The following is a 57,671-nucleotide window of genomic DNA, read 5'->3' as shown; positions in this document are numbered from 1 at the left end:
GCCCTTCAACGTTTCCGCCGACGACGACACTTCTTTCGTGGTGCGTTTCGCTCCTTCCGCGGCTGGCATTCGCACGGCGACGCTGCGGATCACGAACAGCGATTCGGACGAAGGGGTTTTCGAGATCGTGCTATCGGGTCGGGGTCTCTCCGCCAACCAGGACACCGATGGAGACGGGTTGAACGATGTGTCCGAACTGCGGATGGCGGCGCTCGGTTTTGATTGGGAATCGCCCGATGCCGAACTGGTGGGTGCCTTCCAGCAGTACTTCCAGAATACGTCGTTTCATGATCCTTCAAAGGTCCAAGCGCTTCGCGTGAAGGCCCCGGTGATGACGCGTGGCGGTGGCGGGGAGACGAAGCTGACTTTCGCGCTCTTCAAGTCGACCGACTTCCAGAGCTATGTGCCGCTACCTTTCACGGCTCCGGCCGCCACACTGAATCCGGGGGGTGAACTCGAGTTCGAGTTCGCGGTGCCCGACGATGCCAAGTTTTACCGCTTGGAAACCCGATAGCCTCGAGACGGGAAATGCGCTCCTTCATCCAACGCTGTCTCCGCCTCGTTCCTGCCGGGCTCGCCTGTGCGTGGGTTCAGGCTGCGCCGATTCCATATTCGCCGCAGCAGTCGTATGCTTCACCGGCGGTGGCGCGGCAGATCGCGACGCAGCTCGGTTACTCGGTGGCGGCAGGCGGCACTTATCTGGCCGTGTCTTCTCCTTACGATGACACCGGTGGTGAGGATTGCGGGATTGTGGGGATCTATCAGGCGGGCAGCGGGGCTTTGGTGAGGACTTTGCTGAATCCGGAACCGTCGGCGCAGGCTCACTTCGGTTGGGCCGTGGCGGTGGAGGGGGACCGGATCGTGGTCGGCGCGAAGGATGACGACAGCGGGGCGGGGGATAGTGGTATCGTTTATGTTTATGACATGGGTTCGGCCACTCCGGGGGTGCCGGTTTTCACGTTTGTGAATCCGGACCCGAGCGAGAACGACTCCTTCGGTTATTCGGTGGCGATCTCGGGCAATCGTGTGGTGGTGGGGTGCCGGCATGGCGACTCCGGGGCAGCGGATGCAGGCATGGCCTATGTCTATGATCTGTTCACCAGCGTCCCTTCGGAGCCGGTGCTGAGCTTGCCGAATCCGTTGGCGTCCGGGCAGAATTTCGGGCATGCGGTGGCGATCTCGGGATCGCGCGTGGTGGTGGCGGCTCCCCAGGAGAGCGGTGCCGGGGATTTGAGCCGGGTGCATGTTTACGATGTTTCCTCGGGCACTCCACAAACTCCCGTGGCGAGTTTCTCCGATGCGAGTCCGCTGAGCAACGAGCGCTTCGGGTGGGCTGTTTCCGTTTCGGGTGACAAGGTGGCGGCGGGCGCGCCGCAGGATGACAGCGGTGCCGACAACAGCGGTCTCTGCTACCTCTACGACTTCTCCGCGGGGACGCCCTCCGCGCCGTGGGCGACGATTGTGAATCCGGCGCCGGCGATCGGCGATGAGTTCGCGGCATCGGTTTCCCTTTCGGCGTCCCGTCTGGCGATTGGCAATGCACTCGACGATCAGGGTTTCACCGAAGCGGGTCGTGTCTATGCCTACGACCTGACAGCAGGTGGGCCGGTGCTTTTCGTCACGATCGAGAATCCCGGGCCTCAGAGCGGCGACCAGTTCGGCCGCTCGGTTTCCTTCTCCGGCACGCGGCTGCTCACCGGAGCGCATGGCGACAATACCGGCGGTAGCGATGTGGGCTCGGCCTACGTCTACGATTTCTCCGGTTCACCGCCGCCCGCGCCGGTCTTCACGATCAACACGCCCAGCACCTCGTCCGCGGAGGAGTTCGGGACGGCGGTGGACATGTCTGGTTCGATCATCGTCACGGGTGCGCATCACGATGACAAGGGGAGCAATCAGAACACCGGAACGGTTTTCATTTACGACAGGGAATCCCAGACTCCGGAGGTGCCGGTGCTCATCCTTGAGAATCCTGCGCCCACGCTGAACGACTACTTCGGTGCCGCCGTGGCGATCGAGGGGAACAAGGTCGCGGTGGCTGCTTATCAGGACGACAACCCGGTCAACAATAGCGGCATCGTTTATATCTACGACCGGACCTCGAACACACCGACGGTGCCGGTGCTGACGATCCTCAATCCCGCCGCAAATACCCAGGATCAGTTCGGCAACTCGCTGGCCATGTCCGGATCCCGGCTCGTGGTCGGCTGCGCGAAGAACGACTCGGGCGCCACGCTCGATACCGGTAGCGCCTATGTTTACGATCTCCTGTCCGGTACCCCTACGGTGCCTGTGGCCACGCTCGACAATCCCGCACCAGCGGCCGACGACCTGTTCGGGTCATCGGTATCGATCGCAGGTACGATGGTCATCGTAGGTGCTCCTGGCAATGACACCGGAGCGGCCAACGCGGGGTCGGCCTATCTTTACGACGTTTCCTTGCCCGCCCCGTACGGCCCGGTGGCGGTGTTCGACAATCCGCAAGCGGCGGCGGACGATTCCTTCGGGGCCGCCGTGGCGATATCGGAACTCGGAGTGGTCATAGGCGCCCACCAGGACGATACGGCTGACCGCGATGCTGGCGCCGCCTATGTGTATTCTTTGGGGGATCTCCCTTCTACCCAACCCTGGGTGAGTCTGGTCAACCCTTCGCCCGAGCCGGAAGATTACTTCGGCATCGCAGTGGCAATTTCCGGTTCCCGCGTCGTCGTGGGGGCTTCCGAGATGGATATCCATGTTCCGGATGGTGGTGCCGCCTACGTCTATGAGATGACCTCGGCCCCCCCTCAAGTGGCGGTGGATTCGCTTGATTGCGGCAGCTACGGGGCAGGAGATCACTTTGGCTTCTCGGTGGCGATCGATGGTGTGGACATCGTGGTCGGCGCACCTCTTGCCGATGGCAACACCTTCGACCGCGGTGCCGCGCATCTCTTCGCGCCGGACCCACCGCTTCCGCAGATGCAGGTCGAGCAACCCCCGGGCACCGGCCTCATCGGCGGGTCCGCCAGCATTCATTTCGGCAATGCGCCGGTAGGCACCGATGGCGGAACCCAACTCGTGGTGATCCGGAATGTCGGCACCGCTTCGCTCCAGGTCACGGGGATCGCGCTGATGTCCGGGCATACGGCGGACTTCCAGGTCTCGCCGCCCGCACTGCCGGTGACTTTGGCCGTTGACCAGACGGCCACCTTCCAGGTCGGCTTCACGCCGGTTGTGGCCGGGATCCGCATCGCCTCGCTTCGCATCACCAGCAATTCGAGCAGCAACAGCCCCTTCGACATCACTCTCACCGGTCAGTCCCTCGCCGCAGATCATGATACCGACGGCGACGGCCTGAATGACGTGCTCGAACTCCAGCTCGAGGCCCTCGGATTCGATTGGCAGGTCGATGACAGCGAACTCGCCGCGGTGCTTCTCCACGGCGCGAATGCCACCGGGGCGTACTCGTTGGACCAACTTCAGGCAATGCATCCCGGCATGCCGCTCGCGGCGGTGAATCCCGGCACCGGCACGTTCAAGCTCACCGTCGCGGTCAAGAAAGCGATCGATCTGGGCAACTTCCAACTACTGCCGATGAGTTCCAACAGCGCCTTCATCAACGGTCAGGGAGCGATCGAGTTCAACTTCAGCTCACCGGACCCCAAGGCCTTCTTCCGTTTGGAGCCGCGCTGAGATGCTGACGAACGGCAGCGCAAGATTCGGTGAGCAAATTACCGATCCTGTTGTCTGAGCCCTTGATCGTGAGTTCCAACAGTTGTGCTCGCGAACGATTCTCCGCGTATCCCGCCGCTGCCCCGTTGGTCTGGATTCGAATTGACTTTCCTATCAAAATCTCAAGATCATCTGCTAGTCCACCCAGACTTCCCCCCCATGTCCACCCTCCCACTTCACCCCGTGGAGCGACTTTTTGCCGGCAGCGCTCTGGCCCTGCTCGCGCTCTCCGTTCCCGCAAGCGCCCAGGATTTCGCATTGCGTGTTGCCGATGGCGACCGCGCGCTGGTCGATAGCTTCCTTCCCCCGGCCGAAGCGCTGGGCGGTTTCAAAGGCGGCTTCTATCTCGGTCTCGATGCCACTGCCACCTACGATTCGAATTTCTTCATTCTCCAGGACTATCCGGAGAGCGAGTTCAGCGTCGATATCGCGCCATGGATCACCTACCGGTCGGATCCGGAGGGCGGTGCCCGGTTCTCCTTCGAGGCGCGCTACTCACCGGTCATCCATACCTACTGGAACAACTCGCATTTGAACGGTGTCGATCACACCGGCGATATCTTTTTCCGCTTCAAGGGAGCGCGCACGGATATCACGGCCTTCGCCAGCTACGATGAGGTTTCCTCGGCCGACCGTCTTGCCGGCGGCTTCATCCAAGGCTCGATCCTGAACTACGGGATCAAGGGTTCCTATCAGTTGGCGCCCCGCACCTCGCTGCTCGGGGCATGGACCGCGTCCAAGTCCGAGTATGATTCCGGAGCGCGGGCGGGAGCGGACGTCTACACGACCCAGATCTCAGGCCTGTGGGACGCCACCGAGCGCATTCGCATCGGCCCGGCTATCCGCCACACGCTCACCGAGTCCGACCAGACCGGCGAGCGCGATGCGATCGCGGCCTTGGTCAGAACCCGCTACCAGTGGGGCGAGCGTTTCTTCTTCGATGCGTCCGGCGGTGTGGAGTTCGCCAAGAACTCCCGTCTTGGCGGCGGTCGCGACGCCGGATTCACGGGCGGGCTGGAGGCCCAGTACGTCATCAGCGAGCGCTGGACCTGGAAGGCCGCGGTGCGCTATGCGAATGTGCCGTCTCCCACCAACTTGAACTATTTGGTGGACGACCTGTCCTTCAGCACCTCGCTCACCCGCTTCTTCGAGCGCGGCTCGCTGGAGGGAGGCGTGGGCATCAGCTTCTCGGAGTATCAGGCCGTCGGCCTCACTGCCACCGCGCGTGAGGATGACGAGTTTCTGAATGCCTACCTGACCTATCGGCGCAGGCTCTATTCGGATCGCATGACCTGGGAGACCTCCCTGCGTGCCGCCGTGAATGATGGCCAGAAGGAATGGTCCCAGTGGCAGATCTCCACGGGGATCGGCTTCCAATATTGAGGAAGCCGACGGGGGAGTTGGTATGTCATGGGAGGGGTAAGCTCCCTCCCATGAGCGCTCCCATGAGCGGGACTTGCGTGTTCTATCGGATGTCTTGAATTCAAGAATCCAAAGAACTTCGGGAGGAATCATCCCGGGCACGTACGATGCTACCTTCAGGTAAGCATTTTGAATCACGAAGCTTCGAGTTTAGCCGAACTTGAGCTTATGGAGCCGGGGAAGAGACGCATTTTGCGAGTTTCTCCCCGGATGCCGTAAGATCGAAGCATCGCCTCCCAATACACAGGCAGATTCACAAAAACGTCACCCCCGATATACGTAAATCTTCCAATAATTACTTGTGGTTCATTGCGTTCCTGATAAAACGGAGCCGCTGTTCGTTCCCACCCCCCAGCAATCTCCCCCCATCTGAGTTATCGACGAGCCTCCCGACGTCGCCCACCCGCGTCCCTGAATGGACAAAGGCGATCTCGCGGCCCCAACCGGGACTCACGTGCGAGGAGGTCATACCCTGACTGTCCCCTCGTCGGTTTTGGCGCTGAGAAGTGCCAAGTGACCAAGGGCGGCAGCATGGATGAAGAATCCAAAGGTGTAAGGAAACCCAACAGAAACCCAACGAAGCATCCCACGAGCCTGAGCAATCCCTGAATTTCTGTCACTTCCATCCCCACCCCCCCAGGATGACACCAACAACCAAGGAACGGCGAAGCCGGACAGCAGTGCCCGCAGCGAAAGCGCGGCAGTCCAGCCTCCGCCCGGAGCGCCCGCGAAACAGGGCCTCGCAACTCCCGCGGTCTTCCCGGACCGGGCCTCGAGCGGGCCTCGGATTTCCTTTTTCCGGAAGCCGTGAGAATCCCGTAAGCACCCTGCCGGTGCCTGCATGGAAGCGGTTCTCGGATCTGCTTTGCGTGATCCTCAGCCTGCCTCTGGCCATCCCTTTGATGCTGGCCATCGCCTGCTGGATCAAGCTCGTGTCCCGCGGCCCCGCCTTGTTCCGCCAAGAGCGCATCGGCTTCGGCGGCAAGCGTTTCACTCTCTACAAATTCCGGTCCATGCACCCCGGTGCACCGACCCGCGACCATGAGGCCCACGTCGGTCGTCTGGTCGAGTCGGACAGTCCGATGATCAAGCTCGACCTGCTTGGCGATTCCCGGCTGATCACGGGCGGCTCCTTCCTGCGCAGCGCCGGCTTGGACGAACTCCCCCAGCTCCTGAACGTGATGCTCGGGGAGATGAGCTTGGTCGGTCCGCGTCCCTGCCTGCTCGAGGAATACGGATTCTTCACGCTCAGCCAGCGCGAGCGCTTCACCGTGCTGCCGGGCCTCACCGGTTTCTGGCAGGTCAATGGCAAGAACCGCACGACCTTCCGCGAGATGAACGCGATGGACGTCCACTATGCCCGCCGCTGCTCGCCGGTGCTCGATCTGGGAATCGTCCTGCTCACGCCGCTCACCTTGGTCGGCCAGATGGCCGATTGCCTGGCCCGCCGCCGCCGCCTCTCCCCCCCGGCAAGCGATGCGCCGGTGCTTGGCTACGGCGTGCAGGGAATGACCGACAGGGTATGAAAAAGCCCCTCGCCGTGGGGGTCGTCGGCTGCGGTTACTGGGGACCGAACCTCGCCCGCAACTTCGACTCCCATCCGGACGCGGAACTCCGCGCCCTCTGCGATCCGGATCCGGACCGCTTGAGGCACATGCGCGAGCGCTATCCGCAGGCGCTCCTCTTCGAGGGAATTACCGAGATGCTCACCGGCACGCCGCTTGATGCGGTGGTCGTGGCCACTCCGGTCCGCACTCACTTCGCCCTTGCCAAGGCCGCCCTGCTGGCGGGCAAGCACGTGCTGGTCGAGAAGCCCATGGCGTCCTCTTCCGAGGAATGTGAAGAGCTGATCCAACTTGCCGCCGAGCGAGGGCTGACCCTGATGGTGGGCCACACCTACCTCTACTCCGAGCCGGTCCGCCGCATCACGGAAATCATCCGGGAAGGCGGCATCGGCGAGCTGAAGTACATCAACTGCCAGCGCCTCAATCTAGGCCTCTTCCAGAAGGACATCAATGTGGCCTGGGATCTCGCGCCGCACGATATCTCGATCATCCTGCACCTGATGGGCGAGTGCCCCCGGCTGATCAATTGCCAGGGAAACGCCCACATCCATCCGGGCATCGAAGACGTCACGAACCTTTCGCTCGGCTTCCGCAAGGAACGCTTCGCCACTGTCCAGAGCAGTTGGCTCGAGCCGCGCAAGGTCCGCCAGATGACTTTCGTCGGTACCCGCAAGATGATCGTTTACGACGACCTCCAGCCGCTGGAGAAGATCCGGATCTACGACGTGCGCGTGGAATGCCCGCCGCACTACGACAACTTCGCGGAGTTCCAGTACTCCTACCACTACGGCGATTGCTACCTGCCCCGCGTCGAGCAGAGCGAGCCCTTGAAGAACATGTGCGCCCATTTCGTCGATTGCGTGCGGGATGGCAGCATTCCCATGAGCTGTGGCGCGCGCGGGCTGGAGATGGTCCGCATCCTCGAAGCCAGTACCGAATCGCTGCGCGCGAACGGCGGGCCGGTGCCCTTCCACAGCGCCCGGCCGGAGCCGCGCCAGCCGCTCCCCGTTTCCGCACTCCCCACCTTCAGCGGGCGATGACCGAAATCTTCCCCGACACCCTGCGTATTGCTGCCGATGTGAAGCTCGGCAAAGGCGTGACGATGCATGCCTTCGTGAACCTCTACGGGTGCTACATCGGGGATGAAACTAGCATCGGAACCTTCGTGGAGATCCAGAAGGGCGTCCGGGTCGGAGCCCGCTGCAAGATCTCCAGCCACAGTTTCATCTGCGAAGGCGTGCGTCTCGGCGATGGCGTCTTCATCGGACACAATGTCAGTTTCACCAACGACCATTATCCCCGCGCCGTGAATGCCGACGGCAGCTTGAAGACCGCTGCCGATTGGGTCTGCCAGCGGACCTTCGTCGAAGACGGAGCTTCGATCGGCTCGGGATCCACCATCCTCAGCGGGATCACGATCGGTGCCGGAGCCATGGTGGGTGCCGGCAGCGTGGTCACCCGCGACGTGCCGCCCGGGGCGGTGGTTGCCGGCAATCCCGCCCGGCTCCTGCCTTCCGACGGCTTTACCAATTCATGAAGCGGACTCCGCAGAAATCCGCCTGAACCTACGCGAACACGTGTAGAAAGTTGGAATGGATTGTGCGGTAATCACGGTCGCTCGACCTTCAGCACGGTCCCTCCGCCTCCCCGCCTCCCCTCCTCCCGCGTGCTGATGCGGACGATTGGTTCTTGGATTTCTCACCCATTTGGACTAAGAAAGCGAACACCCCCACCCCCCATGCAAAAGTCTGATCCACGCGGTGCCAAAGCATCCTTTGGCCTCCAGGACATTCTCTACGTGCTGTTCAAGCACAAGTGGAAGATCCTGATCTCAAGTGCCCTCGGTCTGGGCGCTGCGGCATGTCTGTATGTGACGCGCACGCCATTCTACGAGTCGGAGGCCGAACTGGTCATCAACTCGGTCGTGCAGCGTGGTGCCCTCGACGGGCACGAAACCGAGATGTCCGCCGGTGGCCGTGGTGGCGAGCAGGTGGTGAACACCGAAATGTTGATCCTCCGCAGCGGCGATCTTGCTGCGGAAGTGGCCGGTGCGATCGGAGTGGACCGCTTGATTCCTCAGGCTCCCGATACGGCCTCTCTGGACGATGCCGCGAAGGTGGTGCAGTACGGCCTGGAAGTGAAGCCGGCAGGGAAGGGGAGCAACGTGATCAGCGTGATCTACCGGAATCCCGACAAGCAGCTCACACTCGATGTGCTGGAAGAAGTGGTGAAGCGCTACTATGCGAAGCACCTGGAGATCCACCGCTCCACCAGCGCCTTTGAATCCGTGGAGGCGCAGGTGAAGGAAGTGAAGGAGCGCTTGGCCACGACCGAAGCGGAGCTGAACAAGACGAAGTCTTCGTCCGGCATCATCTCTCTGAATGATGAGGACCTGTCGCTTTCCTCCCAGCGCGAGCGTACCAAGCAGGATCTGAACTCCGTGAAGGCGGAGATCGCCCAACAGTCCACCCGTGTCGAGCGCCTTGAACGCCGCCTGGCCGAGTCCACCCCGGTGGAGGGTGTTAGCCCGATCGGATCGCAGGCGGTGGTGAAGAAGCCGGCGGCCCCCGTGATCGCCGCTCCGACGGCCGCGCAGGTCGAGGCCTATCAAGCTCTGGTCGCGCGCCTGGACTTCCACCAGAAGCGCGATTTCGAACTCCAGTCGAAGTATGCGGCCGGTGAGATCCAAGTGGTGCGCAACCGTCAGGAGATGGAGCGCGTTCGTCGCGAGAAGGCGGAGATGCTCGAACGTCTTCCCGGACTGGTCGGCCAGGCAACGGCGACCCCCGGTACCGCGGTGGTAGCAAACCCCGCCGCCGAACTGGAAGTGGAGAAGTCCCGTCTGAAGGAACTGGAAGCCCGCGAAGCTTCTTACGAGGCGGACCTGAGCAGCCTGAATGTCCGCATCAACGAACTCGCCATCCTCAAGCCGAAGCTCGTAGAACTCGAGCGCCGCCGCGAGATGGAAGACGGCGAGTATCGCATGCTGGAGACCAACCTCAAGAAGGCGCGCGTGGACCGCACGCTCGATCCCACCCAGATGCGCGAGATCCGCGTGGTGGACAAGCCTTCGGTGCCGATCCAAACCTTCAGCGACCTGACCAAGAAGATCATCCTCGGACTCGCCGGTGCCGGTGTCGCGGTGGGTGTCGGTCTCGCTTTCCTTTTGGAGCTGGTCATCGATCGCCGCATCAAGCGCCCGAACGAGATCGAGTCCCGCCTGCAACTGCCGCTGATGCTGTCGATCCCCTTCGTGCGGCCGAAGAATCGCGGTGCGCTGCTGATCGGAAACGATCGTCCGGCCGAGAAGACGGAAGGGGAGGGTGCCGCCTTGCCCGCCGTGCGCGGTAACAACGGCTTCCACGCCTACCCGCCAAAGACCGATCACTTCATCCACCCCTACTCGGAAGCCATCCGCGACCGCATCGTCTTCAACTTCCAGGTCAACAACATGACCCACAAGCCGAAGCTGATGGCCGTGACGGGGCTTTCCGCCGGAGCCGGTACATCGACGATCGCCGCGGGTCTCGCGAAGGCATTCTCCGAAGTGAACGGCGCGAAGGTGCTGCTTGTGGATCTCACTTCGGAATATCCGGATGATAATCCGATGTTCGGCAACAAGCCGCTACACTCCCTGGTCGGCGCGCTGCAGGCCGCGCGGAACACCCGCTTCAAGGAAGGGTCGCAGAACCTCTACCTGGCCAGCGCGGCCTCCCGGAAGAGCGACCCGAACAGCACCGCCTTCGGGCCGATGCACCTCTACGAGCTGCTGCCGCACTTCCGCGCCAGCGAGTTTGACTACATCATCTTCGACATGCCGGCGCTGGCACAGACCAGCCCCACGCTCGCCATGGCGGGGCTTATGGACAAGGTGCTGCTGGTGGTCGACGGCGAGGACACCAACCGCGAAACCCTCAAGTGGGGATACTCGGAACTGGTGAAGGGTCGCGCCGATGTTTCTTGCATCTACAACAAGGCCCGCACCCACGCCCCGGGTTGGGTCCTTGGCGAAGTGTGATCGCCCTGCCTTCATCTCCTCGGAGCCGCACCCGCTCCGAGGGATACCCCCCGACCCATGGCTTCCTCCCACGAGGCGATGGCGTCCAGCTCCCCCGGGCTGTTCGCGAGAGCCTATTTCAGGATCAAACCCTTCATCCCGCGGCGGCTCCGGCTCGCCGTGCGGAGAGGGCATGCCCGTGGCATCATCAAGCAGTGTGATGGCGTCTGGCCGATCAGTGAGTCGGCCGGCAAGCCACCGCAAGGTTGGTCGGGCTGGAAGGATGGCAAGCAGTTTGCCGTGGTCCTCACGCACGATGTGGAGTCCGGAGTGGGGCTTGAACGCGTGAAGGATCTGGCCCAGCTCGAGATCGCTCTTGGGTTCCGCTCTTCCTTCAATTTCATCCCGGAAGGAACCTATGAGGATCCGGTGGAGCTGCGGTCCTGGCTTGCGACGAAGGGCTTCGAGGTAGGGGTCCACGACTTGAACCACGATGGCCGGCTCTATGGTTCCCGGGATGGATTCCGGGAGAAGGCCAAGCGTATCAACCACTATCTGGAAGCATGGGGTGCGGTTGGTTTCCGCTCCGGCTTCATGCTCCGGGAGCTCGGCTGGATTCACGATCTGAACGTGGTGTACGATGCTTCGACCTTCGACACCGATCCCTTCGAGCCGCAGCCGGAAGGCTCGCACACGATCTTCCCCTTCGAGGTGAAACCGGAGGAGGAAGGAGCGGGCTCCGGCTATGTAGAGCTGCCCTATACCCTGCCGCAGGATTCCACGCTCTTCCTCATCCTCGGCGAGGAGAGTCCGGAAATCTGGAAGCGCAAGCTCGACTGGATTGCCGCCCGAGGCGGCCTTGCCCTGGTGAACATCCACCCGGACTATATCGATTTCTCCGGCAAGAGGACTTCGTCTTCTTATCCTTCCTCGTTCCTAAAAGAGTTTCTCGAGTATATGGTCCGAAAGTATAAGGGAAAGTACTGGAACCCCCTCGCAAAGGAACTTGCCGTTTGGTACCGCCGAGAGATGATATCCCCGGTCTGTGACGGTCCCCCGACCTGATCAGGCTTTCCCCCCACCCCCCTGCTGTCCCCCCCCCCCCGTCCCCCCCCATGATTCGCCTCCGTCATAAGGTGCTGATCCATAGTTTCCGCGTACTGGATCAGTTGATACTCGTCGCCGCGGCTGCCCTCATTATCTACTTCCGTCCCGAGATCGCCTTGCGCGGCGGGACACTCGCCACCACGGCGACCTACCGCTTTGCGGATACGATCGGCATGCTGCTCCTGGCCCTCGGCTGGGTCGGCATCTTCGCCTACTGCATCCGGTACAAGGCCGACCGCTTCGTCGCGCTGAAGACCCAGCTCAAGGACTTGCTGAAGGCGACGAGCCTCGCGTCCTTCTGGCTGGCCATGGTCTGCGGCATCTTCAAGGTCCGCAGCATCACCACGGAGAATGTCTTCCTGTTCTTCGCGGCGGTGAGTGCGGCTGGCGTGGTCAGCCGCCTGGCGCTGCGCATGATGCTGATGAGCGCCCGGCGCTCGGGATACAATTACCGCTTCCTGCTGGTCATCGGAGCGAATGCGCGGGCGAACCAGGTGGTCTCCCGCATCGATGCCCGTCCGGAGCTCGGCTACAAGATCGTCGGCTTCGTGGCCGAGAACGAAGCGGCCCGCGATTCGTGGGCGGAGACGCCGGGGAACCGCGGCGAGGTGCTCGGCCTGTTGCCGGATCTCCAGTCGGTTCTCAAGCGCGAGCGAGTGGACGAGATGATCGTCTGCCTGCCGGTTGATTCGCGCTTCAGCGATATCGTGAAAGTGGTGCAGCATGCGCGGGACCTGGGCGTGGTGGTGCGCTTGATGCCGGATTTGGAAGACGGCTCGCTCTTCAAGAGTCTGCACCTGGAAGAGTTCGAGGGCGAACACGTCGTCACGCTCTTCCGCGAGCAGATGCTGCTACAGCTTCTCGCGAAGCGTGCGGTGGATACGGTGGTGTCCGCTGCCGCGCTGATCGTGCTGGCGCCGCTGATGATCACGGTGGCGATCTTGATCAAGGTGACGAGCCCCGGTCCGGTGTTCTTCGCCCAAGACCGCGTGGGCATGAACCAGCGCCGCTTCCGGATCTACAAGTTCCGCTCGATGTGCGTCGATGCGGAGGCAAGGAAGAAGGATCTGGCCCATCTCAACGAGATTGCGGACGGGCCGGCCTTCAAGATGAAGAACGATCCGCGCATCACGAAGATCGGCCGCTTCATCCGTAAGACCAGCATCGACGAGCTGCCGCAGCTCTTCAACGTGCTGCACGGCGAGATGAGCCTAGTGGGCCCGCGCCCGCCGCTGCCGGAGGAGGTGAAGAAATACGAGTGGCTCTTCCGCAAGCGTCTCTCGGTGAAGCCGGGTATCACCTGCGTCTGGCAGATCAGCGGCCGGAGCAACATCACCTTCGAGCGCTGGATGGAGATGGACAACGAATACATCGAGAACTGGTCGATCTGGCTCGATATCAAGATCCTCTTCAAAACCATTCCCGCCGTGCTTCTCGGCCGCGGTGCCGCCTGATCCTCCAAGGCCATGTCCCGTAGCAAACCGAAAGTCCTCGCGATCGCCTCGGGTGGCGGCCACTGGGTGCAGCTCCTGCGCCTGCGGCCTGCCTTCGAGGGGTGCGATGTCATCTTCGCCACCGCCAAGGAGGGCTACCGCTCGGACGTGGGCGGTGCCGACTTCCGCGTGATCGTGGATGCGAACCGGTCCAACAAGATCGGCCTGCTGAAGTCCGCCTGGAGCATCTTCCGGCTGATCCGCAGCGAGCGTCCGGATGTGATCATCTCGACGGGTGCGGCGCCCGGCTTCTTTGCGCTGAAGATCGGTCGCTTGGTCGGCATCCGCACCATCTGGGTGGATAGCGTGGCGAACGCGGAAGAACTCTCGATGTCAGGGGCCAAGGCGGGCTCCTGTGCCGATCTCTGGCTCACCCAATGGCCGCATCTCGCCCGCGAGGGAGGTCCAACCTTCATCGGTAACGTACTATGATCCTAGTAACCGTAGGCACCGACATGCCCTTCGACCGCATGATGAAGGTCGTGGACGAGTGGGCTGGCGAGAGCGGGCGCAAGGATGTCTTCGCCCAGATCGGCGAGGGCGGCTGGGAACCCCGCCATATCCCCTTCGTCAATTTCTTCGACCCCGCCGAGTTCAAGCAGCACTTTGCCGAGGCCCGGTTGATCATCGGGCATGCTGGCATGGGCACGATTCTCTCGGCGCTCCTGCACGGCAAGCCGATCCTGGTGATGCCGAAGCTGGCCCGCCTCGGCGAGCATCGCAACGAGCACCAGACCGCCACCGCCAAGCGGATGATGGAGCTGGGCAATGTGAACGTGGCCTTCGACGAGGACGAGATGCGCGCCAAGCTCTCCTTGGTCGATAGCCTCCAGGCCCGCGGACCCATCGGGGCGTATGCTTCCGGCCCGCTGGTGGAAGGCATCCGCGACTTCATCTTCACCGGAAAGGGCAAACGCGCATGAGTTCTTCGCTCTCCAAGGCGATCTCCGCGGCGTGCTCGGTGCTCGATCCGCGGAACTACCTGCACGCCCTGCGGCTGATCCATTTCTATGGATACAGCCACGTCGCGCCGCGCCGCAAGCTGGTGGCAGGGAAGGGGACCGGCATTTCCCCGAACGTGTCCTTCCGCAATGGCGAGCGGATACAGATGGGACATGATTGCCACATCGGTGAGCGCTGCCGCCTCTGGGCCGGAGATTCCACCGGCCGGATTATCATCGGCAATTACGTGTCGCTCGCTCCGGACGTTTTCATTACCGCCTCCGACTACAAGTTCGAGGCGGGTAAGCCCTTCCGGCAGCAGCCGAAGAACGAGCGCGACATCCGCATCGGCAATGATGTCTGGCTCGGTGCCCAAGTGGTGGTCACCGCCGGCGTGACCATCGGTGACGGCTGTATTGTCGGTGCCGGTGCCGTCGTTACCAAAGATCTTCCCGCCGGCTCGATTGCCGGCGGAGTCCCCGCCCGGGTTATCGGCACTCGTGAACCCGCTCTAGCTTAAGTCCCCCCCACATGAAAGCTGACGTAGCCATTGTCATCGTGTCCTACAATTCGGAGGACCACATCGGATCCTGCCTCGATAGCGTGTTCGCGCAGAGGAAGGCCGTTAACCAGCAGGTCATCGTCGTGGATAACAATTCCCGCGATGGCACCGTCGAGTTCATCCGCAAGAACTATCCGCAGGTGCAGCTCGTGCTGCCGGGCGAGAACCTCGGTTTCGCCAAGGGCGTGAACCTCGGGGTGAAGCATGCGGACGCCGAGTTCGTGCTTTTGCTCAACCCGGATACGGAGATCCTGGATCACGCCGTGGACACCATCGTGGAGTTCGCGCGCAAGAATCCGGGTCACGGCCTCTATGGCGGCCGCACCTTGCGTCCGGATGGCAGCCTCGAGCCGTCTTCCTGCTGGGGGTTACCGAGCCTTTGGAGCATGGCGCTCTTCTCCTTCGGCCTCACCACCATCGCGCCGCGGAACCGCTTCCTCGATCCCGAGTCGCTCGGCAGCTGGCAGCGCGATACCGTGCGCGAAGTGGGCGTGATCACCGGGTGCTTCCTGCTCAGCCCGGTCGAGGTTTGGAACAAGCTGGGCGGTCTGGACGAACGCTACTTCATGTATGGCGAGGATGCGGATCTGGCGATGCGCGCTCACCACGCCGGCTACCGGCCCGTGATCTGTCCGGATGCCAAGCTCGTCCACGAGGTGGGCGGCTGCTCGGACACGCCGGTGCACAAGACCATGCTGCTGTATCGTGGCAAGGCCAGCTTGGTCCGCTTCCACTGGACCGGCTTGTCCCGCTCGCTCGGCCTCTTCTTCCTCGCCACCGGCACCGGCCTGCGCGCCGCGGTGAGCAAGGTTCGCTCAAGCCCCGGGCGCAACGATAGCGCCGGCCGCTGGCAGACGCTCTGGAAGGAGCGTGAGGACTGGCTCCAAGGCTACGGCACCGGCAACGCCGCCTGATCCCACACCCGTTTCTGTTCACCTCCCCACCCCCCCATCATGATCAGCGTCGTTATTCCCAGCTACAATCGCCGGGACTGCGTTGTGGCCTTGCTGCGCGATGTCTTCGCCCAGCAGGCCGTGGACTTCGAAGTCATCGTCGTCGACGACTGCTCGCCGGACGACAGCGTCGAGGCTTTCCGCCGCGAGTTCCCGCGCGCGCGAATTTTCGTGAATGAAAAGAACGGCGGCCCCGCCGTGACCCGCAACCGCGGGATCCGCGAGGCGAAGGGCGATATCATCGTCGGCTTCGACAGCGACGTGACCATCCCCGACGTGCGGCTCCTGCTGAAAGTGGCGAACCGCTTCAACGAGCATCCGCAGGTGGATGGTCTCGCCTTCCGCCTTCTCAAGCCGGATGGCAAGTCGGAGGACTCCCCCCGCTGGTGGCATCCGGTCCCGATCGACAAGTATGCCGACAAGCAGTTCTACACCTCCTACTTCAGCGGTACGGCCTATGCCTTCCGTCGCGAGGCGTTGGTCGAGGCCGGCATGTACCCGGAGATCCTCTACATGCACTACGAGGAGGTAGAGCTCGCTTACCGTATCCTCGACGGGGGAGGGGAGATCCTCCACTGCCCGGATCTGGTGGCGCTCCACCACGCCAACGAGGTCTCCCGGCGCAGCGAAGTGACCGTTTTCTACAAGCCTCGGAATCAAATTTTGCTGGCTGCCGCATGTCTGCCCGGCTTTGCGGCGGTCCAGTACGCGGCTCCGCGGGTGGTGTATCAATTTGTGAAGGCCTGCAGGGGTGGACACGTGAAGGACTTCTTCCGCGCGATGCGATCTGCACGAACCCTTCTTCCGACCTTGATGCGGAGCCGCAAGCCATTGAAATACGAAACCTTACAGCGAATCGTGGCAATGAAGCACGGGCTCGCACCGTGAAGAGACAAGCACTCACAAATAGCCCCGGCCGTGGCGTGAAAACCGCTCGCAGGCACGGAATGACGGAACGCGGTTTTGCGCGGGGGAAAGCCTAGGGAATCTACGCCTAACCGGCTGGATCAGGCACTTACACCTTGCTAACAGACCGCTCGAATGGACTCTAGGCTTCTCAAATTGAAAAAATTAACGTAAGTTTCAGATCTCTTAAAAATCGAATCTAGAAAATTTGCCGGAAAAGCACCGGAAATTTGCCGGTGAGCAGAAAGCCCGGGGTCACGCTCCTGATTGCAGGAGTGACTTCGAGCCCCCCGACTGCAGGTGGAACCTCCCGCTTCCCGTGTCTCTTCCAACCTCAGCCTAGAGAACCCTCGGAAACCGAAAAACCGACCCGTTCATGAGAATCAAAGCCTGCCTATCCCTACTCACACTTCTGGCGCTGCCTTTCACGGGCTTGGCCAAGCCGGAGCGCATCGCCTCCTACGGCCCCAATGGCACCCACTGGCCGGAGAAGATCCCGACCCCCTTCATGTATGACAACACGGTGGCGAACATCGTGGAAGTCCCCTGCAATTGGACCGCGATCCGCAATGCGATCCAAGCCGTCACCAACGCTCAGGCGAACAGTGGCACGCTGATCCTGGTGGCTCCCGGCGAGCTCGCAGGGAACGGCAGTTCAAGCGGCTCCGTGCCGGCTCTGGAAAGCATCGGTTCGGTGGCCTGGGGCCAGCGGGTCACCGTGGCCCCGCGCGACGGCTACGGCTCGGTGAAATGGAAGAATGGCGTCCGCTTCCTGAAGGTCTATGGCGTCTGCTTCGCCGGCTTCGAGTCGATCGGCACCAGCGGTGTGAAGATGCAAGGCTGCCGCCGCTCGGCGCTCGCCTGGATCAAGTGCACCGGCCACCTCGGCGTCTACGGCACCGATGGATTCGTTACCGAAGGCATCGAACTGGCGGAAGTCGTCCAGCCCGATCACTACGTGGTCAGCGACGACTCGGCGAACTTCTACACCGGCGGCGGCGGCTACACCGACTTCACGCTCGACGGCTGCTATCACGCCCCGCGCTTCTTCGAGTATCCCTACACCGGCGGCAAGCCGCACACCGATACCGTCCAGTTCGCCTCCACCGGCGGCGGCAATTACTCGAATGTCACCCTTCGCGACACCGCGGTTTTCTCCGCCAACAACTGCTCGATCCAGACCGGCAATATCGACGGCCTGATCCTCGACCACAGCTACATCGTCTCCGACGAGATCTCGAAGTCGCGATATCCTCACCTTCCCGGCGGAGCCACGGAGGGCACCAAGAATGCCTTCAATGGCTCCGGCAAGAACTTCCGCGCCCTGGGCGGATCCATGTTTTACGGCGGCATGGCCCTGAACGACCGCGACTCCTCCGCTCCCTGGGTGCAGGTCTCGAATACCACCGTGAACAAGTATTACGGTGATCTCAACAAGCCGCAGGCCGGAACTTGGACCGTCAACGAGGGAAACTCGATCTTCATGTCCGCGATGCCGCCTTACCCGACGAATTCGCGCCTTGAGGAGATCTGGAGAAACCCGGGTGCAACGACCAGCGTTTCCCGTCCGGTGATGATCCCGCCCGGCGGCACCTACAATGCGGCCCAACAGGTGACCATGACCTGCTCCACGGCCAACGCCACGATCTACTACACGCTCGACGGCAGCACGCCCACGACCTCGTCCACCCGCTACACCGCGCCGGTCCCGGTCTCCTCCAACACCACGATCCGCGCCTTCGCCACCGCGAGCGGCAGCGGCTTGGACCCCTCGGGAGTGCAGGTGTCGGAATACCGCATCGTGAACCAAGTCAGCACGCCGGTCATCGCTCCGGATGGCGGCCTCTTCAGCAGCGCCACTCCAGTCACCCTGACCTGCCCGACTCCAGGCGCCTCGATCTACTTCACCTTGGATGGCAGCACGCCGAATACCGGCTCCACCCTCTACACCGGCAGCCTGACGATCTCGTCCTCCGCGACGCTGAAGGCCATCGGCATCAAGGCGGGAGCGGAGAACAGCCCGGTGGCATCCGCCAGCTTCGCCATCGGTGACTCCTACGTGGGCTCCGAGGCATGGGCGAATGTCACCCTGCCCAACCAGACCGGCACCTTCACCATCAGTTGGAACTCGATTCCGGATGGCAACAACATCGACGGCGTCACCGGCGTCGGGCCGATCTCGGTCGATGGCTTCGAGGACCTTGCCTGCATCGTCCGGTTCTGGACCACCGGCTTCATCGAGGCCCGGAACGGCAGCTCCTATCAAGCGGTCACCCCCTTGGCCTACACGGCCGGCGTGAACTACCGCTTCGAGATGAACATCAATGTCGCCACAAAACGCTACTCGGTCACCGTCACGCCGGCGGGCCAGAGCCCGGTGACGATCGCCACCAACTACGCCTTCCGCAGCGAGCAGGCTGGCGCGACCTTTATCAATCACCTGGCCTTGGTATCCCTGAAGGGTTCCCACATCGTCTCTGACGTAACGCTCGGCAACACGCCGCCGCCGACCGCTCCGACCGGCCTGCGGGTCACCTCGAATCCCTGAATTCGTCAGGCTTTCGCGGCAGACCGCCGCTCCCATTCATCACGGCACCCCGTTCCAGCGGGGTGCCGTTCCTTTTGCCCCCTCCCTACGCCTTCGCGTAATCCCCCCTCCGGCCCTTCTCCCGCATTGTGAGATGGTCCGTTCCCCCTTACTCTCCCCCCGCAGGCGCTTGCCCCCTAGGCGTCCGCTTCAGGATTTCCCCCCATGTCCTCCCCCGTCCGAGTTCTCTACAGTTTCCCGCACAAGTTCGGTGCCGGGCGCATTTGCAGCACCGCGTGGCACCAAGTCGATGGTGCGGCACGCGCCGGGGCCCAGGTCACACTCTTCGCCGGCTCGCAGGTCAAGCCGCTCGACCCGGCGGTCAAGGTGCGCAAGACGCTCTCCGTCGGCAAATTGCGCGTGCCCTACAAGCTCATCGGCCGCGATATGGCCTGCAACTGGCACGACGCCGTCACCGCGATGTGGCTCAACGCGAACCACCGCGAGATCGACGTCGTGCATGGCTGGCCGCTCTCTTCCCTGCGCACCATCCGCGTGGCCAAGAAGCATGGCATCCCGGTGGTCCTGGAACGCCCGAACGCTCACACCGGCTTCGCCTACGAGGAAGTCGCCAAGGAGAACAAGAACGTGGGCATCGAGCTTCCCGGTGATCACGACCACAAGTTCGACGGCGAGCGCCTGAAGCTGGAGGAAACCGAGTACGCCGAGGCCGACTACCTGCTCTGCCCCTCCGAATTCGTCGCCCGCACCTTCCGCGAGCGCGGCTTCGATGAAGCCAAGCTGGTGCGCCATCAATACGGCTTCGATGGTGCCCGCTTCGCCGTCCCCGGATCCGAGCCGGAAGCTCATGACGGCCTGGTGATGATCTACGCCGGCGTCGTGGAGCCCCGCAAGGGACTGCACCATGCGCTGAAGGCCTGGTTGGCCTCAGGCGCCCAGGAGAAGGGCACCTTCATGGTCTGCGGCGAGTTCATTCCCGGCTATGCGGACCTCCTGCAGCCGATGCTTTCGCACCCGAGCGTGAAGGTCATGGGCCATCGCCGCGACTTGCCGGATCTCATGCGCCAGAGCGATCTCTTCGTCCTCTCCTCCGTGGAAGAGGGCAGCGCCTTGGTCACCTACGAGGCCCGCGGCTCCGGCTGCGTGCTGCTGGTGTCCGATGCTTCCGGCGCGGTCTGCGAGCACATGCAGAACGGCCTGATCCACCCGTCACGCGATGTGGAATCGCTCACCGAACACATCCGTTTGCTCGATGCGGACCGGCAACTGCTTCGCAAGCTGCGCTCCGCCTCCCTCTCGGATCTCGACAAGCTGACCTGGGACGAAGCGGGCCGCAAACTTGCCGACGTCTATCGCGAGGTCCGCAAGCGAGTCGCCTGATCATTCACTCCGAATTCCCCCCTCCGCGTGAATCCAATCGGTTTCCTGGTTTTCCTGGTCAGCGCCATCGCCCTGCTGAGCGTGCCGCGCCGCTATGCGATCATTCCGCTTCTCGCGGGGGTGATCTTCATCACCCACGGGCAGGCGATGGACATCGGCGGCAAGCAGCCGGTCTTCCGCCTTCTGCTCGGTGTCGGCCTGGTCCGGATCATCCTGAGGGGCGAGGGCTTGGGCGGTGGCTTCAACCGCATCGACAAGCTGATGCTGCTGCTCGGCGGCTGGCTGTTCTTCGCCAGCTTCTTCCATGAGCCGGGAGCGATGGCGGCGGGTCCGACCTTCATCATCGGCAAGGTGGGGGAGATCTCGCTCTGCTACTTCCTCGTCCGCTCCTTCTGCCAGGATATGGACGACTTCGCGTCCATCATGGGCTTGATCGCGATCATGCTGGTGCCGATCGCGCTGGAGATGATCCAGGAGAAGTTCACGGGGATCAATCTGTTCTCGAAGCTCTTCGGCGGCGTTCGCGAGGAGGTGGTCGTACGCGACGACGCCCTCCGTGCGCGTGGACCTTTCCGCCACGCCATTCTTGCAGGCACCGTGGGCGCCTCCTTGATCCCGATCATGATCGGTCTCTGGCGCCGCAATCCCGGTGCGGCCAAAATCGGGATGATCGCCTGCCTTACCATGGTCGCCTCCTGCGCGTCGAGCGGCCCGATCCTCAGCCTCGGCTTCGGCATGATGGGCGTCTTCCTGTGGAAGTTCCGCCACTGGATGGGGATGATCCGCTGGAGCATCCCGATCGGCTACATGGTGCTGGCGATGATCATGAACCGCCCGGTGTACTACATCATCGGCGAACTCTCCATGGGCGGTAGCACCGGCTGGCACCGCTCCAAGCTGATCGATTCCGCGATCAACTATTTCGGCGATTGGTGGGCCTTCGGCACCGACCACACCCGCTCGTGGATGCCTACCGGCGTGACCTTCAGCGAGGAGCACACCGATATCACGAACTACTTCCTGGCCTACGGTGTGATGGGCGGGATCATGGCCGTGCTGCTCATGATCGCCATCGTCTGGGTCGGCTTCAAGTGGGTCGGCAATGCAATCGACACCATCCCGGAAGACGACGAAAACGGCGACCGCTTCATGATCTGGTGCATGGGTGCGAGCTTGTTCTCGCACGTCGCCACCAGCATCTCGGTTGCCTACTACGACCAGTCGGTGTTCTTCTACTGGTTCTCGATCGCCACGATCAGCTCCATCTACATGAGCCGCCTGAATCACGCGGAAGATCTCCTGGAAGTACCGCCCGAACCCGACGACCCGGCATCCCGAATGCAGTGGTCGCGCTTCTAGCGGCCCGATAATCCGGCATCCTCGTCCCCCCCCTGTCGATGATCTCTGCCAAATCCGTTGAAAGCCTTGCATCCCCTTCTTCCGAAGTCGGGGCAGCAACGGTCGTGGCCGGTCCTGTCGCGAAGAAGTCGCAGCGCTTCTTTCATCTGGATGCCCTCCGGGCTTGCCTCATGTTCTGGGGCATCCTCGTGCACACCAGCACCGTGGAGCATTCGAAGTTCTTCCGTGGCTGTGCCGAGGTTTCCGGCCTGGTGCGGATGGAGGCCTTCTTCATCATCTCTGGCTTCCTCGCCTACATGCTGCTCCAGAAGTACGGTGGTGCCGCTACCGTGAAGAAGCGCCTCGTGGCGATCGGCGTGCCCTTCATCGCAGCCCTCGTGCTGCTGAATCCGGTCACCAACTACCTAGTCTTCGTCTACCACAACCATCCGCTGCCCTTTGCCGATTACCTGGCAGGGAAGGGGACCGCGGGAGGCGCAGGGCCAATGAACTGGCACCTCCATCTCTGGTTCCTCGTGGCGCTCTTCGTCTATTCGCTGCTCGCGCCTTTACTCGGCCGGATGGTGGATGCGGTCATGGCCGGCAATGGTTCCCGCAATACGCGCCGCACCCACTTCTTCAGCGGCGAGTTCAAGTTCCTCGCGATTTGCCTGGTGGTGACGGCCGCCTGCCTCGGCTCGCGCGTCTGTTTCGAGGCGGTGAAGCCCCTCCTGCCGGAGGATGCCCGCTACGTGATCCGCTCGATCGGGAACTTCCTGCCCTTCTACACCCTGGGCATGGTGCTCTTCGCCTCCACGAATCTCCGCGCGATCTTCTCGAAGGCTCACTGGATTCAGATCGCGCTCTCCTGCGGCCTGCTCTTCCTGGCCCACCAGCAGGCCGGCGCGAACCCGGGGCGCTTGGAAGAAGTGTCCATCCTCGCGAGCCAGACCTATCTCGCCCTGACCCTCTCCAGCCTGCTCTTCTGGATCGCGGGGAAATTGGTGAAGCGGGAGAGCACCGCGGTGCGCTTCCTTTCGGATGCGGCCTACTCCGTCTATCTCTTCCACTTCCTCGCCATCTACCTCTTCGCCTTCCTCTTCAGACCCCTCCACTCGCAGGTGGACCTGATGCTTGTCCTGGTCGCCGCATCCACTTTCGGGGCCCTGATCCTGCTTCACGCTTTCGTTATCCGGCGCGTTCCCGTGCTGGCCTTCCTCTTCAACGGCAAGCCCCTCAAACGCGCGCCATGAACGCCTCCCCCCTCGCGTCCGATCCTCAGGCCAGCCGTGCGATACCCGCCACGGTGCCTACTCCTACCCCGGTGAAAAAAGTTCTCTTCATCGCTTACCACTTCCCGCCCGCCGGTGGAGGTGGTGTCCAGCGCTCCCTGAAATTCGTGAAGTATCTGCCGGAGTGCGGCTTCGATCCCATCGTCCTGACGGCGAAGCCGAACAAGGAGCACCGCTGGACCCCGACCGATCAGGCGCTCGCGGATGAAGTTCCGGCCTCGGTCAAGGTGCATCAGGTCGAGTTGCCGGAGGAAGTGCACGTACCAGGCAAGCTCGAGCGCGCTGCCCGTGAGTTGCTCGGCATGCGCAGCCGCTTCGGCCGCACTTGGATGGATCTCGTCATCGAGGAAGGCACGAAGATCGCACAGCGGGAGAAGCCCGAGATGATCTTCGTCACGCTCTCGCCCTTCGAGGGTGCGGATGCCGCCGCGGAGATCTCACGCCGCACCGGCATTCCCTGGGTGGCGGACCTGCGTGATCCGTGGGCGCTCGATGAGTTCCAGCTTCATCGCACCGGCTTTCACCGCAGCCTTGAGAAGATGCAGATGGAGCGCTCGCTCCGCAGCGCATCGCTCATCATCATGAACACGCCGGAATCGGCACGGCGTCTCGGGAAGACCTTTCCACGCCTGAAGGCGAACACGATCGTGAGTCTCACGAACGGCTACGATGCCAGCGACTTCACCGGTGAGGTGGAAGCCATCCCCGGCGGCAAGTTCTCGATCGTGCACTCCGGCTATTTCCATGCCGAGTCCGGGCTGGTGGAGCAGAAGCGCCGCACCCAATACAAGCTACTGGGCCGCACGGTGGCCGGGGTCGAGCGCTTGCCCCGCTCTCACTACTATCTTCTCCAAGCGCTGGAGCAGTGGATCAAGGATGACCCGGCCATTGTGAACGACGTGCGCATGCGTTGTGTCGGGGTGCTGTCGAAATCCGATCAGGCCCTGATCGATGCCTCGCCCGCCAAGCCGCTCTTCGATTGCGCGGGCTATCTCAACCATACCGAATGCCTGCGCTACGTCCGCGCGGCCGATCTGCTTTTCCTGCCGCTGCACAAGATGCCCGCGGGCATGAAGGCGGGAATCGTGCCGGGCAAGGCCTACGAGTACATGGCCTCCGGCAGGCCGATCCTGGCCACCCTGCCCGCCAGCGACGCGCGCGACTTCGTCTCGCAAGCTGGCACCGGTGTGCTCTGCGAACCCGGGGATGTGGCTGGCATGCTGGCCGCTCTCAAGGATCAGTACAAAAAATGGAAATCCGGGGCCGCCCGCCCCGATTGGAACGAGGATTTCGTGCGCCAGTTCGAGCGCAAGAACCTGACCATGAAACTTGCATCCTTTCTCCGCGATATCCGCTGAACGGCACCGCGGCGATTGACAAATCCTCCCCCCACTGGAATGCAGGCCGAAAGCGTGATCGAGAAACCAGCGCCGGTACCCGAGCCCGACCCCTCCTCCGAGAGCGGTAAGCGTGCCCGGCTCGACCCCTTTGCGCCGCTGGACGTCTCGAAGAACCTGCGCCAGAGCTCCGTTCGCGGGGCCTCGTTCATGTCCTTCGCCCGCATCTCCGGGCTGGTGCTGCGCCTCGGCTCCACCGCCATCCTCGCGCGCCTCTTGGCCAAAGAGGACTTCGGTGTTTTCGGGATGACCGCGGTTTTCTCGAACTTCCTTGCCATCTTCATGGATGTGGGGCTCTCGCAGGCCACCATCCAGCGCCAAGAGATCAGCCACCGCCAGATCTCCACCTTGTTCTGGATCAATGTGGCGCTCTCGGTCGTGATCGCCTTGGTCTTCGCGGTTTCCGCCCCACTGATCGCCGGGTTCTACAAGACGCCGGTGCTGGTTTCCATCATCCCGGTTCTCGCGCTTAGCTACATCTTCGGCGGTCTGGGGCTCCAGCACTCGGCCTTGCTCACGCGGAACATGCGCTACGGCCTGCTTGCCTGGTCGGAGATCATCTCCAGCGCGGCGGGGGTGCTGGTCGCGGTGGTGATGGCCAAGTGGGGCATGGGGTACTGGTCGCTCGTCGGCTTGGCCTTGGCTCCCGCGGTCGTGAAAACCGCCTTCCTCTGGATGGCTCTGCGTTGGATGCCCAGTGCTCCGGCGCGCGGGACCGGTGTCCGTAGCATGCTCAAGTTCGGCGGTGATGTGCTCGGCTTCAACGTGGTGAACTACTTCTCCCGTCAGGCAGGTAGCATGTTGATTGGCCGCTACTGCGGGACCGCTCCGCTCGCCGCGTATGACCGCGCCTACAGCCTGCTGCTCATGCCGCTGGGCCAGATCAATGGACCGCTCGGCTCGGTCTCGGTGCCGGCCCTCTCCCGCCTTCAGAACGAGCCGGATCGTTTCGGGCGCTACTATCTCAATGCGATCCTGCTGATCTGCTCGCTGAGTATTCCGGTGATCATGGGGCTCACGCTCTTCGCCGACCAAGTGGTGCTGCTCTGGCTGGGCCGCGAGTGGATGGAGACGGCGGAGATCTTCCGCCTGCTCGCCCTCGCTACCCTGATCGGCGGCATTTCGAATCCCGCAGGCTGGCTCTTGATCGCCCTCGGCCAGACCAAGCGCTACCGCACCATGGGTGTGGTGAATTCCGCTGTTATCGTGCTCGCTTTCGTTCTCGGTGTCTTCCTCGGTCCGAAGGAAGCGGGGATGGAGGGGTCCGTGAAGGGAGTGGCTTGGGCCTATTCCCTGGCGATGCTGCTCAATTTCATTCCCTACTGGGCATGGTCGCTCAAGGGCACCCCGGTGAAGCTGGGCCAGGTGATGCGGACGATGATGGTCCCCTCCGTTTCTTGCGTGCCGGCCTCGCTCGCCGCCTGGGCCATCCTCCACTTCTCGAATAGCGATGTGGATACGCTCGCCGGAGGAACGCTTTATGCTTGGTTGCCTGTCGTGGGCGCCGGTCTCGCCTTCGGATTGATCTATGCCGTGATGCTGCTGCTCGTCTTCAAGAAGCTAGCGTTCTTCCGTAATATCGCGGGCGAATTCCGGAGTAAGCGCTAGTCCCTTTTCTTCATCCGTCCCCCTCCCATGATCATCATCATCCCCACCTGCCAGCGTGGCGAGTTGTTGGAACGCACCCTCCAATGCTTGGTGGATGCCGACCGGCCCGACACGCTGAAGCGCGTTTTCGTCGTCGAGAACGGCAAGAAGGAAGGTGCAGAAGCGAAAGTGGACAAGTTCCGCGACCGCCTGCCGATGGAGTACCGCTACACGCCCACGGGTAGCAAATGTGCGGCGCTCAATCTGGTGCTCGATGAACTCTCCGGCGAGTTCGTGGTCTTCTACGATGACGATGTGCGCATTCACCCGGGAGCCCTGCGTGCCTATGCGAATGCCGCCGCGGGCAAGACCGGTGGTGAATTCTATGCCGGGAAGTGCTTGGTGGATTACGATTCGCCCCCTCCGGATTGGCTGAAGCACTATCTTCCCTACTCGGCCAAGGGCTGGAGCTATGGGGAGGAGATTTGCGAGATTACCAAGCCGCTGGCGCTGGGCTTCAATTGGGCTGCTTTCTCCGACGATCTGAAGCGCGCCGGGAACTTCGACATCAACATCGGGCCCGGCCGGGTGATCTCCGTGGGCGACGAGACCGAACTTCAGCTCATCATGTTCTCCCAAGGGGTCAAAGGCATCTACCTGCCGGAGGGCACGGTCTGGCATCATGTGCCGGCGGATCGCTGTTCTCCGGATTGGACTCTCGAGCGCAATCGCCGAATGGGCAAGGTGGTGGGCTTCAAACTGGCGTCCGCACCGGTTTCCCAACGCCTGCCGAAAGCGGCTGTGGCGCTCGGCAAGGTGGTGGGCTTCGGCCTTCTCACGAGGCTCGGCAAGGCCTTCCTGAGCGAGACGAAACACTTCCATTACCAACAGCGCCGCTACTGGAACATGGGGGTGTGGGAAGGTCAGCAGGTCTCCGCGTCCGGAACTTAAGCCCGACTGTGCACATTCTGCGGAAGTCTCGGCATACGTGATCCCGTAGTGGTGGCCCATCCCCTCTCTTGTTAGTAAATTCCCGCAGATCCGCAGTTTCAACGATTCCCGCGATCTTGTTCATAAAGATTAATCATCAATAACATCTGGGAGATTACATTTTGCTGGTAGCCCCCCTGATGAGTTGATAGTTTGCTTTGCTTTCGCTCCACCCCCACCCCCCTTGAAGCGCCTGAAAAGGGCATCCGCGATGGCGGTGCCGTGATCGGGCTTTCCCCCTCTCTCCCCCCATGTCCGTTGCCTGCCATGAAGCGGCTTTGACGATGCGCCCCTGCGATTTCAGGCGTCGGCATCGTGCGGATAACCGTCCTGTCCACCCATAGTGGATCGCACCCCTCCCTCCCGTCTCGAGCTGTTCCTCTTCCCCCCACTTCCCACCCCCCAGATGAAATCCGTCCCTTCGTCTTACCGGGCGCCTAGCCGAGCGCGCCTGCTATGCTCCGTCGCCTCCTTGCTTGCGGTGGCCGCGCTGGCACCGGTCGCCAGCGCCCAGTCGCCCGCCTTCTCCTATAGCCGCGTGAACGGGCTGAAGGTTGGCAACAACAACAAGGCGAGCAAGGTGACCTCGCTCCAGTTCGGCCCGGACAACCGTCTCTATTACGTGCAGGTGAACGGGGTGGTGGGTCACTGCATCGTGACCCGCGTGGCCAAGGACAATTATCAGGCGACCGATCTGCAGACGATCGACTTGGTGAAGAACATTCCGAACTACGATGACGATGGTACTTTCAACCCTTCCCTGACCACGCGCCAGGCGACGGGGATTCTCGTCACCGGTACCGCCGCGAACCCCGTGATCTATGTGACCTCGAGCGACCCGCGGGAAGGGGCCGGCTCGGGAGCCACCGACCTGAATCTCGATACGAACTCCGGGACGATCTCGCGCCTCGCCAAGAACGGCAGCGGTGTCTGGGAAAAGGTGGATATCGTCCGCGGCCTGCCCCGCTCGGAGGAGAATCACGCCACCAACGGCCTTACGATCAGCGACGACGGCAATACCCTCTATGTTGCCCAAGGCGGCAGCACGAATGCGGGTGCGCCCTCGAACAACTTCGCTTTCGCCTGCGAGCAGGCGCTTGCGGCCGCGGTGCTCTCGATCGACTTGAGCGTGATCAATGCCATGCCGGTGCAGACCGACAGCCATGGTCAGAAGTATCTCTACAACCTGCCCACGGTGAATGATCCGAACCCGGCGCGCACCGACGTGCTCCCGGGCGATCTGAACTACGCCGATGCGAACGATCCCTTCGGTGGCAACGACGGCTTGAACCAAGCCCGCATCGTTCAAGGCGGGCCGGTCCAGATCCACGCTTCCGGTTTCCGAAATCCTTACGACGTGATGATTGCCAAAACGCCTCACAAGGCGGGCAAGATGTACACGATCGATAACGCCGCGAACTCCGGTTGGGGCGGTTATCCGAAGAACCACGGCACGCCGGGCGTGACCAATGAATGGGTCTCCGGCGAGCCCGGCACCGTGAACAACAAGGACGGTCTGCACCGGATCACGGGCACCGGCTACTATGGCGGTCACCCGCACCCGCTCCGCGCGAATCCCGCCAGCGCTGGCTGGACCCGCTACGATGGCGGCACGGGTGGAGCAGGCCTCGTGTTCTCCTCCACACCGACCGTGGACTGGCCGCCCGTGCCGGTCGGGATGGCAGATCCGCAGCAGGCAAGCTTCCTGATGCCGGACTCGGCGGCGAATCCGGACCTTACCACCAATACCGCTTCCACCACCGGTCTCGCCGAATACACCGCCGGTAACTTCGGAGGCCAGATGATCGGTAATATCATCTGCGCCCAGTTCAACGGTGGCGTGGCCCCGCAGCCGAAAGGCGCAGTGCAGCGCATCGTCCTGAATCAGGACGGCACGCAGGTGCTCAGCAAGAGCATCATCTTCGAAGTTTCCGACTACGGCAGCCCGCTCGATATTGCCATCCCCGGTCCCGATACCGCGCCGGCACTCGCCGGGACGATCTTCGTCGGCCACTACCTGACCAGCGATCCTGGCATCACCGTTCTCGAGCCCACCGACTTCGAGAGCGGTGGCGGCGTCTGCACCGGCCTCGACAGCTTCACGCTGGATGAAGATGCAGACGGCTACAGCAATGCCGACGAGATCGACAATCTCTCCGATCCTTGCTCGCCCGCGATCCGCCCCTCCGACTTCGATGGCGATTTCCTCTCCGACCTCTTGGATACGGACGACGACAACGATGGCATCGCAGATTCGCAGGACGTGTTCCCGATCGATGCCCTGAACGGCAAGAATGTGACCCCGCCGCTGGAGTACAATCTCTTCAATACCATGCACGGCTTCTTCGCGATCGGTTTCACCGGCGCGATGCTCGAGCCCGGCCTCGACTACACGGCCCGCATGAATACGGCGGACATCATCGCGGGCGGCACCGCCGGTCTCTACACCGATCCCTCGATGGGACCCGGCACGCCGCACGGCTCCGCGAACACGCAGATGAACGCCTTCCAATTCGGCGTGAGCGTGGATGAAGTCACAGGTCCCTTCCGCGTGATCTCCGGGCTCGGTGGTCTGCTCTTCAATGGCACTCCCACCGGTACGCAGTCGCATGGCATCTTCATCGGCAACGGTGATCAGGACAACTACGTGCAGGTTGCGGTCAATGCGAACGGTGGCCCTGGTGCCATCGAGATCGTCCATGAAGAGGACGGCGTGATCCTCTCGCAATCGATGACCCCGCAGCCGGGTCTCTTCAGCGATGTGGTGCAGCTCAGCTTCCTTGTCGATCCCATCGCGGGCACGGTGCAGCCGGGCTATGCCATCGGCACCGGCTCCTTCATCAACGTTGGCAGCCCGTTGAGCGTCTCCGGCAAGATCCTCGATTGCTTGCGCGGCAAGACCGCGCTCGCCGTGGGTCTGCTCGGTAGCACCGGCACCGGCCCGGTCTTTAATGCCACCTGGGACTACTTCAAGGTTCTGCCGATCGCGAGCACTGCTTCGGCCAAGCTCACCGTGAACAGCGGCAGCGGCAGCATCCTCAGCTCCAGCACGAACACCAGCGGTTCCTTCCAGCTCGAGAACACCTCCACCGGCGGCCAGAAGATCGTCGACGTGAAGATCGACCTCAGCACCGCGCTGCTTCCGGATGTCGTTTTCGATCCCTTCGGCACCGCGGGTGACCTCGATGGCAAGGGCTTCCAGCTGGATTCCTTCAACGGAAGCGGTCCCGTACCCACCGGGTCCTTCGAGGACTTCCATAACGGCGTCGATTCCATCGAGGGCTTCAACTCCCTGCGGATCTCCTGTAGCCCGACGACGGGCTTTGGTCCCGGCAATCTCCTGACCTTCTCCTCGGACGTCGATCCGACCAGCGTGAAGGGCGTGGTAGGCCCCGGCCCGAACCATGCCGCCAGCGTCTCTGGCTTGGAACTCACCGGCACCACCGTCACGGTCACCTTCGACGACGGCACCGTGCGGAAGGTCCGCAATGCCGGCCTCACCGCGGGTGACGGTCACACCAACAAGCGCTCGGTGGGCGTGTTGCATCAGGACAACCTGCCGACGCCGACGGTCTCCGTCCCCGGCAAATCCTCTCCCTTCATCACTAACTCCCAGCCGACCGTCCGCGTCGTGGGCGCCCCGGGCAAGAACGTGCAGGTCTGGACTTTCCAGACCGGCCTTTACTCCGATCCGGTCATCCCGGCTTATGACATCGATCCTTTTGAAGCGAACAACGTGATCGTGTTCGATGTGGAAGACGCCGTGATCGGCGCCGCGGGCTACGTGGACGTGGCCGTGACCCTCAGCTCGGAAAACGGCGGGATCAACTACGTCTCCGCGCTCCTCATCGATGGCGTCAAGCGCAGCTCCTCCTCGAACATCCTCGTTATTGACTACGATCCGGCTTCCGGCAGCGGCAATGCCCTGCTGCGGGTGAATGCGGGTGGAGCCTCTTATGTGGACACCGCGAACAACAGCTGGGCTGCTGATACCGGATTCACTTCCGGCAGCACCCAGACCTACGCGAACGAGATCTCGGGCACGGACGACGACACGCTTTATCAGTCCTTCCGCTTCGACAATAGCCCCTCGACTCCGCTCGACTACTCCTTCGCCGTGCCGAACGGGAACTACGAGGTGAAGCTCCACTTCGCCGAGACTTGGAACGGGATCACCGCCGCCGGGCAGCGCGTCTTCGACGTTCTCTTGGAGAACCAGATCGTGCTGAACGACTACGATGTCTTCGCCGTCGCAGGGCCGAACAACGCCCGCGTCGAAGCCTTCCAGACCACCGTGAGCGATGGCCAGCTTACCATCGGCCTCCGCAACGTCATCCAGAACCCCTTCATCTGCGCCATAGAGGTCTTCTCCCTCGGCGGTGGCCCGGGCAACGACACCACGCCGCCCTCGGCACCGGGTTCGCTTGCAACCACCAACCTGAAGGCCGGCAGCCTGACCCTGAATTGGACCGCTGCCACGGACGACACCGCCGTGACCGGCTACCGCATCTTCCGCGATGGCGTGGAGATCGCCACCACCGCCAACCTCGCGATCCCGCAGACCGGCCTCACCCCGCAGACCGAATACGACTACGAGGTGGAAGCTTACGATGCCGCCGGGAATCTCTCCCCGCGCGCCACCCTCAGCGTCACGACGCCCGCGGACAGCGAGAACCCGACCACTCCCGTCAACTTCCGCGCCTTTGCCGGGAACGGCAGTGCCTCGCTCTCATGGCTGGCTTCCTCCGACGACGCGGCCGTGACTGGCTACCGTGTCTATCGCGATGGCGTCTTGCTCGCCACTGTCACCTCGCTGACCTACTCGGAAAGCGGCCTGACGAATGGCACCAACTACCTCTACGAGGTCATTGCCATCGATGCCACCGGCAAGACTTCGGCACCCGCCTCCGCCATCGTCCGGCCCCGCGCCATCGCCGGTGTCACCCTGCGCATGGATGCCGGCAGCACCGTCGATACCGTGGATTCCCTCGGCAACACCTGGGTCGCCGACTTCGGCTACAACGCGGGCCTGCTGGACAGCAGCAGCCTCGCAATTGCCAACACCAACGACGATGTCATCTACCGCACCCGTCGCTACGATGGCCCCAGCGGAGCCGAGTTGAAGTACACCCTGCCTGTCCCCAATGGCGACTACGAGCTGCGCCTGCACTTCGTCGAAACCACCAGCACCTTCCAGACCGCCGGTGCCCGTGTCTTCGACGTGAAGGTCCAGAACCAACTCGCCTTGGATGATCTCGATATCTTCGCCACCGCTGGCTACGCCACCGCATTGGTCACCCCGATCCCGGTCACCGTGACGAATGGCAACGTGGTGATCGAGTTCCTCCACATTGCGAACAAGAACAACCCCACCATCGCTGGCATCGAGCTCTACGCGCTTGAGCCGCCACCGGCGGACACCCTCGCCCCCACGGCGCCCGGCAGCCTCGCGGTCACCGGCGTCACCGCGGGAAGCGTCTCGCTCTCCTGGACCGCCTCCATCGATAACGTGGGCGTCACCGCTTATCGCGTGAGCCGCAATGGTGGCGCTCCCACCACGGTCACCGGCCTGTCCTTCACCGATACCGGCCTCGCCCCCGGCACGCTCTACAACTACTCGGTTGTTGCCGTGGATGCCGCGGACAACGCTTCGACCGCATCCACGATCCAGGGCACGACCTTGTCCGATACCGTCCCTCCCTCCGCGCCCGGCGGCCTCACCGGCAACTCCGGGAATGCCATGGCCACCCTCGCATGGAATGCCTCGACCGATGATGTCGGCGTCACCGGCTACCGCGTCTATCGCGACAATGTCCTGATCGAGACGGTGAACACCCTCGGTTACACCTCGGTCGGTCTCACGAACGAGACCACCTACGTCTTCAAGGTCACTGCCATCGATGCCGTCGGTAACGAGTCTGCGCCTTCGCAGGTGAGCATCACCCCGCGCGCGCTCGGCCCGGCCGTCGTCCGCGTGGACTGCGGCAGCAACACCGACTTCGTGGACCCGCAGGGGAACACATGGTCGGCGGACTTCGGCTTCTTCGGTGCTCCGGACTTCGGCTACACGCCGACCAACTCCACCACGAACTCGATCACCGGCACCGACAAGCAGACGATCTACAAGACCAGCCGGATGAAGAACCGGAATAGCAGCCGCGTGCTGAAGTACAACTTCCCCGTCACGAACGGCCAGTATGAGGTCCGTCTCCACTTCAGCGAGTTCCACACCCAGCCTCCGGTTGCTGTCGGCTACCGCGTCTTCAATGTCCTCGCCGAAGGCACCACCGCCCTTGCGAACTTCGACATCTACGCCACCGGTGGCAAGGATGCAGCCGTCGTGCAGACCATCCCGGTCAATGTCGCGGATGGCAGCCTCACGCTCGACTTCACCGTCGTCGCGCAGAATCCCTCCGTCTCCGCCATCGAGGTCTTCCCGATTCTCTCGGGTGGAGCCGGTGAATCGGATCCTCCGTCCGCTCCGGGCAGCCTCGCTACCTCGAACATCACGAGCAACAGCGTGACCTTGAGCTGGACCGCTTCCACGGACAACGTTGGCGTCACCGGTTACCGCATCTACCGGAACTCCGTTCTGGTGAATACCGTCACCGGCCTGACCTTCACGAATGGCGGCCTCAGCTCCGGCACGCTCTACAACTACTCGGTCGTCGCCTACGACGCCGCCGGGAACGTGTCCTTGCCCGCTACTATCAGCGCCACCACGCTCTCGCCCGATCTGGAGGCACCCAGCATCCCGACCTCGCTGGCGGGCACTCCGGGACTCAGCCAAGTGGCCCTGACCTGGACGGCCTCAACGGATAACGTCGGTGTCACCGGCTACCGCGTCTATCGCGATGGCAACCTCATCACCACCGTGCCCACCCCGGGCTACACGGATACCGGCCTGAGCAGCGCCACCGAGTTCGACTACGAAGTGATCGCGATCGACGCCGCGGGGAATACGTCTGCTGCTGCGACCCTGACTACCTCCACGCTCACGGATACCCAGGTTCCCACCGTTCCCGGTTCGCTGGCCGCCACTCCTTCCTTCACCTCCGTGGTGCTGAGCTGGAATGCCTCCACCGACAATGCCGGTGTCATCGGCTACCGCGTCTACCGCGGAGCCACCCTGCTGGCCACGGTTCCTGTCCCCGGCTACGAGGACACCGGACTCACCCCGGGCACCTCCTATCACTACGAGGTGCGTGCGATCGACTCCGCCAACAATGCCTCCAACGCCGCCACGGTGGATACCGCCACCTTGGCTGATACCCAGGCCCCCACGGTCCCCGTCGGCTTCGATGCTACCCCGGGCAATGGCAGCGTCTCCCTGGCATGGAATAACTCCACCGACAATGTCGGCGTCGTCTCCTACCAGATCCGTCGTAATAGCGTGGTCATCGCCACCGTGCCGACTCCGGGCTACTCGGACACTGGCCTCGTGAATGGCACCCTCTACCTCTACGAGGTGAGGGCGCTGGATGCCGTGGGCAATGCCTCGGCCGCCGCCACGGATTCCGCCAAGCCCCGCGCGCTCGGCACCTACGCGCTCCGCGTCGATGCCGGCTCCACCGAGGACTTCGTCGATGGCAGCGGGAACACCTGGTTGGCCGATGTCGGCTATAACTCGGGAAGCTCCTTCACCACCAACAACGCGATCGTTGGAACCGAGGACGATGCGCTCTACAAGAGCGAGCGCTACGACGGCAGTGCGGAAGGTGCGAATCTCGAATACGCCTTCCCGATCACCAACGGTGCGTATGAGGTGCGACTCCACTTCGCGGAGACTTACAACCTCATCACCGCCCCCGGTCAGCGCGTCTTCGATGTCACCGCGGAGGGTAATATCGCGATCGACGATCTGGACATCTTCGCCCGCGTCGGTGCGAACCGCGCCTTGGTCGTGACCTTCCCGGTCACGGTCGCGGATGGCACGCTCGATCTGGAATTCCTGCGCGGTATCCAGAATCCGAAGGTCTGCGCCCTCGAGATCCTCGCCATTCAGGGAGCAGCCGTTCCCACCTTCGAGCAGTGGCTGACCAGTCACGGCCTCACCGGTCAGACCGCTGCCGATTCCGATGGCGGCGGCCTCGACAACCTCGCGGAGTTCGAGCTCCAGCTCGACCCGAACGATCCGAATGACGACCTGAGCTTCTCGCTCTCCGTCCAGCGCCAGGCCGGTCAAGCGGTCATCACGCTGCCGGTTCTCAAGCCGATCGGTAACTACTACGTCCATCGTGACAACGACCTCAGCGGCATCGCCAATGTCGCGAACCGGATCGACACCATCACCAAGGCCGAAATCGAAGTGATGACCCCGGCGCAGCGCGCCAGCTACACCGTCCAGGACAATGCCGGTGGCGCCCGCTCCTTCTATCAGCTGATCTTCGAGCCCGTCGCAGAGTAACTGATTAAGTTCACATATGCCCGGGAGAGTTCGCTCTCCCGGGCCACCCCTTCCGGATCGGGTTCACCCGCCCGCCCGGTTGTTATCACCGCCGCTCTCCGGCTTGCCGCGGAGCCGCTCTGTTCTCCCACCCCCCGCAAGATGAAACGTCCCCCCCGGATCGTCATTGTTGGTGCCGCAGGCCGTCTCGGCCAGGCACTCGAAGCCCGCTTCTCGCGGGATGCCACCGTTCTCGGCCTCGCCCGGCCGCAGATCGATCTCTCCTCGTCGCAGTCCATCCGCGCGGCTTTGGAGCCTCTCCGCTTCGATCATCTCATGCTCCCCGCCGCGATGACCGCGGTGGACGCCTGCGAGACGAATCCCGATCAGGCCTACGCGATCAATACCGCGGCGCCGGGCCTCATTGCGGAAATCTGCGCGGAGAAGAAGGCGCAAATGACCCATTTCAGCACCGACTTCGTTTTTGATGGCGCGAAGCAGGGTGAGTATTCCGAGGAGGATGCGGTGAACCCGCTTGGTATCTACGGCGATTCAAAGCTACAGGGTGAGCATGCGGTGCTCGCCGCCAGCCCCCTCCATCTCGTCGCCCGCGTCTCGTGGCTGTATGGCCCGGGCAAGCCCGCCTTCCCCGAGTGGATCGTGGATCAGGCCTGCCAGCATCCCGAGCTCGCCCTGCCTGCCGATAAGACCGGCTCCCCGGTTTCAAGCACGGATGTCGCGGAGCTCCTTGATCCGCTCCTCTTCGGTCCCGGTGGGGAGCCCGCCAGTGGCATCTTCCACCTCTGCAGTTCCGGCTCCTGCAGCCACCAAGTCTGGGGCCAAGCCTGCCTCGATCTGGCCGTGGAGCTCGGGATCCCGCTCAGAACCCGGGAGATTCTCGGCAACTCGCTCGCCGATGTCCGTGCTTTCGTCGCCAAGCGCCCGCCCAATAGCGTGATGAGCACTGCCAAGTATACCGCCTTCACCGGCCGCTCTCCGCGTCCATGGCAGGAGGCCCTCCGCGAGCACTTCGCCACCTCTCCCACCTTCCGGAAATACCTGGCCGCTGCCTGCGGTTGACGCCTCCCTTATTCTTGGATCGCTAGCTTGCCTTTCACCCTCTTCTTCCCACCCCAATGAACATACTCGTCACCGGCGGCGCCGGCTTCATCGGCTCGAACCTTGTCCACTACTTGCTACGCGACGCGTCTGCCGAGCTCGGCGTGCCCGTCGACAAGGTGGTCAACCTCGACAAGCTCACCTATGCGGGCAACCGCTCGAGCCTGGACGACCTCGATTCCGATCCCCGTCACATCTTCGCCCAAGGCGATATCTGCGACGAGAAGTTCGTGGGCGGCCTGCTCCGCGAGCACAAGATCGATGCCGTCATGCACCTCGCCGCGGAGTCCCACGTGGACCGCTCGATCGATGGCCCGGAGGCCTTCATCATGACCAATGTGGTCGGCACCTTCAAGCTACTCGATGCCTTCCGGAAGTACCTCGTCGAATCCGGTCGCACCAAGCTGCCGAACTACGGCAAGTCCATCGCCGATGGCGGCGAGTCCGCTTTCCTCCACGTCTCCACCGATGAGGTCTTCGGCTCGCTCGGAGCGGAGGATCCCATGTTCTGCGAGACCACGCCCTATGCGCCGAATAGCCCGTACAGCGCCTCGAAGGCGGGGAGCGATCACCTCGCCCGTGCCTATCACCATACCTACGGCATGCCGGTGCTCACCACCAATTGCTCGAACAACTACGGCCCCTTCCAGTTCCCGGAGAAGCTCCTGCCCCTCATGATCCAGAAGACTCTCCGCGGCGAGTCGCTGCCGGTCTATGGCGATGGCACGAATATCCGTGACTGGCTCTACGTGGAGGATCACTGCCGCGGCCTCGCCACGGCCCTAGTCCGTGGCACCATGGGTGAGACCTACGTGATCGGCGGCAAGAATGAGATCCGCAACATCGACGTGGTCCGTGCCTTGATCAAAACCGTGCACGAGCTTGCGCCGGAAAGCGCCACCAAGAGCGCGGACGAGCTCATCACCTATGTGAAGGACCGCCCCGGTCATGATCAGCGCTACGCCATCGACCCCGCCCGCATCGAGAACGAGCTCGGCTGGTCGCCCCGCGAGAATTTCGAGACCGGCCTGCGCAAGACGGTGCAGTGGTACCTCGATAACCAGGAATGGATCAACGCGATCGAGAACGGTAGCTATCGCGGCGAACGCCTCGGCACCCTTGCCTGAACCCTCTCACCGCTCTCCTCATGCTCGGTCCAGACAATAGCTACCTCGCCCCTACCGCGGACGATCTCGCGCTGCGGAAAGGCATCATCCTCGCCGGCGGCACCGGCAGCCGCTTGTTCCCCATGACCCACTCGGTCAGCAAGCAGCTGATCCCGGTCTATGACAAGCCGATGATCTACTACCCGCTCACCGTGCTGATGCTCGCGGGCGTGAAGGAGATCCTGCTGATCTCCACCCCGCGCGATCTGCCGGCTTTCGAGCACCTGTTAGGGGATGGCTCGCAGTGGGGCCTGGAGATCTCTTACGCCCCGCAGCCGAAGCCGGAGGGCCTCGCCCAAGCATTCATCATCGGGGAGGAGTTCCTCGCCGGTGAGCCCGCCTGCCTCGTCCTGGGGGATAACCTCTTCTACGGTCACGACCTCGCGAAGTCCCTCCTCGCGGCATCCCGCCGAAAGCAAGGCGCCACCGTCTTCGGCTATCACACCAAGGAGCCGGAGCAGTATGGTGTCGTCGAGTTCGATGCCGAGGGCAACGTGGTCTCTCTGGAGGAGAAGCCCGCCAAGCCCAAGTCGAACTACGCCGTTCCCGGCATCTACTTCTACGACAGCAAGGTCGCGGAGATCGCGAAGGCGCTCAAGCCCTCCCCGCGCGGCGAACTGGAGATCACCGATCTCAACCGCGTGTATCTGGAGCAGGGTAACCTCCGCGTCGAACTGCTCGGCCGCGGCACCACTTGGCTGGATACCGGCACCCCGGATTCGCTGGCGGATGCCACCCAGTTCGTTCAGGTCATCCAGCAGCGTCAGGGTCTCAAGATCGCCTGCCCGGAGGAGGTCGCATTCCTTCAGGGCCGCATCGATCGCGAGAAGCTGAACGAGTCGATCAAGAAATACGCCAAGACCCCGTATGGGGAATACCTCGCCACCCTCTGATTCCATGTCCGCTTCTCGCAGCACCGATACCTGGGCCGGCCTGAATCCGGATGCCCGCGCTCGTCTCGAGACCCGCGATTACTCCAGCGGTGATCTGGCCACCCGGCTCGGCACCACCGGCGTGAATGCCTCCGAGGCCATCGCCGGCAGGGATTCCTTGTCCGAGGCATGGATCCCCGGCGTGGAGCTCTTCTCCCGCCGCGTCTATCAGCAGAAGGGCAGGGGATACTTTGGCGAACTCACGCGGCTCACCGAGGGCACCTTGGATCGCATTGGCATCGCCCCGCGTCAGTGGGCCTCCGCGCTCATGCATCGGGACAGTGCGAAGGGCTTCCACATCCATCCACCCTACATCCCCGCAGGGGAGGATCCGGCCGCATGGTTCAAGAAGCTCTACCTCGACTCGCCCGGGGACTACTCGCTCCGTCCCTATGACCGCGAGCAGTGGGATGTCATGTTCTTCCTCACCGGCATCTGTGAAATGCTGCTGGTGGACGAGCGTGCTGGCATGCCCCGCCGCGTGATGCGTTTCGTGATCCCCGGCGATAGCCGCTCGGGTCCGGACAATGCCGCCGTGGTCATTCCCTCCGGCGTCGCCCACGCCCTGCGGAATGTCGGCAATGAGGACCTGATCATGGTCTACGGCACCAGCACGGTCTTCAATCCGGAGTGGGAAGGCCGCATCGCCGGCGATGTGGAGAAATGCCCGCTGCCGCCCGATTGGGATCGCTACCTCGCCGGGCCGGCTTAGGCCCCTCAAAAGACACTGCCCTCCCGTTCAAGAATCTGCTAGAAACTGTTCACTCCCACCCAACCAACAATCCGATGACGACAACCCCAGCAAACCCTCCTCAGGCCGCTTCCGTGTGGCAACGCGTTCGCCGCGGTCTGGCTTCCTCCCTGATGGCGCTCTCCGCCATCGCCATGGCCGGCTTCTTCAGCGCTTGTGAGGGGCCCGAGCCCTACACCGAGATCCCCGCCGACGTGATGTCGGCTCGCCCGACCGGCACGCTGTCCGCCGGCGATGTGATCCAAGTGAGCTACCCCGGTGCCCCCGAGCTCAATACCACCCAGCGCATCCAGGCGAACGGCCGCGTGAGCCTGCCGAAGGTGGGTGACGTCAGCGCCTCCGGCAAGAGCGTGGCCTCGCTCCAGTCCCAGCTGAGCGGGATGTACACCAGCCACCTTCAGAACCCCACCGTGCTCGTCGCCGTGGAGACCGCAGCCGCGGGTGTCTATATCTCCGGTGAGGTGAACAAGCCGGGCAAGATCCCGCTCGATCGCCCGATGACCGCCTTTGAAGCCGTCATGGAAGCCGGTGGTTTCTCGAAGTTCGCGAATCGCAAGCAGGTCGTGGTCGTCCGTAATCAAGGCGGCAAGCATCAGCGCTATGCCCTGAATCTGGACGACACCCTCTCCGGCGCGAACCACAACGCCTTCTACCTCCGGCCCTACGACACGGTCTACGTGAAGCAGAGCCGCTGGTAAGCCGTTCCCATTCCCGGGTCACCCGGGGCGCTTATTGGGTCACGATCTTGTAGAATCGCTTGGTCTGACCTTCCGCCCCGGGATCGGAAACCCGGATCGTTCCCGTCGAGTTCACCTGGGTCGAGATCAGCGACCAAGACTGGAGGTTTGCGGAAGCATACACCAGCACGGTCGAGTTCAGTCCGCCGCTCAGGTCGAAATTCACGGTCAGGTCGGGATTCATGGTCATCTTCGCGACCTTGAAATCCGGCAGCGCCGCAGAGCTGCTCACGGTCAGCACTGCCGGCACGGTGGTCACGCTCGCCGTCCCGCGCGTCAGGGTCACGGTGTAGCTTCCCGCGTCACCCGTCTCGAGCTGGTCCAGGATCAGCATCGAGCCGGTGGCCCCGGAGATCGCCACATTGCCCTTCTTCCACTGGTATGAGACCGGACCGGTGGCGGCAGCCGTGACCTCGAAGAACGCCGTCTGCCCTACTGTCCGGCTCATGCTCACCGGGCTGCTGGTGAGGGCCAGGACATCGCCCGATCGCGCCAAGGAATCGGTCGGCACGAAGTCCGGATTGGAGCTCACGACAATCCGGTCGAGACAGGCCCCTTGTTCCCTCACCCGGAACTTGAGCGTATGAGCTCCCGCCGTGAGCGGATAATCCCGTGGATCCCCCCCCGCCACATGAATCCTCTTCCAGATCCAGCCGCTGCTCCGCGGCTCCGTCGGTTCCGCCACACCGTAGACGTGGAAGACCTGCTCGGTCCCGTTGTTCAGGCTCACGTTGAACGAATCCGAACTGGCCGCCGGCGCTTTCACCCGGCACCAGACATGGTAGTTCGCCGCGGTGTCGACATTGAAGCTCAGGGTGGTCGACCCGTTGGAGGCCGTCGCGAAGTTGGTGCTGTCCACATAGACATCCGTCCCGCCTCCCAGAATCGCCGCGGGAGAAGTCAGCGTGCCGCTCTCGGCTTCCAGCAGCACGATGCGCGAGCTGTTATCGGCGGGGGGCGTGTCCGGCACGTAGGTAAGGATCACCTCCGAGGAAAAGCCGCTTTCCTGCTGGGCCGAATTGTATGCCTTCACCGCACAATAATAGGTCTGTCCGCTAGTCAGGTTACTAACCCGTCCGGAAACGTTATTCCCTACGTCTTGAACGCTGGTGTATTGGCGGCTGCTCTCTCCCCAATAAATTTTATAGCCGGTCACATCGGGCTCCCGATTCGGGTTCCAAGCCACTTCGACACTCCCCGAAGTCGTCGCAAACGCACTATTCCCTAGGGCGAGCAGCAAGAATGCATAACGCACGACCCTCCGGAGTAAAGTTTCCGATTCTCGAAAATAGAGCATTGCAGAAGGTAAATTTTTCAAGATTAGAAATAAAGATTAAAATTCCTTGTTAGAATCATATTGCCGCAAATCGTTGATTTTTCGCTATCTCCATTGAAAGAAATGCGAAAATCCCGCGAGGAAGGAATGCTCGGGGATCTAAACGAACTCTCCAGCTCTCCCACAATGCGGGCATCTACGAGGGAACCCGGAAAGCGTTGGTGGCTCTAAGCTTGGCCGCCTATCAGTTAGTTTTTCTCTGCCGTAAACCCATTCCCTAACCCATGAACTCCCCTTTGCCCCATGTCTCCGCTGCCCCTCCTCTGGATGGGCGGGGCCTGATCAGGCTCAAGGAAGCCCGCGAACACTTGGAGCGCCAGATGGTCAGCGACTCGCTTGCCCGGAATGGCGGGAGCATCACCGCCGCCGCGAACGAGCTCGGAATCTCCCGCACCGTTATCTGCGAACTGATCGCCAAGCTTGGCATCGCCGCCGCCTGATCGCGAAGCTCGCGGTCCCTTTTGCTTATTGGACGAACGCCAAGGCCTCAAGCATCTCTCAAGTCCAACCGAGCGCCCTTGGCGTCCTGCTTCCCGCCCGATCTGCCGATCACGCCCCATCCGAAATAGAAAGGGCATGCACCGGAGTGCATGCCCTTTGAAGTGACGGCCTCGAGGGGCCGCAGAATCCTTTAGCGGCGGACCAAGGTCACATCCACCGTGGAATTGGCGCTTCCAACCGGAACGAGGACGTTCACGGCGAAGGTGCCTTTCACGTAGAAGTTCACGCGCGTGCCATCCGCCTGTGCGGGCAGTTGGAGCGTGTAGTAACCGTTGGAGTCCGTCGTGGTCGTCTGGCGGTAACCCTTCACCGAAACGGTGACGCCGGAGCGCGGGTTGCCGTTGTCGTCCAGAATCCGGCCTTGAATGCCGCCCGCCAGCGAAGAGCCGGCGAGAGCCAGGGACGCGAGGAGTCCGAGCTTGTAAGCTTTCATCGGATTACGTGGCGGGGGTTAGAAGCGCTCTTTCGGCACGAAGTCGCGCGGATCGTCGGACTTCACCGGCTTGGGCTTGGGCTTGGACGGTGTGGGCTTGCTGTATTCGTAGACGCGCACGGTGTGATACTCCGTGTCCGGTCCGCAGGAAGCGAAGAGGACCGGCAGGCCGGCGATCACGAGGAGTTTGCAGATGGATTTCATCGGATTGTTTTCTGTAGTGGGGTGGGGAAATGGAACCTGACTCAGTCGGTGATTCCTTGTTCGGTCTTCGGCTCCGTGTCGCGGGCCTTCTCATTGTTGTCGCCCGGCAGGTTCGTTGGCTTGTAACGCTCCTGTTGCGGACCGCCACGAGTGCCGACGAGCAGCGCCCAGCTGGCCAGGCCGTGATACTTGCCGGTCTCGCGATTCAGGCGGGTGCTGTTCATCAGGACGGTGACCAGAGCCGTGCCCGTGTAAGGAGCGACAAACTTGGTTCCCGCGCGACGGTCGGTGCGGTCGTCGACAAGGATCTCATTGCCTTGCTCGTCGAAGACGTAGAGGTCCACGTCCGCGACCCGCTCGTCCACGCCGATGAGGAAGGTGTAGGTAACGCCCGCGGTAACAGGCATCATCAAGGGCATCGTCTTCTCGCCGGGTTGCAGGTTGCCTGAAGCGCCGGGGTAGATGGTGAAGCCGGCTTGTGTCTGACGGACTGCCATCTCGTAAGCGTCGTTCTCCGCGCCGGCAGGGCTGGCTTGGGCGACAGCTCCAAGGCATCCCGCCATCACGAGACATGTTGCGAGCTTGTGATTGAGTTTCATCTTTTTGTTAGGTCTAGGGGAGGAAGCAAACGTAGTTTGCACTCTAACTTTTCAATCACTCCAAGGCTGTCAGGTCAAGAGATTACCAAGTAATCGAAAGCTCCATTGACAAGCATCAGGAGCTGTTAGCAATTGCCGGTTAGGTAAATTCGGGTGCTGTCGTGCATCACGCAATCCAAGTTGTGAATGCACTCCATTAGTTAATGTTAGTTAACAAATGATTCAGCCTCCCAGGATCCCCCTGCCAATCCCGGGCAGCTCCCGATTCCGGCAGCCCCTCAAAACAAAATGCCGGGAGGAAGCCCCCCGGCATTTTGGACAAATGATTGGATCAGGCTGGCTTTAGAAAGCCCAGGAAGCCTTCACGGAAGCCACCCAACCCGGCTCATTCCAAGCGCTGGAGATGCTGCCACCGCCGGGGAACTGCGCGAAGCCGGTCGCCGTGGCTGCCGCCTTGGGGGAGATGTCGCCCACCGCTTCGACGTAAGTCACTGCCGGCGTGATCGTGAAGTGAGAGCCGATCGTGACAGGCGTCGCCACCGTCGCTGAGACGTGGGAGAAGCCGTCGTCTTCAAACGCATAGCCGCTCTTGTAGAAGGTGGAGAGCGAGTAGGTGAAGGCGACGGAAACCTTGTCGTTGCCAAAGATCCGATCACCGCCTTCAACGCCCAGCTCGAAGCCGCCGCCTTCAACCAGGTCGGATCCTGCGGCACCGCGGAAGGATGCACCGCCCGGAACACCGTCCTTGGCGATCCCGTTGCCATCCGAATCGGTGGCCACGTTGTAGAACAGTTCAACGAACGGTTGAGCCCACTTGTAGTGAGGGCTGGAGAAACGTGCGTAGACCATGCCTTGGTGATCGACACCCCAGAATTCGCCGTTCGGATAGTAGTAGAAGTCGAAACCGGCCGTCGCCTCCAGCAGGTCGTCACCCACCAGCATCCGGGTGTAGTTCAGGGTCGCCACCAGCTCGCTGTAATTATCCCGTGTCAGGATGGAAGGAGCGAAGAACGGGTTGAACTCGTCCGAGAGAGTCGTGATGTACTTCATCCCGAAAGCGAAACCCTTGTAGGTCGTCGTGACCCCTGCGAACACCACGTCGCTGTCCGGCTTCGGCAGGATCGGAGCTCCGGGAGGTGGAGGATTGCCATCGAACGGCGTGTTGTCGAAGGGGCGCCCTTGGACGAGATGGTTGAAAGACGTGAACTGGGCGAGGTCGATTCCCCGCCAAAGGTGCTTGTTGGCCCAGCCGGCGTCCAGGGTCAGCTGAAACTTGCCCGGATCATCATAGACGATCTCCGGGGCCGCTACGGGAGCATCCTTGGCCGAGTAGGTTTCGGGAGCGGCCGCCGGCTCCGAGTGGCGCTGGCGGCGGTTGCTCGTGCGCGGACGCGAGGGCGCATCGTTGGCTGCTTGGCGAGGTGCGTCGGGTGCACTGGAAGTGCTGATCGTGCCTTGGACAGGTGCATTAACCGGCAACGCTTTTCCAGAGCCACGGACAGCGCCCGTGGAAATCTGGAGAGTGGGGGCGGTAAGAGACTGACCGCCCACTGCCGCCATTCTGACAACTACAGTTGTTGCTGTAGCGGACGAATATAGCGCACAAAGACCTAGACCGACTGGGAGGGAGCATTTTGCTAGCAAGTGCATGGTGCTGAATGTTTTGACTTATTTTTTGACGAGAGTCAATTCCTAACAATTAGCTCGAGGTCCTAAGGATAAGGCCCGTTTAATTCAGTTGATTCTCGCCGGGAAAGCCAAGTTGTCGGCTTGTATATTGCTCAGGGAGATGACTGGAGCAATGTGGTCGCGTCTTCTCTCCTCCTGAGGTAGACGGCCTCCAGTTCCTCCGCGGCATCCGGGCTGGATTGGTATTTAGGATGAAGTTGGTTCTTCGGAATCCGTTCTGCAATCCGTGTCACCCGCAAGCGTGCCCCGGAGGGAACGACATCGACATAATACGGGTTCAGCGGTGAGTTTGCCGCGATGGAGTCCCACTTCGAGAAGTCTATCTTGGAGCCGTCGGCAACTTTTCCGCTCTGGCGGAATGCAATCCAGTCGGTAAAAGTGGACGAGAGTAAATTATCCACATCGACTTGTCTTCTATCGATCGCTGCCCGGTAGCTTTCGAAGAAAGGTCCAAGGGTCGCTTCGGTATGATCGAGAAGTCTAACAGCCGAGGGCGTGAACTGTAGCTTGATTCCCTCCGCGGTCTTCGAGAGCACCGCCGCCTTCCCGGTCTGATACAGGAAGACCCCGTGCGATAGGAAACTCAGGATCGCCGCGGGCTTTCCTTCCGCTCCCTCTTCTGAAGCATCGATTTCCATGACCAGGGCAATCCTGTCAGGCTGGCCACTGTCCGAGAACTTTGCAGCGATGTGGGCACGGAATCCTTCGCCAAGGTCTTGGGGATAGATCACCGAATTGAAGTAGTCGGCCTCCGCGAGACGGTTTCCCGCGATCTTCACGGGCGTATCGTCCGATAGTTCCGAACCCACGAACTTCAGCATCGGCGCGAACAAAGAATAGCGGCCGCTGAAGGGGCGGGGCACCTTGACTGCTCCTACTAGGCCCGTCGTATTCGAGGCATGCAGCTCAAGCGTCTCGCTATTTCCCAGCAAGCTCCCCGTGTAAATGGCGGACCACCCTCCGCTACCCACAAGCGGGAAAAGAGCCGGATTGTCAGGAGTTGGGAATGGCCGCGTGCGGGCTTTGATCAGCTCGCTTGAAGGCGCCAGTTCGTTCGATTTGATGTTCCTGGTCGAAGAGTTGTCCGAAAGGCCAATCTCGGCCTCGTCGATGGATCCGGCATCGGGTCCCTTGAATTGGATCCCCGTGTAGTCGCGCTGTGGGGAGGTGTTCTCAAACCGCGCTACCGGAAGGGACGAGGGAACGGTGACTTTCAGTTCAGGCGGCTCGGATTGGGTGAGCGTGGAAGGCAGGGCGAGGACGACCGATGCCAAAAGCGCATCCTTCTTGTCGTCCAGATCTCCTACGAACGTGATCTTCCACCGCGATCCGGGTGCCGCTTCGATCAGCTCTTCCGGCTTCTTCTTGTTAGAAGGCTTTCCAACCTCTTCGATCGTGAGATCGGAGTAGGAATAGCCTCCTGCCTTGTCATCGGCCTCCTTGGTGACGGAGACATTAAAGTGAGTCGCCTTGGCCGGTATCGGAGCGGGCTTGGGCTTCGGACTTTCGGCAGGAGCCGCGGGTGAGGGCGCGGGATCAGGAACCGCAGGCTTGTTCGTCGCGGTCTCAGGCGCAGGTGGAGCTTGCGGTGTTGATCCATCTTTTCCGGCACTCCGCTTGAAAGCGGCGAAACCGCCTCCTAGCAGAAGCAGCAAACATGCAGCGATGGCCACGTTTTTCTTCGCTGAACCTTGCGGCGGCTTGTCTGCCCGGTAGCTGCTCGAAAGCGGGGCAAGCGGCTCAGGAGGAACCGGAGAACTTTCCACCTTCGGCGGCACCGCAGGCACGGGGGCAGGTGCGAGCGTAGATGCAGCCAAGTCCCGCTCTTCGCTTTTCCGTCTCTCTTCCTCTTCCTTGCGCCGGAGGACGGCCGCGGACAAACGTGGTTCGACCTGAGCTCGTTTTTGCTCGGCCTCTTTTTGTTGTCGGATGGCTTCCTCTTTCTCGGCTGCGGCTTTCGCTTTCGCGGCCAGCTTTTCCTCTTCTAGGCGACGCTTGTCAGCCTCCGCAGCCTTCCGCTTCGCATCCGCTTCAGCGGCTTTTCGAGCCGCTTCTTCCTCGCGCTTCTTCTGCTCCGCCTGCCGTTTCGCTTCCTGCTCCTCCGCCTTGCGCTTCGCTTCCTCTTCCTTCCGACGTGCTACCGCGGCGGATTCAGCCGCCTTCCGTTCGGCATCCAATCGCTTGCGTTCTTCGGCTGCCTGCCTCGCTTCCTCGATCGCCCGACGGGCTTCCTCCTGAGCGGCCCTTTGTGCTTCTTCGGCCTTGAGACGAGATTCCTCGGCTGCCTTCTTCAACTCTTCTTCCCTGAGACGCGCCTCCTCCGCAGCGGCCTTCTTGGCTTCCTCCTCCTTCTTGCGGGCCTCCTCCTCGGCAATCTTCTTGGCCTCTTCGGCAGCAGCCCTCTTGGCTTCTTCCTCCTTCCGGCGCGCCTCCTCGGCAGCGGCTTTCTCAGCAGCTTCGGCCTCCGCTTTCTTGCGTGCTTCTTCCGCCTCGGCGGCCTTGCGCTTGGCTTCGGCTTCGAGCCGGCTGGCCTCTGCCGCCGCCTGTGCAGCGGCTTGCGCAGCGCGGCGTGCCTCCGCAGCCATCTCGGCCTGCCGGGCTGCGGCTTCCTCTGCCACGCGACGCTTCTCGTCCTGAATCCGGCGTGCCTCCGCCGCCAAGCGGTTCTCCTCCGCCCGTTGTCTCGCCTCCGCTTCTTCCCGGGCCTTCTCTTCAGCCTGGCGCTTCGCTTCTTCGATCAAGCGTTGAGCCTCCCGCTCCTGTTCACGTCTCGCCTCTTCCAGCCTCAAGGTCTCCGCCTCGGCCGCCTGTCGTGCGAGCGCCAACTCGCGCTCCAGTTCGGCCACCTTGTCGTGAACGGATACCGAGCTGTCGAACTTGGCGGGCACTACCGCAGCCGCTTGCAGCAGAGGCCCTCGCGTCAGGATCTCGTCGATCGATCCCGGCGAGCTCGTCGGAGTCATCTTCCCGATCTCGATCTCCTCGGCGCTCGGCGCTTGCGTGATCGGACTCAGCTCCGACATCGGCAGCGATTCCAAGCTCGCCAGCAGTTGCAGGAAGCGACACGCCGATGGCTGCGTCGATGGCGCACAGATCGTATCCGCCAGCAGCACGTTGCCATCCTCCGAAAGTCCGGAGGCCATCACATAGCCGTTCGACGTGAAGAAGGCCGCATACCGCACCGCCGTGCCGGCCAGGATCCGGTAGATCAACGCCGCAAACTGCGCGATCGGCGGAAACTCCCGCGCCGAGGAAGATGAAAGCGTGGCCTCCGTCGCCGCCGCATTCTCCGTGTCGGAGGCGAAGAGCGGTAAGCACCGCGTCGCTTGCGGATCCAGGTCGGACCATGAGCTGAAGCGCTCGATATCCGTGCTGCCATCGCGCGCCCGCACCAGGATCTCACCCGGATCCATCTGGATACCGAAAGAAGTCCAATCGATGCTGGAGTCGCAGCAGCGCGCCAGATGAGAGAGGAAGGGCAGCGCATCCCCGAACTTCGCCGGCCCGAACTTCCGCAGCACCAGCAGCAGGCTGCAGCCCTGCGGCTTCGTCAGGATGAAGACATCGCTCCCGCCGGAGTCGCGCCAGTCCAGCATCGCATACGCGCCGAAATCCAGCTGGCAACTCGCCGCGAAACGCATCCCGCCGAGTGCATCGGCATCGAGCGACGATCCCGGGACCATCGCCACCACCGCCTCATCGGTGTCCAGAGTCCGCGCCGCGTAAAGTTTGATCTGGCTTCCTGCGGACAGGATACCGCCCATGGAGTAACCCTCTTCCAGATCCGGGGGTGCCGGCAGCGGCTCCAGCACATGCGGTGCCTCCTCGCTCATCAGCGGTGCCAGCGGCGTGGAAGCCGCAGCCGAATGTATCGATCCGCTGAGCAGATCCACCACTACCCGCGCGGAGGCGGTGCGGTTCCCTGCATCCTTCTCTAGCAGGCCCTCCAGTAGCAGCCGCGCCTCGGGATCCAGGTCCAGCGGCAGCGTGGAAGCGTAGGACGACGGCCCCACCCGGTCCGCGATCAGCGGCCCGCGCTTCATGTCGCCGAAGGGGTTCTTCCCGATCAGCAGCCACCAGAGCGTCACCCCCAGCGAGAAGAGATCGCTGCGCTGATCCAGCGGCTGCTCCAGGATCTGCTCCGGACTCGCGGTCGCGAAGTTCCCGCGGAAAACCTGCTGGTCCACCCGCACCGTCGCGGAGGAAGACTCGATCGCATTGTTCAGTTTGATCGCCAGGCCGAAGTCGATCAGCTTGATCTGCCGCGCGGCACCCTCGCCGTTCAGCATGATGTTCGCGGGCTTCAGGTCGCGGTGCAGGAAGCCGATCGAGTGCGCGTAGTCCAGCGCGGCCGCGATCTGCAGCGCGATCTGCCGCACCTCCGGCCAGGGCATCGGCCCGTTCTTGTCGCACCAGTCCTGCAGCGTCCCGCCGTCGCAGAACTCCATCGCGTAGTAGAAGACGCCTTGGTCGATCGCGCAGTCGTGGATCGTCGCGATGCCGGGATGATTCAGCCTGCCGACGGCTCGTGCTTCGCTCAGAAAGCGGTTCGATTCCTCGTGATCGGTCTTGCTGCCTTGGTTCAGCAGCTCCTCCCGGATCACCTTCAGCGCGCTGACCCGCCCCAAGAAAACGTGACGTGCCTTATAAGTCAGTCCGAAGCTGCCCTCTCCGAGGACGAAGAGGCTGCCATCGTCATTCTTCAGGACCTCGTAGGAGCCATAGACGAGCTTTTCTTGCGGGGTCATTCAAACAAGCTGGGGAGGTAAGCGAACACTTAGGATTTGTCCTGTTCTCAGTCAAGACGGTACGGGACCGGCAGAGCGCGGCAGTCCTTAAACGGGGACATCCTTCTTTGATCGCCGCCACCGCACGATTCTCCCGGCGATCGCCAGGATCACGTCGATGACCCAGAACGTGAAACCCGCCGCGCAGATCTTCGCGCCGGAGAGCAGCACGATCATCTCCTCGGGGTTGGATGGCGCATCGCTCCCCATCATCTCCACCAGATCCGCCGAGCGGAACGCCATGTCCGCCAGCGGCCCCAGCAGGATGCCCGCGGAGAGCGCCATCCACCAGCGGGAGAGATCCAGCGGACGGAAGAGCAGGAAAACCAGCGCCGCACCCAGCGTGAAGCGCGCGGCGCGCGTGGCCCACATCGCCACGCTGGACAACGAGAAGGTATCGAATCCCTTGATCTCCACCACCGGCTCCCGCGTGGCGATCAGGAGGAGCACCGCCGCCGCCAGCAGGGGCAGGCGCTCGAGGATGAGGCCGGCCCAAGAGCGGGAGGGGGAGAGTGTGTTCATCAGCCGTTGGTCTTGCAGTGGATGCCGAAAAGTCCGGCCACGTAACAGAAGAGAAGCCAGCCTAGCAGAACCCAACAGGCCACCACCGCGGGGAAGGTGAAGAGGAAGGGCGTGCCCTTGCTATACTTCACGTCGCCGCGGCTTTCCACGGTATCGCGCTTGCGCTTGATCTCGGAGCCGTAGGCATCCGTGCCCGCCACTTCCCAGATCTTCTTGTGTTGGCCCAGCTTTTCCGCGTTCACCGCCAGGTTCTGCCAGGAGGTGTTCACATAGGACTCGCGGTCGAAGCTTTCGGACACCTTCTCGCCGCGCTCCTCCCAGGAGATTTCCTCCGGCTCCGCCGCCCCTGTTAGGAAGACGGGGTGCTTGGTGTGGTTCGTCGTGAAGGGCGTTGCCCGGCCGTAAAGATTCGAGACGTCGATGATCCGCTGGCACGAGTAGCTCGGGAAGACCTGTGAGAAGGCCCGCACAGCCGGGGACATCTTCGGCAGGGTCACCACATAGCCGCCGAAGAGGATCTGCGGGATCAGCAGCAGCGGCACCCACATCACCGCCTGGGTCGGAGTGCGCACCCATGCGGATACCGCCAGGCCCAGACCCACACCCACCAGCGCGGCACCGAAGAAGGCGAAGAGCTTCAAGCTTACGCCGGTGATCAGCACCCGCCACACCGGGATCGACTCATACTTCATCGGCTGCCCGTCCAAGCCCAGCACGGGCAGGCCTTCCGCATTGTTGATCGGCCTCTCGCCGGATTCGATGATGCTGTCCTCCATCACGAAGGTCTTCGCGATCGCGGACACCAGCCAAGTCGGCGGCAGGTCCAGAATCCCGGGCTTCTTCTTCTCTGCCTCGGCCGGTTTCTCGGCAGCCGCGGTCTCGGCCGGTGCGGCTTCGGCGCCATCCTCGGACTCATCGTCCACGGGCACGAAGGGCTCATCCTCTTCTTCGATCGTTTCGGAGGCCGGCGGCGCGAAGTCCTGCGCCACCCGCATCTCGTACATGTTCTTGAAGTTCTCTTCGTCGAAGTCGATCGGGTGGATCAGCGATCCCACCGGCACGATGATCAGGAACAGCAGCAACGCCTGCGCGCAGGAGATGAAGCCTTGGAAGACGAACTTCGAGCTTAGGTAAACATTGCGCCCCAGCCCGCAGATCTGCTCGCGCTGCACGATCGGCAGCTCGCCCACGATCTGCTGCGCGCCGTTGCTACAGCCGAACCACATCGTGGCGATCAGGCCCAGGAAGAGCCGGAAGCCGAATTCGTCCGAGACCACCGCGATCAGCAGGCCGATCACCAGAACCTGGCAGAAGAGGAAGGCTAGGTTCAGCCAGTCCGCGCCCAGGATCTTCCACTGCCGCAGCAGCAGCGTGAAGAAGCGTGTCGTTGCCGGCACCTTCTTCTCGCGGGTCTGTGGGGCCGCTTGCTTCTCTTCCTCCTTCGCCTGCGTCGCATTCGCTACCAGGCGGCCGGGCCACTCGTTGAATTCCTTTTCCCATTCCGCGGCGCTCTTCTTGCCCCGCAGCACTTCGGAGTAGATCCGCTCCAGCGGGGAGGTCTTCACCATCCCGCCCGAGGACCGGCTGCCGTGATGGGAATCCGCGATGCCCGACACGCGGTTGACGAAGAAGTCGCGCGCTTGGGAGGAGTTGCCTTCGAAGATCAGGCGCCCGCCGTGGATGAAGATCAGCCGGTCGAAGAGGTAGGCCTTCTGCAGCACGTGCGTCGTGCAGACCACCGTCAGGTTGGTCAGCGTGAGCGATTGCAGCAGCTCCATCAGCGACTCCTCGGTCGCCGGGTCCAGACCGGAGGAAGGCTCGTCCAGGAAGAGCACGGACGGCTTCGAGAGAAGCTCGATGCCCAGGCTCACGCGCTTCCGCTGCCCGCCGGAGAGATGATAGACGCGCTTGCCCGCGTGCTCGGTCAGTCCAAGTAGATCGATCGTCCGGTCCGCCAGCGCCTTGCGCTGCCGCTCCGGCAGTTTCAGCCGCAACCGGGCCGCCAGATAGAAGGCATCCCGCACCACCAGTTCCAGGTGCACGATGTCGTCCTGCGGCACGTAGCCGATCGCGCCCGGGCGCAGCTTGTTGAGCTGCAGGTTGTCGATCCCGCCGATCAGCACCTTGCCCTCGTCCGCGGGGCGAATGCCGCACAGCGCTTTCAGCAGGGTGGATTTGCCGGAGCCGGAACCGCCCAGTACCCCGATGAAGTCACCGGTGCCGATCTGGACGCCTACCTTGTTCAGGATGCTCAGCGGCTGACCGGTCTGGCGGTCTTTCACCACCACGCTCAGGTTGTCCGCCACTACCCGTCCGGAGCCGGAGTGGTCCACGCGGTCGATCTTCGAGCCGCGGAACTCGAAGACGTAGTCGCCGATCTTGAAGCGGTCGCCGAAGATCAGCTTCGTCGCCGTGAAGGGCTCGCCGTTCAGCAGCGTCTCGGTGGAGCTGTGGTCGGAGAGGATCCACTCCCCGGCTTCCTGCCGGAGTCGGGCATGCGTCTTGGAGATCGTGCGGTCTTGGCCGTCCAGCCCGATGACCGTGTCACCCGCTTCCGCCGGATCACCGCCGCCGCGGGAGAAAACGTAGGACCTGCCTGCCTCCAAAGGCAGGGACTCCCATGTCGCGCCGCCCAGTGTCGGCGGATCCCATTTCAGCGAGAAGCCGAAGGTGAATTGATCGAGCGCGAAGGTCTCACCCGGCCGCAGTGCTTGGGTCGCGGTGCGCGAGGCATTGCCCGGCCGCCACATGAGCGCCCGTAGGGCGGGATCCCACTCGACGATCAGCTCCGGTGCCGGCTCGCCTTGCGCCGCAACCAGCGTCGGCCGCTTCGCCGCCAGTCCGGCGATGCCGTAGGAGCCCTTTTGCAGTGAAAACCGTACCAGGCCCGAGGCCTGTCCGATGGTAAGTTCCGCCTCCATGTTCGATAAACCCGCGAAGTCCTGAGCCTGCGATCGCGCTATTTCGGTCCCATGACCGGCCTATCGAGCGGAATGTCGTACTGTGGCTTCGGCTTTTCCTTGGGAGGTGCGGGTTTGGGAGGAGGTTCGGGCGCCGGGTCGGATGGATCTTGGGTGCTCGCCACCGGCGGTGGCTGGGCCTTTGGCTCCAGATCGACCGCCGAAGTGAAGGTCCACTCGCCTTTGATGTCGGCGCTACCCGTCCAGTAAACGGTTTTCAGCAAGCCGTTCGGCTCGCGGACCAAAGCCTTGGCTTTGCAGGTGAAGAGTTTCTCGGGGGAGGGGATCACCACGTCCCAGGTGGTGACACCCTCGACCGTGGCGGAGGGGTGAGACTTTCGCGCGGATTCCCTCAGCTTCGAAAGCGCGGCATCGAGCTTGCCCTCGATCTCGGACACTCCCGGCATTTTCACCGCCTCGGCCTCGGAGATCTTGGAATTCGCCGTTGCGAGTTCCGCCTTCAGCGATGCTACCTCGTCCTCCAGGCGTGCGTTTTTCGCGGCGGCTTCCGCGACCAGTTTCTGGGCCTCGCGCTGCGCGGAAGGATCTTCCGGGTTGCACGATACCGCCGCGAGGCACAGCAAGCCGAGGGCCGGCAGCGCCGTGTTCGACAGTGTCTTCATCGGGGTGATGGATGCTTGGATTGGAGGGGGAGGGAATAGGGTGGAGGCGCTTACTTCGCCTCCTTGGAGCTTTCGATCACGGTCTTCGCCGCGAGGTCGGCCATCTTGATCACGCTCTCTTCCGGCAGGGGCGCGCGGAGTTCCACGTTCACCAGCTTCTGGAGCTCGCCCAGCGTCTCGGACATCCGCTTCACGATCGGGTCGGCTTCCAGGCCGGTGCTATCGAGGTCGGACTTGAGTTCCTTCACCAGCAGCGGCTCGCGCAGGATGCCGGCGGTCTTCGGGTTGTAGTTGTCGCGCACCAGCCCGGAGGTGTAGCGCGCACCCTGCAGCCAGCCGGCTGCGTAGAGGATCTTGCGCACCGGGGCCTTGCCGCCTTCGCCTGCCTGGCGCTGCAGCACCGCCTCGATGTCCTGTTGGAGATATCCCAGTTCGAGGAAGACCCGGCCCCACTCGCCGCGGTTGGCGAAGGAGCGGACAATCTTCGCGCGCTTCAGGTCGCCATCGGTCACGCCCAGCTTCTTGCCCAGCTTCTCGATGTCGTTGGCGCAGGAGTTTAGCTTCTCGGAGTCGCGCGCCTTGATCGCCATGATGCCGTCGCAGATCCGGAATCCGAGTACCGCGGGGATCGCCACCTTGGTGTCCTTCAGCGCGTCCGGATCCACCGAAACCTGCGTCCGGTTCATCACTTCTTTCCACTTGATCGCATCCGCCCCGAGCGCCGCATCAAGGGCGATGAACTTATCATAGGGATTCGGACGGATCATGTTCTCGCCGTTCGACACCACCTTCGCGTCCTTGAAGGACTTTTTCGGCTGGGGCGGAGGCGCAGGCTGTTGGGCGGCAGCGGTCTGGAGCAAAGCACCCATGCCGATCGCGGCCACGCAAGACACCCGCCAGAACGACCGGAACGTAGTAACTTCCCGAGAATTTTCCATCACGAGATGATGCTACTCCTTTATGATTATTTCCGGCAAGTGAAATGCAGGCGCGGCTCTGCCACTTTGGTAGGGGGTCTTCAGTTCAGCTCTTCAAGGAAAGCGCCGGCCTTCGGGTGCCCTTGGTTCTTCGCCTGATTGAAGAGTCTTCTGGCTTCCCCGATGTCCTGCGGCACCCCAAGGCCGTGCTGGTAGCAGCGCCCGAGTGTTACGATGGCTTCGAGGTTTCCTGCCTTCGCGGCTTCTTGGAAGATCGTCACCGCCTTGCCCTTGTCTTCTGGCACGCCCGAACCATCGGCATAGCATTTTCCGACTTCCACCAAGGCGTCTGCCAGTCCGGTGTCGGCCGCCTTCTTGTACCATTGGAAGGCTCGTTCCGGGTCGACCTCCACCCCGTTGCCCAACTTGTAGGAATGTCCGATCGTCATCATCGCGGCGGGGACGCCCCCTTTGGCCGCGACTTCGAACCACTTCGCTCCTTCCACCTTGTTCGGCTCTAGGCCTTTGTCTCCATTGAAGTAGAGCAGGCCCAGAGTCATGGCCGCATCGGCGTCATTGAGTTTGGCGGCTTCCTTGTACCAGCGGATTGCTTCGGTGAGATTCGGCTCGCCGGTGCCGCCACCGCCGCTGGCATGCCAGTGACCAAGCCCTCGCATGGAGCGGGGAATCTTGTTCTGCACCCCGATCTGGAACAGCCGGTAAGCCTCCTTGGGATCCTTGGTGGTTCCGTTGCCGTTGAAATAAGCCGCTCCGCAGATGGCGATCGCTTGAAGGTGGCCTTTGTCCGCCAGCTCCTTGATACGCGCGAATGCATCGGCCTTGTCCCCGGAAGAACTGCTGTTGCTGTCGAGGATTTGCCCGAGACGCTTGACCTCGAGGTCGGTGGCCTTCGCTTCGCGCTCTTGCTCGCGCTTCATGGCCTCTTCCCGCTCCTGTGCCATCTTCTGGCGTTCTTCCTCGGCCTTGCGTTTCTCTTCGGCGGCGCTGGCCTGTTCTTCCTTCTCCTTCTTCTCCATCTGGAGACGGATGGATTCGAATTGGGCCGCGCTTTCCTCTTGGGCCTTTCGCTGCAGCGCTTCGAGGCGGTCGGCTTCCGCCTTTCGCTCCTTGGCGGCGGAAGAACTCATCACCCATACCCCTCCTGCCACGGCGATCAGGGCCGCAGCTCCCGCGATGATCCAGACGAGGGGCGATTTCTTGCCCGCCGGCTGCGCGACAGGATGGGCCGGTGGCGCTGTTGGGATGGAGACGGGCGGAAGAGGCGGGGCGGACTTGTTAGCCGCAGGCGCCGCCGCTTGGACGGGCACTGCCGGAGGTGGCGGCGGTGGGGCGACTGTCGCGCTGGCGCTCGCCGTGGCAGCCACGGGCTGTGTCCGGCTCGTGCTCGCGTTGGTGCCTTTGCCCGGCACGGAGATGGATTCGAGGTTCGCGAGCCGGTTCAGCAGGCTCTCCAGCTTCGTGCTTTCTTCGCCGCCAGACAGGGCCTTGGCCAGAAGGTGGTTTCCTTCTTCCGAGAGTCCGGAGATCATCACGTATCCGGAGTCCGTGAAGTAGGAGGCGTAAGGCGGATTCCCGCCCGAAATCAGGCGGTAGATGAGCGCGGCAAAACGGGAAACCGGATTCACCGGACCGGCGCTGGAGATGTCGAGTGTGCCGCCAACATCCTGGTCGCCGTCGCTCTGGAAGCTCGGCAGGCTGCTGGCCGATCCCGGATCAATGTCGGCCCAGCCGCTGAAGGCGGCTAGATCGCTCTGCCCGCTGCGGGACGAAACGCGGATGTCGGCGAGTTCCAAGCGGATCCCGCGGGTGGTCCGTGCCATGCTCGCGTCGAAGGAGCGGGCAAGTGCCCCCAGCAGCGGCACCGCATCCTGTGCCCGGGCGGAGCCGAACTTCCGCAAGATTTCTAGCAGGCTTTGGCCGCTCGGCAGGCTGGCGATGAAGTATTCCTCGTTCGCGGAAGAGCACCAATCGAGCATGCGATAGCAGCCGAGGTCTTCGCGGGCGGCGGCGGCGGTCCGCAAGCCATCCCGGGTCTCTTGGTTCATTCCCGCTTCCGCGGTGATCGCGGCCACGATTTCGCCGCTGGAGCGTTGCTTGACCCGGTAGATCGCCGCTTGGCCCGTCTTGGTTACCAGATCGCTGCCGGGATTGGGGATCGAATAGTTCTCGTCGTAAGGGGTCGGTGTGGTAAGGACAGGAGCGGGTGGTGGCGGAGCGGCTGCCGTCTGGGCGACCGGGGCGGCGATTTGTGACGAGCTCTGCAGCAGTCCGCCGGTGATCCGCGTGATCAATGCCTGGGCATCCGCGAAACGGTCTTCAGGGCGCTTGGCCAGCAGGCCCAGCAGGATCTCCCGGGCCTCCGGATCCAAGTGCGCTGGCAATTCGTTGGCGTAGTCGGAGCGCAAGCGGTCGGTAATCAACTGCGCCCGCGTCTGGCCGGCGAAGGGATTCTCCCCGATCAAAAGCCACCACAGCGTGATCCCGAGCGAGTAAAGGTCGGAACGCGCGTCGAGCATGCCGGACAGCATCTGCTCCGGGCTGGCGGTGGCGTCATTGAAGACGCCTTCTCCGCCGTGGGTGGAAGAGACATTCTGCCCTTCTCCGGCAGCGCCTTCCAGCGGCTGCAGGATTCCGAAATCGATCAGCTTCACCTGCTGGTCCGGCCATGGCTCGGCCAGCATGATATTGGCGGGCTTGATGTCGCGGTGCAGCAGCCCGCAGCCGTGGGCATATTTCAGGGCCTCCGCGACCTGCAGCACCATCCAGCGCGCCACCGGCCAAGGCAGGGGGCCCTCTTG

At 62.6% G+C, this 57,671-nt stretch carries 39 protein-coding genes (2 of these 39 running past the window's edge); 28 read left to right on the top strand and 11 right to left on the bottom strand.

Going from position 1 to position 57,671, the window contains the following annotated elements:
- From OJ996_RS14605 to OJ996_RS14475, 27 genes are all read left to right on the top strand, one after another.
- A protein-coding gene (locus OJ996_RS14605) for a choice-of-anchor D domain-containing protein (RefSeq protein WP_264514350.1) crosses the window boundary here: on the top strand, nucleotides 1–514 show its 3' portion. It extends 2,594 nt beyond the left edge of the window; 514 of the gene's 3,108 nt are visible here — the last part of the coding sequence; its start codon lies beyond the left edge, outside the window; it ends in the stop codon at nucleotides 512–514.
- 14 nt (nucleotides 515–528) lie between these two features.
- Nucleotides 529–3,672 carry a choice-of-anchor D domain-containing protein gene (locus OJ996_RS14600; RefSeq protein ID WP_264514349.1) on the top strand — a complete coding sequence of 1,048 codons (3,144 nt, stop codon included), beginning with the start codon at nucleotides 529–531 and terminating at the stop codon, nucleotides 3,670–3,672.
- Nucleotides 3,673–3,870: 198 nt separating this feature from the next.
- Nucleotides 3,871–5,094 carry a hypothetical protein gene (locus OJ996_RS14595; RefSeq protein WP_264514348.1) on the top strand — a complete coding sequence of 408 codons (1,224 nt, stop codon included), beginning with the start codon at nucleotides 3,871–3,873 and terminating at the stop codon, nucleotides 5,092–5,094.
- A gap of 872 nt (nucleotides 5,095–5,966) precedes the next feature.
- Complete coding sequence (locus OJ996_RS14590; RefSeq protein WP_264514347.1) at nucleotides 5,967–6,659, top strand: sugar transferase; 693 nt, start codon at nucleotides 5,967–5,969, stop codon at nucleotides 6,657–6,659.
- A complete protein-coding gene (locus tag OJ996_RS14585) occupies nucleotides 6,656–7,738 on the top strand; it encodes a Gfo/Idh/MocA family protein (RefSeq protein ID WP_264514346.1) in 1,083 nt (360 codons plus the stop codon). Before OJ996_RS14590 ends, OJ996_RS14585 begins: the two co-directional genes overlap by 4 nt.
- Nucleotides 7,735–8,235 (top strand): acyltransferase, encoded by a 501-nt coding sequence (locus OJ996_RS14580; protein WP_319800693.1) that lies wholly within the window; start codon nucleotides 7,735–7,737, stop codon nucleotides 8,233–8,235. Before OJ996_RS14585 ends, OJ996_RS14580 begins: the two co-directional genes overlap by 4 nt.
- Before the next feature lie 201 nt (nucleotides 8,236–8,436).
- Nucleotides 8,437–10,716 (top strand): GumC family protein, encoded by a 2,280-nt coding sequence (locus OJ996_RS14575; RefSeq protein WP_264514345.1) that lies wholly within the window; start codon nucleotides 8,437–8,439, stop codon nucleotides 10,714–10,716.
- Nucleotides 10,717–10,773: 57 nt separating this feature from the next.
- Complete coding sequence (locus tag OJ996_RS14570; RefSeq protein WP_264514344.1) at nucleotides 10,774–11,760, top strand: polysaccharide deacetylase family protein; 987 nt, start codon at nucleotides 10,774–10,776, stop codon at nucleotides 11,758–11,760.
- Nucleotides 11,761–11,810: 50 nt separating this feature from the next.
- A complete protein-coding gene (locus OJ996_RS14565; protein ID WP_264514343.1) occupies nucleotides 11,811–13,256 on the top strand; it encodes a sugar transferase in 1,446 nt (481 codons plus the stop codon).
- Nucleotides 13,257–13,268: 12 nt separating this feature from the next.
- The gene (locus tag OJ996_RS14560) at nucleotides 13,269–13,727 is read left to right on the top strand and encodes a hypothetical protein (protein WP_264514342.1); all 459 of its coding nucleotides are present in this window, start codon (nucleotides 13,269–13,271) and stop codon (nucleotides 13,725–13,727) included.
- Nucleotides 13,724–14,218: a glycosyltransferase gene (locus OJ996_RS14555; protein WP_264514341.1), complete on the top strand. Its 495-nt coding sequence runs from the start codon at nucleotides 13,724–13,726 to the stop codon at nucleotides 14,216–14,218. The genes OJ996_RS14560 and OJ996_RS14555 overlap by 4 nt, the downstream gene beginning before the upstream one ends.
- Nucleotides 14,215–14,757 (top strand): acyltransferase, encoded by a 543-nt coding sequence (locus tag OJ996_RS14550; RefSeq protein WP_264514340.1) that lies wholly within the window; start codon nucleotides 14,215–14,217, stop codon nucleotides 14,755–14,757. Before OJ996_RS14555 ends, OJ996_RS14550 begins: the two co-directional genes overlap by 4 nt.
- A gap of 11 nt (nucleotides 14,758–14,768) precedes the next feature.
- Nucleotides 14,769–15,713, top strand: coding sequence for a glycosyltransferase family 2 protein (locus tag OJ996_RS14545; RefSeq protein WP_264514339.1), 945 nt, complete (start codon nucleotides 14,769–14,771; stop codon nucleotides 15,711–15,713).
- Nucleotides 15,714–15,752: 39 nt separating this feature from the next.
- Nucleotides 15,753–16,640: a glycosyltransferase family 2 protein gene (locus OJ996_RS14540; RefSeq protein WP_264514338.1), complete on the top strand. Its 888-nt coding sequence runs from the start codon at nucleotides 15,753–15,755 to the stop codon at nucleotides 16,638–16,640.
- 394 nt (nucleotides 16,641–17,034) lie between these two features.
- The gene (locus tag OJ996_RS14535) at nucleotides 17,035–19,206 is read left to right on the top strand and encodes a chitobiase/beta-hexosaminidase C-terminal domain-containing protein (protein WP_264514337.1); all 2,172 of its coding nucleotides are present in this window, start codon (nucleotides 17,035–17,037) and stop codon (nucleotides 19,204–19,206) included.
- 204 nt (nucleotides 19,207–19,410) lie between these two features.
- Nucleotides 19,411–20,586 (top strand): glycosyltransferase family 4 protein, encoded by a 1,176-nt coding sequence (locus OJ996_RS14530; protein WP_264514336.1) that lies wholly within the window; start codon nucleotides 19,411–19,413, stop codon nucleotides 20,584–20,586.
- A 27-nt stretch (nucleotides 20,587–20,613) separates the two neighbouring features.
- On the top strand, nucleotides 20,614–21,945 hold the full coding sequence (locus OJ996_RS14525) for a hypothetical protein (RefSeq protein ID WP_264514335.1): 1,332 nt from the start codon (nucleotides 20,614–20,616) through the stop codon (nucleotides 21,943–21,945).
- A 38-nt stretch (nucleotides 21,946–21,983) separates the two neighbouring features.
- Nucleotides 21,984–23,177 carry an acyltransferase family protein gene (locus OJ996_RS14520; protein WP_264514334.1) on the top strand — a complete coding sequence of 398 codons (1,194 nt, stop codon included), beginning with the start codon at nucleotides 21,984–21,986 and terminating at the stop codon, nucleotides 23,175–23,177.
- Nucleotides 23,174–24,574 (top strand): glycosyltransferase, encoded by a 1,401-nt coding sequence (locus tag OJ996_RS14515; RefSeq protein WP_264514333.1) that lies wholly within the window; start codon nucleotides 23,174–23,176, stop codon nucleotides 24,572–24,574. Before OJ996_RS14520 ends, OJ996_RS14515 begins: the two co-directional genes overlap by 4 nt.
- 39 nt (nucleotides 24,575–24,613) lie before the next feature.
- Complete coding sequence (locus tag OJ996_RS14510) at nucleotides 24,614–26,221, top strand: lipopolysaccharide biosynthesis protein (RefSeq protein ID WP_264514332.1); 1,608 nt, start codon at nucleotides 24,614–24,616, stop codon at nucleotides 26,219–26,221.
- A 27-nt stretch (nucleotides 26,222–26,248) separates the two neighbouring features.
- Entirely contained in the window at nucleotides 26,249–27,151 is a 903-nt protein-coding gene (locus tag OJ996_RS14505; RefSeq protein WP_264514331.1) for a glycosyltransferase family 2 protein, read from the top strand.
- A 445-nt stretch (nucleotides 27,152–27,596) separates the two neighbouring features.
- Nucleotides 27,597–35,597 (top strand): malectin domain-containing carbohydrate-binding protein, encoded by an 8,001-nt coding sequence (locus tag OJ996_RS14500; protein ID WP_264514330.1) that lies wholly within the window; start codon nucleotides 27,597–27,599, stop codon nucleotides 35,595–35,597.
- A 141-nt stretch (nucleotides 35,598–35,738) separates the two neighbouring features.
- Complete coding sequence (locus OJ996_RS14495) at nucleotides 35,739–36,656, top strand: SDR family oxidoreductase (protein ID WP_264514329.1); 918 nt, start codon at nucleotides 35,739–35,741, stop codon at nucleotides 36,654–36,656.
- A gap of 56 nt (nucleotides 36,657–36,712) precedes the next feature.
- Complete coding sequence (gene rfbB / locus OJ996_RS14490; RefSeq protein ID WP_264514328.1) at nucleotides 36,713–37,822, top strand: dTDP-glucose 4,6-dehydratase; 1,110 nt, start codon at nucleotides 36,713–36,715, stop codon at nucleotides 37,820–37,822.
- Between the two features lie 20 nt (nucleotides 37,823–37,842).
- The gene (rfbA, locus tag OJ996_RS14485) at nucleotides 37,843–38,754 is read left to right on the top strand and encodes a glucose-1-phosphate thymidylyltransferase RfbA (protein ID WP_264514327.1); all 912 of its coding nucleotides are present in this window, start codon (nucleotides 37,843–37,845) and stop codon (nucleotides 38,752–38,754) included.
- Between the two features lie 4 nt (nucleotides 38,755–38,758).
- The gene (locus OJ996_RS14480) at nucleotides 38,759–39,505 is read left to right on the top strand and encodes a cupin domain-containing protein (RefSeq protein WP_264514326.1); all 747 of its coding nucleotides are present in this window, start codon (nucleotides 38,759–38,761) and stop codon (nucleotides 39,503–39,505) included.
- 74 nt (nucleotides 39,506–39,579) lie between these two features.
- Nucleotides 39,580–40,242, top strand: a complete 663-nt coding sequence (locus OJ996_RS14475) for a polysaccharide biosynthesis/export family protein (protein ID WP_264514325.1) — start codon at nucleotides 39,580–39,582, stop codon at nucleotides 40,240–40,242.
- Nucleotides 40,243–40,273: 31 nt separating this feature from the next.
- On the opposite strand, the gene OJ996_RS14470 is transcribed toward OJ996_RS14475, so the two are convergent.
- A complete protein-coding gene (locus OJ996_RS14470; RefSeq protein ID WP_264514324.1) occupies nucleotides 40,274–41,578 on the bottom strand; it encodes a fibronectin type III domain-containing protein in 1,305 nt (434 codons plus the stop codon).
- 263 nt (nucleotides 41,579–41,841) lie between these two features.
- Here OJ996_RS14470 and OJ996_RS14465 point away from each other — a divergent pair, with 263 nt between their 5' ends.
- The gene (locus OJ996_RS14465) at nucleotides 41,842–42,057 is read left to right on the top strand and encodes a helix-turn-helix domain-containing protein (RefSeq protein ID WP_264514323.1); all 216 of its coding nucleotides are present in this window, start codon (nucleotides 41,842–41,844) and stop codon (nucleotides 42,055–42,057) included.
- Between the two features lie 191 nt (nucleotides 42,058–42,248).
- Here OJ996_RS14465 and OJ996_RS14460 read toward each other — a convergent pair whose 3' ends face one another.
- The 10 genes from OJ996_RS14460 to OJ996_RS14415 all read right to left on the bottom strand — a co-directional run.
- Nucleotides 42,249–42,551 carry a carboxypeptidase regulatory-like domain-containing protein gene (locus tag OJ996_RS14460; protein WP_264514322.1) on the bottom strand — a complete coding sequence of 101 codons (303 nt, stop codon included), beginning with the start codon at nucleotides 42,549–42,551 and terminating at the stop codon, nucleotides 42,249–42,251.
- An 18-nt stretch (nucleotides 42,552–42,569) separates the two neighbouring features.
- Nucleotides 42,570–42,755, bottom strand: a complete 186-nt coding sequence (locus tag OJ996_RS14455) for a hypothetical protein (RefSeq protein ID WP_264514321.1) — start codon at nucleotides 42,753–42,755, stop codon at nucleotides 42,570–42,572.
- Between the two features lie 41 nt (nucleotides 42,756–42,796).
- Nucleotides 42,797–43,354 (bottom strand): FimB/Mfa2 family fimbrial subunit, encoded by a 558-nt coding sequence (locus OJ996_RS14450; protein ID WP_264514320.1) that lies wholly within the window; start codon nucleotides 43,352–43,354, stop codon nucleotides 42,797–42,799.
- A gap of 342 nt (nucleotides 43,355–43,696) precedes the next feature.
- A complete protein-coding gene (locus OJ996_RS14445) occupies nucleotides 43,697–44,833 on the bottom strand; it encodes a hypothetical protein (RefSeq protein ID WP_264514319.1) in 1,137 nt (378 codons plus the stop codon).
- Nucleotides 44,834–45,135: 302 nt separating this feature from the next.
- Nucleotides 45,136–49,791, bottom strand: coding sequence for a serine/threonine-protein kinase (locus OJ996_RS14440; RefSeq protein WP_264514318.1), 4,656 nt, complete (start codon nucleotides 49,789–49,791; stop codon nucleotides 45,136–45,138).
- A gap of 87 nt (nucleotides 49,792–49,878) precedes the next feature.
- Nucleotides 49,879–50,352, bottom strand: a complete 474-nt coding sequence (locus tag OJ996_RS14435) for a hypothetical protein (protein ID WP_264514317.1) — start codon at nucleotides 50,350–50,352, stop codon at nucleotides 49,879–49,881.
- Complete coding sequence (locus OJ996_RS14430) at nucleotides 50,352–53,273, bottom strand: ATP-binding cassette domain-containing protein (RefSeq protein WP_264514316.1); 2,922 nt, start codon at nucleotides 53,271–53,273, stop codon at nucleotides 50,352–50,354. Before OJ996_RS14430 ends, OJ996_RS14435 begins: the two co-directional genes overlap by 1 nt.
- Before the next feature lie 38 nt (nucleotides 53,274–53,311).
- Nucleotides 53,312–53,935: a hypothetical protein gene (locus tag OJ996_RS14425; RefSeq protein WP_264514315.1), complete on the bottom strand. Its 624-nt coding sequence runs from the start codon at nucleotides 53,933–53,935 to the stop codon at nucleotides 53,312–53,314.
- Between the two features lie 50 nt (nucleotides 53,936–53,985).
- Complete coding sequence (locus OJ996_RS14420) at nucleotides 53,986–54,804, bottom strand: hypothetical protein (protein WP_264514314.1); 819 nt, start codon at nucleotides 54,802–54,804, stop codon at nucleotides 53,986–53,988.
- A 149-nt stretch (nucleotides 54,805–54,953) separates the two neighbouring features.
- Nucleotides 54,954–57,671 carry the 3' portion of a protein kinase domain-containing protein gene (locus OJ996_RS14415; protein WP_264514313.1) on the bottom strand. 345 nt of this gene lie beyond the right edge of the window, so only the last 2,718 of its 3,063 coding nucleotides appear in the window; the start codon falls outside the window, past its right edge; its stop codon occupies nucleotides 54,954–54,956.

The sequence above is a fragment of the Luteolibacter rhizosphaerae genome, from assembly GCF_025950095.1.
In the GTDB taxonomy this organism is placed as follows: domain Bacteria; phylum Verrucomicrobiota; class Verrucomicrobiia; order Verrucomicrobiales; family Akkermansiaceae; genus Haloferula; species Haloferula rhizosphaerae.
This window is presented reverse-complemented; position numbering and strand designations above follow the sequence as displayed.

Excerpts from the sequence above, each read along its gene's own strand:
- OJ996_RS14600 (WP_264514349.1), top strand. The coding sequence starts at position 529 with ATGCGCTCCTTCATCCAACGCTGTCTCCGCCTCGTTCCTGCCGGGCTC.
- OJ996_RS14595 (WP_264514348.1), top strand. The coding sequence starts at position 3,871 with ATGTCCACCCTCCCACTTCACCCCGTGGAGCGACTTTTTGCCGGCAGC.
- OJ996_RS14585 (WP_264514346.1), top strand. The coding sequence starts at position 6,656 with ATGAAAAAGCCCCTCGCCGTGGGGGTCGTCGGCTGCGGTTACTGGGGA.
- OJ996_RS14580 (WP_319800693.1), top strand. The coding sequence starts at position 7,735 with ATGACCGAAATCTTCCCCGACACCCTGCGTATTGCTGCCGATGTGAAG.
- OJ996_RS14575 (WP_264514345.1), top strand. The coding sequence starts at position 8,437 with ATGCAAAAGTCTGATCCACGCGGTGCCAAAGCATCCTTTGGCCTCCAG.
- OJ996_RS14570 (WP_264514344.1), top strand. The coding sequence starts at position 10,774 with ATGGCTTCCTCCCACGAGGCGATGGCGTCCAGCTCCCCCGGGCTGTTC.
- OJ996_RS14565 (WP_264514343.1), top strand. The coding sequence starts at position 11,811 with ATGATTCGCCTCCGTCATAAGGTGCTGATCCATAGTTTCCGCGTACTG.
- OJ996_RS14560 (WP_264514342.1), top strand. The coding sequence starts at position 13,269 with ATGTCCCGTAGCAAACCGAAAGTCCTCGCGATCGCCTCGGGTGGCGGC.
- OJ996_RS14555 (WP_264514341.1), top strand. The coding sequence starts at position 13,724 with ATGATCCTAGTAACCGTAGGCACCGACATGCCCTTCGACCGCATGATG.
- OJ996_RS14550 (WP_264514340.1), top strand. The coding sequence starts at position 14,215 with ATGAGTTCTTCGCTCTCCAAGGCGATCTCCGCGGCGTGCTCGGTGCTC.
- OJ996_RS14545 (WP_264514339.1), top strand. The coding sequence starts at position 14,769 with ATGAAAGCTGACGTAGCCATTGTCATCGTGTCCTACAATTCGGAGGAC.
- OJ996_RS14540 (WP_264514338.1), top strand. The coding sequence starts at position 15,753 with ATGATCAGCGTCGTTATTCCCAGCTACAATCGCCGGGACTGCGTTGTG.
- OJ996_RS14535 (WP_264514337.1), top strand. The coding sequence starts at position 17,035 with ATGAGAATCAAAGCCTGCCTATCCCTACTCACACTTCTGGCGCTGCCT.
- OJ996_RS14530 (WP_264514336.1), top strand. The coding sequence starts at position 19,411 with ATGTCCTCCCCCGTCCGAGTTCTCTACAGTTTCCCGCACAAGTTCGGT.
- OJ996_RS14520 (WP_264514334.1), top strand. The coding sequence starts at position 21,984 with ATGATCTCTGCCAAATCCGTTGAAAGCCTTGCATCCCCTTCTTCCGAA.
- OJ996_RS14515 (WP_264514333.1), top strand. The coding sequence starts at position 23,174 with ATGAACGCCTCCCCCCTCGCGTCCGATCCTCAGGCCAGCCGTGCGATA.
- OJ996_RS14510 (WP_264514332.1), top strand. The coding sequence starts at position 24,614 with ATGCAGGCCGAAAGCGTGATCGAGAAACCAGCGCCGGTACCCGAGCCC.
- OJ996_RS14505 (WP_264514331.1), top strand. The coding sequence starts at position 26,249 with ATGATCATCATCATCCCCACCTGCCAGCGTGGCGAGTTGTTGGAACGC.
- OJ996_RS14500 (WP_264514330.1), top strand. The coding sequence starts at position 27,597 with ATGAAATCCGTCCCTTCGTCTTACCGGGCGCCTAGCCGAGCGCGCCTG.
- OJ996_RS14495 (WP_264514329.1), top strand. The coding sequence starts at position 35,739 with ATGAAACGTCCCCCCCGGATCGTCATTGTTGGTGCCGCAGGCCGTCTC.
- rfbB (WP_264514328.1), top strand. The coding sequence starts at position 36,713 with ATGAACATACTCGTCACCGGCGGCGCCGGCTTCATCGGCTCGAACCTT.
- rfbA (WP_264514327.1), top strand. The coding sequence starts at position 37,843 with ATGCTCGGTCCAGACAATAGCTACCTCGCCCCTACCGCGGACGATCTC.
- OJ996_RS14480 (WP_264514326.1), top strand. The coding sequence starts at position 38,759 with ATGTCCGCTTCTCGCAGCACCGATACCTGGGCCGGCCTGAATCCGGAT.
- OJ996_RS14475 (WP_264514325.1), top strand. The coding sequence starts at position 39,580 with ATGACGACAACCCCAGCAAACCCTCCTCAGGCCGCTTCCGTGTGGCAA.
- OJ996_RS14470 (WP_264514324.1), bottom strand. The coding sequence starts at position 41,578 with ATGCTCTATTTTCGAGAATCGGAAACTTTACTCCGGAGGGTCGTGCGT.
- OJ996_RS14465 (WP_264514323.1), top strand. The coding sequence starts at position 41,842 with ATGAACTCCCCTTTGCCCCATGTCTCCGCTGCCCCTCCTCTGGATGGG.
- OJ996_RS14460 (WP_264514322.1), bottom strand. The coding sequence starts at position 42,551 with ATGAAAGCTTACAAGCTCGGACTCCTCGCGTCCCTGGCTCTCGCCGGC.
- OJ996_RS14455 (WP_264514321.1), bottom strand. The coding sequence starts at position 42,755 with ATGAAATCCATCTGCAAACTCCTCGTGATCGCCGGCCTGCCGGTCCTC.
- OJ996_RS14450 (WP_264514320.1), bottom strand. The coding sequence starts at position 43,354 with ATGAAACTCAATCACAAGCTCGCAACATGTCTCGTGATGGCGGGATGC.
- OJ996_RS14440 (WP_264514318.1), bottom strand. The coding sequence starts at position 49,791 with ATGACCCCGCAAGAAAAGCTCGTCTATGGCTCCTACGAGGTCCTGAAG.
- OJ996_RS14435 (WP_264514317.1), bottom strand. The coding sequence starts at position 50,352 with ATGAACACACTCTCCCCCTCCCGCTCTTGGGCCGGCCTCATCCTCGAG.
- OJ996_RS14430 (WP_264514316.1), bottom strand. The coding sequence starts at position 53,273 with ATGGAGGCGGAACTTACCATCGGACAGGCCTCGGGCCTGGTACGGTTT.
- OJ996_RS14425 (WP_264514315.1), bottom strand. The coding sequence starts at position 53,935 with ATGAAGACACTGTCGAACACGGCGCTGCCGGCCCTCGGCTTGCTGTGC.
- OJ996_RS14420 (WP_264514314.1), bottom strand. The coding sequence starts at position 54,804 with ATGGGTGCTTTGCTCCAGACCGCTGCCGCCCAACAGCCTGCGCCTCCG.